58 protein-coding genes and 1 pseudogene (1 of these 59 running past the window's edge) are annotated in these 54845 nt (G+C 61.1%); 31 read left to right on the top strand and 28 right to left on the bottom strand.

Annotation, left to right across the window (positions count from 1 at the left end; translation table 11 throughout):
* The 3 genes in view from PMI01S_RS23190 to PMI01S_RS23180 are tightly spaced (at most 54 nt apart) and all read left to right on the top strand, a layout consistent with a single transcriptional unit that may run on beyond the window.
* Positions 1-115, top strand: partial view of an HDOD domain-containing protein gene (locus PMI01S_RS23190; protein WP_167362973.1) — the final stretch only. It extends 701 nt beyond the left edge of the window; only the last 115 of its 816 coding nucleotides appear in the window; its start codon lies beyond the left edge, outside the window; the stop codon is at positions 113-115.
* Between the two features lie 29 nt (positions 116-144).
* The gene (mutM, locus tag PMI01S_RS23185; protein ID WP_017341303.1) at positions 145-957 is read left to right on the top strand and encodes a bifunctional DNA-formamidopyrimidine glycosylase/DNA-(apurinic or apyrimidinic site) lyase; all 813 of its coding nucleotides are present in this window, start codon (positions 145-147) and stop codon (positions 955-957) included.
* A 54-nt stretch (positions 958-1011) separates the two neighbouring features.
* Complete coding sequence (locus tag PMI01S_RS23180) at positions 1012-1335, top strand: multidrug transporter (RefSeq protein WP_084322461.1); 324 nt, start codon at positions 1012-1014, stop codon at positions 1333-1335.
* A 161-nt stretch (positions 1336-1496) separates the two neighbouring features.
* On the opposite strand, the gene PMI01S_RS23175 is transcribed toward PMI01S_RS23180, so the two are convergent.
* The 5 genes from PMI01S_RS23175 to PMI01S_RS23155 all read right to left on the bottom strand — a co-directional run bounded on the left by PMI01S_RS23175 (position 1497) and on the right by PMI01S_RS23155 (position 6302).
* Positions 1497-1748: a YfhL family 4Fe-4S dicluster ferredoxin gene (locus tag PMI01S_RS23175; protein ID WP_003195146.1), complete on the bottom strand. Its 252-nt coding sequence runs from the start codon at positions 1746-1748 to the stop codon at positions 1497-1499.
* Positions 1749-1938: 190 nt separating this feature from the next.
* Positions 1939-2418, bottom strand: coding sequence for a pantetheine-phosphate adenylyltransferase (gene coaD / locus PMI01S_RS23170; RefSeq protein ID WP_003177462.1), 480 nt, complete (start codon positions 2416-2418; stop codon positions 1939-1941).
* Between the two features lie 115 nt (positions 2419-2533).
* Positions 2534-4129, bottom strand: coding sequence for a GMC family oxidoreductase (locus PMI01S_RS23165; RefSeq protein WP_084322459.1), 1596 nt, complete (start codon positions 4127-4129; stop codon positions 2534-2536).
* A 168-nt stretch (positions 4130-4297) separates the two neighbouring features.
* Positions 4298-4843: a twin-arginine translocation pathway signal protein gene (locus PMI01S_RS23160; protein ID WP_084322457.1), complete on the bottom strand. Its 546-nt coding sequence runs from the start codon at positions 4841-4843 to the stop codon at positions 4298-4300.
* Positions 4844-4871: 28 nt separating this feature from the next.
* Positions 4872-6302 carry a coniferyl aldehyde dehydrogenase gene (locus PMI01S_RS23155; protein WP_084322455.1) on the bottom strand — a complete coding sequence of 477 codons (1431 nt, stop codon included), beginning with the start codon at positions 6300-6302 and terminating at the stop codon, positions 4872-4874.
* 146 nt (positions 6303-6448) lie between these two features.
* Between PMI01S_RS23155 and PMI01S_RS23150 the strand changes: the two genes are divergently transcribed.
* Both PMI01S_RS23150 and PMI01S_RS23145 read left to right on the top strand, forming a co-directional pair.
* Positions 6449-7120, top strand: coding sequence for a TetR/AcrR family transcriptional regulator (locus tag PMI01S_RS23150; RefSeq protein ID WP_084322453.1), 672 nt, complete (start codon positions 6449-6451; stop codon positions 7118-7120).
* 32 nt (positions 7121-7152) lie between these two features.
* Positions 7153-8007, top strand: a complete 855-nt coding sequence (locus PMI01S_RS23145; protein WP_084322451.1) for a sulfurtransferase — start codon at positions 7153-7155, stop codon at positions 8005-8007.
* A gap of 92 nt (positions 8008-8099) precedes the next feature.
* Here the strand turns inward: PMI01S_RS23145 and PMI01S_RS23140 are convergent, their stop codons facing one another.
* Genes PMI01S_RS23140 through PMI01S_RS23120 form a run of 5 tightly spaced genes read right to left on the bottom strand, consistent with a single transcriptional unit; the run spans position 8100 to position 13435 of the window.
* On the bottom strand, positions 8100-8927 hold the full coding sequence (locus PMI01S_RS23140) for an AraC family transcriptional regulator (RefSeq protein WP_084322449.1): 828 nt from the start codon (positions 8925-8927) through the stop codon (positions 8100-8102).
* A gap of 4 nt (positions 8928-8931) precedes the next feature.
* Complete coding sequence (locus PMI01S_RS23135) at positions 8932-9930, bottom strand: hydrolase (protein ID WP_084322448.1); 999 nt, start codon at positions 9928-9930, stop codon at positions 8932-8934.
* Between the two features lie 55 nt (positions 9931-9985).
* Positions 9986-10597: a 16S rRNA (guanine(966)-N(2))-methyltransferase RsmD gene (gene rsmD, locus PMI01S_RS23130; protein WP_084322447.1), complete on the bottom strand. Its 612-nt coding sequence runs from the start codon at positions 10595-10597 to the stop codon at positions 9986-9988.
* Positions 10597-12087 (bottom strand): M16 family metallopeptidase, encoded by a 1491-nt coding sequence (locus PMI01S_RS23125; RefSeq protein ID WP_084322445.1) that lies wholly within the window; start codon positions 12085-12087, stop codon positions 10597-10599. The genes rsmD and PMI01S_RS23125 overlap by 1 nt, the downstream gene beginning before the upstream one ends.
* Positions 12080-13435, bottom strand: coding sequence for a M16 family metallopeptidase (locus tag PMI01S_RS23120; protein WP_084322443.1), 1356 nt, complete (start codon positions 13433-13435; stop codon positions 12080-12082). The genes PMI01S_RS23125 and PMI01S_RS23120 overlap by 8 nt, the downstream gene beginning before the upstream one ends.
* A gap of 344 nt (positions 13436-13779) precedes the next feature.
* On the opposite strand from PMI01S_RS23120, the gene ftsY reads away from it, so the two are divergent.
* From ftsY to rpoH, 4 genes are all read left to right on the top strand, one after another.
* Complete coding sequence (ftsY, locus tag PMI01S_RS23115) at positions 13780-15285, top strand: signal recognition particle-docking protein FtsY (RefSeq protein WP_084322441.1); 1506 nt, start codon at positions 13780-13782, stop codon at positions 15283-15285.
* On the top strand, positions 15282-15953 hold the full coding sequence (gene ftsE, locus PMI01S_RS23110) for a cell division ATP-binding protein FtsE (RefSeq protein WP_020295825.1): 672 nt from the start codon (positions 15282-15284) through the stop codon (positions 15951-15953). Before ftsY ends, ftsE begins: the two co-directional genes overlap by 4 nt.
* Positions 15950-16972, top strand: coding sequence for a permease-like cell division protein FtsX (ftsX, locus tag PMI01S_RS23105; protein ID WP_084322439.1), 1023 nt, complete (start codon positions 15950-15952; stop codon positions 16970-16972). The genes ftsE and ftsX overlap by 4 nt, the downstream gene beginning before the upstream one ends.
* A gap of 112 nt (positions 16973-17084) precedes the next feature.
* Complete coding sequence (rpoH, locus tag PMI01S_RS23100) at positions 17085-17939, top strand: RNA polymerase sigma factor RpoH (RefSeq protein WP_007897890.1); 855 nt, start codon at positions 17085-17087, stop codon at positions 17937-17939.
* 192 nt (positions 17940-18131) lie between these two features.
* Here the strand turns inward: rpoH and mtgA are convergent, their stop codons facing one another.
* Entirely contained in the window at positions 18132-18854 is a 723-nt protein-coding gene (gene mtgA, locus PMI01S_RS23095; RefSeq protein WP_084322437.1) for a monofunctional biosynthetic peptidoglycan transglycosylase, read from the bottom strand.
* 74 nt (positions 18855-18928) lie between these two features.
* Here mtgA and PMI01S_RS23090 point away from each other — a divergent pair, with 74 nt between their 5' ends.
* The 4 genes from PMI01S_RS23090 (at position 18929) to trmB (ending at position 21305) form a co-directional block, all read left to right on the top strand.
* Positions 18929-19300 carry a DUF423 domain-containing protein gene (locus tag PMI01S_RS23090; protein ID WP_084322435.1) on the top strand — a complete coding sequence of 124 codons (372 nt, stop codon included), beginning with the start codon at positions 18929-18931 and terminating at the stop codon, positions 19298-19300.
* Between the two features lie 214 nt (positions 19301-19514).
* Positions 19515-19715, top strand: a complete 201-nt coding sequence (gene thiS, locus PMI01S_RS23085) for a sulfur carrier protein ThiS (protein WP_007897898.1) — start codon at positions 19515-19517, stop codon at positions 19713-19715.
* Positions 19716-19775: 60 nt separating this feature from the next.
* Entirely contained in the window at positions 19776-20570 is a 795-nt protein-coding gene (locus PMI01S_RS23080; RefSeq protein ID WP_084322433.1) for a thiazole synthase, read from the top strand.
* 9 nt (positions 20571-20579) lie between these two features.
* Positions 20580-21305, top strand: coding sequence for a tRNA (guanosine(46)-N7)-methyltransferase TrmB (trmB, locus tag PMI01S_RS23075; RefSeq protein ID WP_084322431.1), 726 nt, complete (start codon positions 20580-20582; stop codon positions 21303-21305).
* Positions 21306-21427: 122 nt separating this feature from the next.
* Here the strand turns inward: trmB and PMI01S_RS23070 are convergent, their stop codons facing one another.
* The 9 genes from PMI01S_RS23070 to PMI01S_RS23030 all read right to left on the bottom strand — a co-directional run bounded on the left by PMI01S_RS23070 (position 21428) and on the right by PMI01S_RS23030 (position 28158).
* A complete protein-coding gene (locus PMI01S_RS23070; RefSeq protein WP_084322429.1) occupies positions 21428-21751 on the bottom strand; it encodes a DUF3392 domain-containing protein in 324 nt (107 codons plus the stop codon).
* 22 nt (positions 21752-21773) lie between these two features.
* A complete protein-coding gene (gene hemW / locus PMI01S_RS23065; protein ID WP_084322427.1) occupies positions 21774-22979 on the bottom strand; it encodes a radical SAM family heme chaperone HemW in 1206 nt (401 codons plus the stop codon).
* Positions 22976-23572 (bottom strand): RdgB/HAM1 family non-canonical purine NTP pyrophosphatase, encoded by a 597-nt coding sequence (rdgB, locus tag PMI01S_RS23060; protein WP_084322425.1) that lies wholly within the window; start codon positions 23570-23572, stop codon positions 22976-22978. The genes hemW and rdgB overlap by 4 nt, the downstream gene beginning before the upstream one ends.
* Positions 23569-24003 (bottom strand): DUF4426 domain-containing protein, encoded by a 435-nt coding sequence (locus PMI01S_RS23055; RefSeq protein WP_084322423.1) that lies wholly within the window; start codon positions 24001-24003, stop codon positions 23569-23571. Before PMI01S_RS23055 ends, rdgB begins: the two co-directional genes overlap by 4 nt.
* 26 nt (positions 24004-24029) lie before the next feature.
* Positions 24030-24650 carry a methionine biosynthesis protein MetW gene (gene metW, locus PMI01S_RS23050; protein ID WP_027926558.1) on the bottom strand — a complete coding sequence of 207 codons (621 nt, stop codon included), beginning with the start codon at positions 24648-24650 and terminating at the stop codon, positions 24030-24032.
* Between the two features lie 7 nt (positions 24651-24657).
* Positions 24658-25797, bottom strand: a complete 1140-nt coding sequence (metX, locus tag PMI01S_RS23045; protein WP_084322421.1) for a homoserine O-succinyltransferase MetX — start codon at positions 25795-25797, stop codon at positions 24658-24660.
* A 207-nt stretch (positions 25798-26004) separates the two neighbouring features.
* Entirely contained in the window at positions 26005-26595 is a 591-nt protein-coding gene (locus tag PMI01S_RS23040) for a YggT family protein (protein WP_017341276.1), read from the bottom strand.
* A gap of 10 nt (positions 26596-26605) precedes the next feature.
* Entirely contained in the window at positions 26606-27424 is an 819-nt protein-coding gene (gene proC, locus PMI01S_RS23035; protein WP_084322419.1) for a pyrroline-5-carboxylate reductase, read from the bottom strand.
* A 35-nt stretch (positions 27425-27459) separates the two neighbouring features.
* Positions 27460-28158, bottom strand: a complete 699-nt coding sequence (locus PMI01S_RS23030; RefSeq protein WP_084322417.1) for a YggS family pyridoxal phosphate-dependent enzyme — start codon at positions 28156-28158, stop codon at positions 27460-27462.
* Positions 28159-28215: 57 nt separating this feature from the next.
* Here PMI01S_RS23030 and PMI01S_RS23025 point away from each other — a divergent pair, with 57 nt between their 5' ends.
* The gene (locus PMI01S_RS23025; protein ID WP_084322415.1) at positions 28216-29250 is read left to right on the top strand and encodes a type IV pilus twitching motility protein PilT; all 1035 of its coding nucleotides are present in this window, start codon (positions 28216-28218) and stop codon (positions 29248-29250) included.
* A gap of 103 nt (positions 29251-29353) precedes the next feature.
* On the opposite strand, the gene PMI01S_RS23020 is transcribed toward PMI01S_RS23025, so the two are convergent.
* Positions 29354-29971: a C40 family peptidase gene (locus PMI01S_RS23020; protein ID WP_084322413.1), complete on the bottom strand. Its 618-nt coding sequence runs from the start codon at positions 29969-29971 to the stop codon at positions 29354-29356.
* A gap of 250 nt (positions 29972-30221) precedes the next feature.
* On the opposite strand from PMI01S_RS23020, the gene PMI01S_RS23015 reads away from it, so the two are divergent.
* Positions 30222-30653 carry an NINE protein gene (locus PMI01S_RS23015; protein ID WP_084322411.1) on the top strand — a complete coding sequence of 144 codons (432 nt, stop codon included), beginning with the start codon at positions 30222-30224 and terminating at the stop codon, positions 30651-30653.
* Positions 30654-30765: 112 nt separating this feature from the next.
* Here PMI01S_RS23015 and PMI01S_RS23010 read toward each other — a convergent pair whose 3' ends face one another.
* The 7 genes from PMI01S_RS23010 to gshB all read right to left on the bottom strand — a co-directional run bounded on the left by PMI01S_RS23010 (position 30766) and on the right by gshB (position 36773).
* A complete protein-coding gene (locus PMI01S_RS23010; protein ID WP_084322409.1) occupies positions 30766-32037 on the bottom strand; it encodes a dihydroorotase in 1272 nt (423 codons plus the stop codon).
* On the bottom strand, positions 32034-33038 hold the full coding sequence (locus PMI01S_RS23005; protein ID WP_077046050.1) for an aspartate carbamoyltransferase catalytic subunit: 1005 nt from the start codon (positions 33036-33038) through the stop codon (positions 32034-32036). The genes PMI01S_RS23010 and PMI01S_RS23005 overlap by 4 nt, the downstream gene beginning before the upstream one ends.
* A 27-nt stretch (positions 33039-33065) precedes the next feature.
* Positions 33066-33569 carry a bifunctional pyr operon transcriptional regulator/uracil phosphoribosyltransferase PyrR gene (pyrR, locus tag PMI01S_RS23000; RefSeq protein ID WP_084322407.1) on the bottom strand — a complete coding sequence of 168 codons (504 nt, stop codon included), beginning with the start codon at positions 33567-33569 and terminating at the stop codon, positions 33066-33068.
* A gap of 83 nt (positions 33570-33652) precedes the next feature.
* The gene (gene ruvX, locus PMI01S_RS22995) at positions 33653-34090 is read right to left on the bottom strand and encodes a Holliday junction resolvase RuvX (protein ID WP_084322405.1); all 438 of its coding nucleotides are present in this window, start codon (positions 34088-34090) and stop codon (positions 33653-33655) included.
* Positions 34090-34662, bottom strand: a complete 573-nt coding sequence (locus PMI01S_RS22990; protein WP_084322404.1) for a YqgE/AlgH family protein — start codon at positions 34660-34662, stop codon at positions 34090-34092. The genes ruvX and PMI01S_RS22990 overlap by 1 nt, the downstream gene beginning before the upstream one ends.
* A 183-nt stretch (positions 34663-34845) precedes the next feature.
* Positions 34846-35742: an energy transducer TonB gene (locus tag PMI01S_RS22985; protein WP_084322403.1), complete on the bottom strand. Its 897-nt coding sequence runs from the start codon at positions 35740-35742 to the stop codon at positions 34846-34848.
* A 77-nt stretch (positions 35743-35819) separates the two neighbouring features.
* Positions 35820-36773: a glutathione synthase gene (gene gshB, locus PMI01S_RS22980; RefSeq protein WP_084322402.1), complete on the bottom strand. Its 954-nt coding sequence runs from the start codon at positions 36771-36773 to the stop codon at positions 35820-35822.
* A 336-nt stretch (positions 36774-37109) separates the two neighbouring features.
* Here gshB and pilG point away from each other — a divergent pair, with 336 nt between their 5' ends.
* From pilG to PMI01S_RS31330, 16 genes and pseudogenes are all read left to right on the top strand, one after another.
* Positions 37110-37514 carry a twitching motility response regulator PilG gene (gene pilG, locus PMI01S_RS22975; RefSeq protein ID WP_027926573.1) on the top strand — a complete coding sequence of 135 codons (405 nt, stop codon included), beginning with the start codon at positions 37110-37112 and terminating at the stop codon, positions 37512-37514.
* A gap of 60 nt (positions 37515-37574) precedes the next feature.
* Entirely contained in the window at positions 37575-37940 is a 366-nt protein-coding gene (pilH, locus tag PMI01S_RS22970; protein WP_008068134.1) for a twitching motility response regulator PilH, read from the top strand.
* Between the two features lie 10 nt (positions 37941-37950).
* Positions 37951-38499: a chemotaxis protein CheW gene (locus PMI01S_RS22965; protein WP_084322401.1), complete on the top strand. Its 549-nt coding sequence runs from the start codon at positions 37951-37953 to the stop codon at positions 38497-38499.
* A gap of 155 nt (positions 38500-38654) precedes the next feature.
* Positions 38655-40712: a methyl-accepting chemotaxis protein gene (locus PMI01S_RS22960; protein WP_084322400.1), complete on the top strand. Its 2058-nt coding sequence runs from the start codon at positions 38655-38657 to the stop codon at positions 40710-40712.
* A 37-nt stretch (positions 40713-40749) separates the two neighbouring features.
* The gene (locus tag PMI01S_RS22955) at positions 40750-46755 is read left to right on the top strand and encodes an Hpt domain-containing protein (RefSeq protein WP_084322399.1); all 6006 of its coding nucleotides are present in this window, start codon (positions 40750-40752) and stop codon (positions 46753-46755) included.
* A complete protein-coding gene (locus tag PMI01S_RS22950; RefSeq protein WP_084322398.1) occupies positions 46748-47203 on the top strand; it encodes a chemotaxis protein CheW in 456 nt (151 codons plus the stop codon). Before PMI01S_RS22955 ends, PMI01S_RS22950 begins: the two co-directional genes overlap by 8 nt.
* A 147-nt stretch (positions 47204-47350) precedes the next feature.
* Positions 47351-49021, top strand: a complete 1671-nt coding sequence (gene mdcA / locus PMI01S_RS22945) for a malonate decarboxylase subunit alpha (RefSeq protein WP_017341260.1) — start codon at positions 47351-47353, stop codon at positions 49019-49021.
* Positions 49021-49878, top strand: a complete 858-nt coding sequence (locus PMI01S_RS22940; RefSeq protein WP_084322397.1) for a triphosphoribosyl-dephospho-CoA synthase — start codon at positions 49021-49023, stop codon at positions 49876-49878. The genes mdcA and PMI01S_RS22940 overlap by 1 nt, the downstream gene beginning before the upstream one ends.
* On the top strand, positions 49878-50177 hold the full coding sequence (locus PMI01S_RS22935) for a malonate decarboxylase subunit delta (protein ID WP_008026217.1): 300 nt from the start codon (positions 49878-49880) through the stop codon (positions 50175-50177). The genes PMI01S_RS22940 and PMI01S_RS22935 overlap by 1 nt, the downstream gene beginning before the upstream one ends.
* Entirely contained in the window at positions 50170-51021 is an 852-nt protein-coding gene (locus tag PMI01S_RS22930; protein ID WP_084322396.1) for a biotin-independent malonate decarboxylase subunit beta, read from the top strand. The genes PMI01S_RS22935 and PMI01S_RS22930 overlap by 8 nt, the downstream gene beginning before the upstream one ends.
* Complete coding sequence (gene mdcE, locus PMI01S_RS22925; RefSeq protein WP_084322395.1) at positions 51018-51821, top strand: biotin-independent malonate decarboxylase subunit gamma; 804 nt, start codon at positions 51018-51020, stop codon at positions 51819-51821. Before PMI01S_RS22930 ends, mdcE begins: the two co-directional genes overlap by 4 nt.
* Positions 51815-52426 carry a malonate decarboxylase holo-ACP synthase gene (locus tag PMI01S_RS22920; RefSeq protein WP_084322394.1) on the top strand — a complete coding sequence of 204 codons (612 nt, stop codon included), beginning with the start codon at positions 51815-51817 and terminating at the stop codon, positions 52424-52426. The genes mdcE and PMI01S_RS22920 overlap by 7 nt, the downstream gene beginning before the upstream one ends.
* Entirely contained in the window at positions 52423-53334 is a 912-nt protein-coding gene (mdcH, locus tag PMI01S_RS22915; RefSeq protein WP_084322393.1) for a malonate decarboxylase subunit epsilon, read from the top strand. The genes PMI01S_RS22920 and mdcH overlap by 4 nt, the downstream gene beginning before the upstream one ends.
* 65 nt (positions 53335-53399) lie before the next feature.
* Positions 53400-53792 (top strand): malonate transporter subunit MadL, encoded by a 393-nt coding sequence (madL, locus tag PMI01S_RS22910; protein WP_010466888.1) that lies wholly within the window; start codon positions 53400-53402, stop codon positions 53790-53792.
* A 5-nt stretch (positions 53793-53797) separates the two neighbouring features.
* Positions 53798-54562 carry a malonate transporter subunit MadM gene (gene madM / locus PMI01S_RS22905; protein WP_084322497.1) on the top strand — a complete coding sequence of 255 codons (765 nt, stop codon included), beginning with the start codon at positions 53798-53800 and terminating at the stop codon, positions 54560-54562.
* A gap of 71 nt (positions 54563-54633) precedes the next feature.
* Positions 54634-54813 (top strand): annotated as a pseudogene (locus PMI01S_RS31330) (malonate transporter subunit MadM); the annotation flags it as partial.
* Positions 54814-54845 lie beyond the last annotated feature (32 nt).

The raw sequence follows: 54845 nt of genomic DNA, 5'->3' as shown, positions 1-54845 counted from the left end.
CGAGGACCATGAATGGAACACCATCGCGCCGCTGGTGCTCGATTACGTGGGCCTCTCGGACTACGACTTCGAAACCCTCAAACAAACGATTCGCGACCTCGGCACTCACCGCTGAGTGTGGTGAGAACCTGATTCGAGAGCACCATGCCTGAACTGCCGGAAGTCGAAACCACCCGCCGCGGGATTGCGCCGCACCTGGAAGGCCAGCGCGTCAGCCGGGTGATCGTGCGTGATCGTCGCTTGCGCTGGCCGATCCCTGAAGACCTCGATGTGCGCCTCTCCGGTCAGCGTATCGTGCTGGTGGAACGGCGCGCCAAATACCTGCTGATCAATGCCGAAGTGGGCACGTTGATCAGTCATTTGGGAATGTCGGGCAATCTGCGTCTGGTGGAGGTCGGCATGCCGGCCGCCAAGCATGAGCATGTGGACATCGAACTGGAGTCGGGCCTGGCCCTGCGTTATACCGACCCGCGACGGTTCGGCGCGATGCTCTGGAGTCTCGATCCACTCAACCACGAACTGTTGATTCGCCTGGGGCCGGAGCCCTTGACCGACCTGTTCGACGGCGAGCGCTTGTTCCAGCAGTCCCGCGGGCGTTCGATGGCGGTCAAGCCGTTCATCATGGACAACGCGGTGGTGGTCGGCGTCGGCAATATCTACGCGACTGAAGCGTTGTTTGCGGCCGGTATCGATCCGCGTCGTGAGGCCAAGAGCATTTCCCGGGCGCGCTATCTGAAGCTGGCTATCGAGATCAAACGCATCCTGGCCGCCGCCATCGAGCGCGGCGGCACCACGTTGCGCGACTTTATCGGCGGCGACGGTCAGCCGGGTTATTTCCAGCAGGAACTGTTCGTGTACGGCCGTGGCAGTCAGCCGTGCAAGGTCTGCGGGACGGAGTTGCGGGAGGTCAAACTCGGGCAGCGCGCCAGCGTCTTTTGCCCTCGCTGCCAGAGCTGATATGTCCCACGGTCTATAGTCAGTATTCTCACTGCCTAGTCGAAGGACCGCGCCATGAACCTGTTTCGAACCTTTGTCGTCGTTATGCTGCTGAGCGTCGGTACGCCAGTGCTGGCGGCAAACACCGGCAGTGGCGATCCGCGCTACACCATTCAGAACCCTCCGGCCTACGCCATGCTCGGCGATTTGCTGATTGCCCGACCTTTGCTGGTCGTGGCAACGGTGATCGGCGCGGGGGCGTTTGTGGTGTCGCTGCCGTTTACCGCACTGGGCGGCAATGTCGGCGATGCGGGACAGGCGCTGGTGGTTGATCCGGCGAAAGCGGCGTTTGTGCGGTGTCTGGGGTGTATCGGGGAGGGGTTTGAGCAGCGGGAGTGAGGTTCAGTTACCTCTTTGGTGTGGCTGATGGCCCTTTCGCGAGCAAGCCCGCTCCCACATTGGATCTGAGTGTTAATCAGATGGTGTGAACACCGCAGATCCAATGTGGGCGCGGGCTTGCTCGCGAAGAGGCCCGAACAGACGCTAAAAAACTATCTGATTCAAGCCTTGCCGGTAATCTTCCGGTACTTCTCCATCAACTGCTCTTCAGTCTCCGGATGCGCCTCGTCCAGTGGAATGCAATCTACCGGACAGACCTGCTGGCACTGAGGTTCGTCGTAGTGGCCGACACACTGTGTGCACAGGTTCGGGTCGATCACATAGATCTCTTCGCCCTGGGAAATGGCGGCGTTCGGGCACTCGGGTTCGCAGACGTCGCAGTTGATGCAATCGTCGGTGATGATCAGGGACATGCTAACTCCAGCCGGGGCGCAAGGCCCGGGCGCAATAAACCAATGCGCAATTGTGCCGCATTGGAGACCGCAGTGCACGCGGGCGCGACGTTCTGTAGGCGCCGGCTTGCTGGCGATAGCGGTGGGTCAGTGAATGTGTGTATTGGCTGGCACGACGCCATCGCCAGCAAGCCGGCTCCTACAGCCGGCGTTATTTCTTGAATCGAAGTGTCAGGGCGTCCGCCACAGCAGGGTGAACGAACTTGGTGATATCGCCGCCCAGGGCCGCGATTTCACGGACCAGCGTCGAGGAGATGAACGAATAACGCTCGGACGGCGTCAGAAACAGGCTTTCCACGTCTGGCGCCAGCTGACGGTTCATGTTGGCCAGCTGAAATTCGTATTCGAAGTCCGAGACTGCGCGCAAACCACGCAGGAACACGTTGGCGTTCTTCTCTTTGGCGAAATGCGCCAACAGCGTCGAGAAGCCGACGACTTCAACGTTCGGCAGATGTTTAGTGACCTCGCGGGCCAGCTCCACACGCTGTTCCAGGGGAAACAACGGGTTTTTTTTCGGGCTGGCAGCGACGGCGATGATCACATGATCGAACAGGCGCGCGGCGCGTTCGACCAAGTCGCCATGGCCCTTGGTAATAGGGTCGAAGGTACCTGGGTACAACACTCGGTTCATCGCGTCGTCCTGGCGGGAGTCCGTTGGGGAGTCGGATGGTATCGCAGCCTTCCCGGTCGGCCAAGTCGCCTTTTGGGTAAGAAAGCACTATAGACGATGGGAATAGTCGCTCTTTTCACGGGTTTTTCAAACGTTCGGCGAGCGAAGTCGCCAGTTGCGCCGTCAGCCCGTAAACCGACAATTGCGGGTTTGCGCCAATGCTGGTGGGGAACAGCGAGCCATCGTGGATCGACAGGTTGCTGAGTTGATGATGCCGGCCAAGGCTGTCGGTCACGGCGTTTTTCGGGTCTTCACCCATGGCACAACCGCCCATCACATGGGCACTGCCCAGGCGGGTGCGATACAGCTCAAGGCTCAACCCATCGATCAGCGTGCGCGCTTCGGCCAGGGTTTTCACGTAGCGCGCGTCGGCGTGCATCGGCATGACGGCGTTGGCGCCACCGGCGAACTGGATCTCGGCCATGCTGTGGAACGCGCGGCGCAAACCGTCCCAGGCGTAGGCTGAAACCTGATAGTCGAGCACCGGCGTGTTGTCACCGCGCAACTCGACGCTGCCGCCGGGACTGTCCGGGTGAAAACCATCGCGCAGTAACGCCAGCATGGCGTGGGTGTGAGGCAGGTTTTTCATGTGCTGCGCGTTTTCCGTGCCGAAACCGCCGAGCAGGGTGGCCGCCAGCGCCGGGTGCAGCGGTGGCACTTCGAGCTTGTAAGCCATCTTGCCGGTCGTGCCGTCCTGCCATTGGAAGTGATCGGAGTAGATCGACTGCGGCGCGCCATAGAACGGGTTGATCACCTCATCGAACAGCCCGGCGGACATGTTGACCAGATGCAGAAAGGTCCGTTTGCCCAGCCGCTTGTGCGGGTCTGGCGCGTCCGAGCGCAACAGTAGTGCTGGGCTGTTGATCCCGCCGCCGGCCAGCACGTAATGCCGCGCCTTGACCGTGATCGTCTTGCCCGTGGGGGCGACGCAACGGTCGTCCATCGCCACACACTGCAGGCTCGTCACCTTGCCGTCCTTGATCACCAGTTGTTCAGCGCGGGTCAGGTAAATCAGCTCGCCGCCCTTTTCCAGGGTCGCCGGAATCGTCGTCACCATCATCGATTGCTTGGCGTTGGTCGGGCAGCCCATGCCGCAATAACCGAGGTTCCAGCAGCCACGCACGTTGCGCGGGATGACGTGCCAGGTGTAACCGAGCTTCTCGCAGCCCTTGCGGATCACGTCGTTGTTGGCATTGGGCGGAACCATCCACGGTGCGACGCCGAGACGCTGTTCCACTTTCTCGAACCATGGCGCCATCTCCGCCGGGCTGTGGCCTTTGACGTTGTGCTCCCGGGCCCAGTGTTCGAGCGTCGGGTCCGGGGTGCGAAAGCTCGATGTCCAGTTGATCAGTGTGGTGCCGCCCACGGCCCGACCTTGAAGGATAGTGATCGCGCCGTCCTTGCTCATGCGGCCGATGCCTTCCTGATAGAGGCTGGTGTAGGCCTGGTCTTCGAGCATTTTGAAATCGCTGCTGGTCTTGAGCGGGCCTTCTTCGATCAGCAACACCTTGTAGCCGGCGGTGCTGAGGATTTCGGCCGTCGTCCCGCCACCGGCGCCGCTGCCGATGATCGCTACATCCGCTTCGAGGGTCAGGTCCTCGGTCAGTTGCGCGCCGTTGTGGGTTTTCCAGCCGCGGGCCATGCCTTCGCGGAACGGATCGGGTACGGGCATGTTCGGGTTCTCTTATTGTTTTTGGGTTTTGTGGTGATGCGGCTGGCGCTTTCGTCGGAATGCCGCCCAGACCAAGCCCGCTCCCACAGGTTTTGAGTCGTTCACAAAAGGGTGGCCCACCTCGGATCCTGTTGGAGCGGGCTTGCCCGCGAAGGGGGCGACTCGGTCTCAAACCGTGGGAGGCCCGGGATACCCGCAATGCGCCCACGATTCCGTCCGGCTGTACCACGCCATCATCACCAGTTGCAGCAGCGAGCTGTGCCCCATGCGCAACAGGCTCAGCGAGCTGTTTTCCCAGCGATCAAGAAAATGCCGGATCTCGTCGGCACTGGCGTTTTCCCAACTGCCCCAGATCCCGGTCAGCGGCCCACGCGTCACGGCCATCCCCAGCACATCGAACAATTGCCGGGTCAGCTTGAGCATTTCCGGCGACAGGTGATTCAGGCTGTTATCCAGGCAGCGCAAGGTCTGGTCCACCGCCATCGGTATTTTTCCGGCGACCACGGCGCCATCGAGCATCACCGGAATCAGCGCCCGCAAAAACAGCAGATCGCCGCTGCGCAGCATCGTGAAACCGTCGGCCGGAATGCTCGACGAACAACCGCTGAGGCTCGCGCCCAACCCGGCCGTGGCCAGGAAAGCACTCGCGCCGAGGCTGAATTTAAGCAGGCCGCGCCGTGACAGCGCGGGTGTAGCGGACAGGCCTGGGCTCATTATTGTTATTACCCGATGGATTTGATCGTTAGCGGATAAACAGCTTCTGGATCAGTTTCTGGATGGATTTGCCGTACGGCGGGTAGATCAGCTTCGCCGCGTTGAAACGCTGTTTGATCAGTACACCTTTGGCCTTGCTGAAGGTCAGGAAGCCTTCGTGGCCGTGGTAATGACCCATGCCCGAGGCGCCGATGCCGCCGAACGGCATGTCGTCCTGGGCAACATGCAGCAACGTGTCGTTCAGGCACACGCCACCGGAATGGGTCTCGTGCAGGACGCGGTTTTGTTCGCGCTTGTCGTAGCCGAAGTAATACAGCGCCAACGGACGAGGTCGCTGGCTGATGTAGGCAAACGCTTCATCCAGGTCCTTGTACGGAACGATCGGCAGCAAAGGGCCGAAGATTTCATCCTGCATCACCATCATCTCGTCCGTGACGTTGAGCAGCAGGCTATGGCTCATTCGGCGGCCCTGACCCTGGTCGAACAGCGGGATCAGCAGCGCGCCTTTGCTGGTGGCATCGCTGATGTAGCCGTTGAGCCGGGCCAGTTGTCGGTCATTGATGATGGCGGTGTAGTCCGGGTTGTCAGCCAGTGTCGGATAAAATCCGCGAACCGCCTGGCGATAGGCTTCGATGAAAGAGCCTACGCGGTCTTCCGGCACCAGCACGTAGTCCGGGGCCACGCAGGTTTGTCCGGCGTTGAGCGTCTTGCCGAACGCGATGCGTTCGGCGGCATCTTTCAAGGGCACATCGCGGGAAACGATGGCCGGGGATTTTCCGCCGAGTTCCAGCGTCACCGGCGTCAGGTTTTCGGCCGCTGCGCGCATCACATGCTTGCCGATGCTGGTGGCACCGGTGAACAACAAGTGATCGAAACGCAGGCGAGAGAACGCCACGCCGATATCGGCCTCGCCGAGCACAACGCACACCAGGTCTTCGGGAAAGATCCGGCCCAGCAATGCCTTGAGCAGCAAGCCGGTGGCGGGAGTCGACTCGCTGAGTTTTAGCATCACCCGGTTGCCCGCCGACAATGCGCCCACCAAAGGGCCGATGGCCAGGTACAGCGGGTAGTTCCAGGGGACGATCACCCCGACCACGCCCAACGGCTGATAAACGACTTTGGCCGAGGCGGGCTGAAAGGCAACGCCGACTTTGCGCCGTGAAGGCTTCATCCAGCCATTGAGGTGCTGACTGGCGTAATGAATGCCGTGCAGGCTCGGCATCAGTTCGGCGAGCAGGGTTTCATCGGCGCTGCGATGGCTGAAGTCCTGACTGATGGCGTCAATCAGCGCCTGGCGTTCAGTGCTCAGCAAATCCCGCAAAGCCTTGAGCCATTGCTGGCGCTGCGCCGCGGGCGGCATCGGGTTGGCGGCATAGGCTGCGCGCTGGGCGTCGAACAGGGTTTGGAGCTCTTCCAGTGGCTGCTGCAGATTCTGGAGGTAGGCAATTTCAGCAGTCATGGTCATCTCCGGATTTATCGTTGTGACGAGCTTTTTAGAGTCTATACTCTATAAAGTCAAATACCATCCTGGCGCCGTGTTGTTTTATCCACGGGCGGATAGGTCGTAAGATGCCCGTCAACGCCCTCTGAATTAAAGCTCAAGCCATGGCCCCACGGATCAAAACCAGCGAGCGCATCGTGCAGAACAGCCTGGAGCTGTTCAATCAGCAGGGCGAACGCAGCGTCAGCACCAACCACATTGCTGCCCATATGGAAATTTCCCCGGGCAACCTGTACTACCACTTCCCCAACAAGCAGGCGATCATCGCCGTGTTGTTCAGTGAGTACGAAAGCCTGGTCGACAGCTTCCTGCGCCCGCCCCAGGGGCGCGCCGCGACAGTGGAGGACAAGCGTTACTACCTCCAGGAGTTGCTGGCAGCCATGTGGCGCTACCGGTTTTTGCACCGCGACCTCGAGCACCTGCTCGACAGCGATCCGGAACTGGCCGCCCGTTATCGGCGTTTTTCCCAGCGCTGCGTGATCCAGGGCACGGCGATCTACAAAGGGTTCGTCGAGGCGGGCATCCTGGAAATGGACCGGGTGCAGATCGAGTCCCTGACGCTCAATGCCTGGATCATCCTGACGTCCTGGGTGCGTTTCCTGTGCACCACGCGGGAGAACTCCAATCACCTGAGCGAACAGGCGATAAAGCGTGGGGTGTACCAGGTGCTGGTACTGGAAGCAGGGTTTGTCACGGATCAATCCCGCGATGCGGTAAACGCCTTGTTCGAGGAGTTTTACGTGCCGTTGGCGCAAGCCCTGGAAGAAGTACAGTAGGATCAGACATCGCCTAATCACTGGAGCCCGTTATGCCCATTGCGCAATTGATCAGCCCGCAAGCACTGGACCTGAAAAAGGAGCAGCCGGGGCTGGTGATTCTGGATTGTCGTTTTGCCCTCGACGACCCGGATTACGGCCAGCGCAGCTATGCCGAAGGGCATATCGCCGGGTCGAGTTTTGCCGATCTTGAGCGCGACTTGAGCGGGGCAGTGATCAAAGGGGTGACCGGGCGCCATCCGTTGCCCGAGCCTGAAGACTTGATCGAGCGTTTGCAGACCTGGGGCATCAATGCCGACAGCGATGTGGTCTTGTATGACGACGGTCCAGGCGCCTACGCGGCGCGGGCCTGGTGGTTGCTGGCCTGGCTGGGCAAGCGCGATGGCGTGTTCATCCTCGATGGCGGGCTCAAGGCCTGGCACGCGGCGGGTTTGCCCCTGAGCCTCGATGCTCCCGGTGTTGAACGTGGCACCTTTACCGGGACGCCGGACAATGCGCTGGTCCTGAGCGCCGAACAGCTTCAGCAGCGTCTCGGCCAACCCGAGCTGACCTTGCTCGATGCCCGGGCCTTGCCGCGTTTCAAGGGCGAAGTGGAACCCATCGACCCGATTGCCGGACACATTCCCGGGGCGCAATGCGCGGCGTTCACCGACAACCTGGGCAGCGACGGGCATTTCCTGCCGGCCGATCAGCTCAAGCAGCGGTTTGCCGCGAAACTCGGCAATCGCTCACCGACTGATCTGGTCGCGTACTGCGGCTCCGGCGTGACGGCGTGCCATAACCTGTTCGCCTTGTGCCTCGCGGGTTATCCGTTGGGTTCGTTGTATGCCGGGTCGTGGAGCGAGTGGATCAACGAGCCTGCGCGAGGCATCGCCACCGGCGAATAACACAATCCCCTGTAGGAGCCGGCTTGCTGGCGATAAGGACGCTGCGGTGTTTCAGACAGACCGGGTTGTCCCAATCGCCAGCAAGCCGGCTCCTACAATAGAGCTCTGCGATACGCCCCCGGCCCCACCCCGTAAACCTGCTTGAACTGGCGATTCAGATGACTCTGGTCGGCAAACCCCAATTGCGTGGCCACTTCCAGCGGTAAACATCCACTCTGCAATAACCCTCGTGCCCGGGCGATGCGTTGCTGTATCAGCCAGGTGTGCGGTGGCATGCCTGTGGCGCGGCGGAATACCCGGGCGAAGTGGAACGGCGACAGGTTCACCGCTGCCGCGAGTTCTTCCAGCGACGGCGGTGCCGCCAATTGCGCTTGCAGCAGTTCCTTGGCCAAGGTCACCGCCCGGTGTTCCTTGCCAGGTTTACCGGCGTCCGGGACGGCGGCGTGACGTTGCAGCAACGACAGCATCATTTCCCGCCAGGCGGTCTGCTGTTGCAGGGCGGTGGACGGCGTTTCGAGCAGGCGATGCAGTTGGCAGAAACCCTTCACCAGATCGGGATCGCGATACAGCGTTGCGCCAAATGCGGGCAAGGTGTGGGTCGGCAGTTCCAGCTCGGTCAGCAGCGAGAGAATCTGCTCGCTGTCGGGATAAAACGCCCGGTACAGCCAGCCGTCCTCCGTACCCTTGTGACCGGTGTGCAATTCATCCGGGTTGATCAACACCAGCGTGCCGCTGCCCGCCAGGTGTTCGGCGCCGCGATAGCGATAACGCTGGGCGCCGGCCATGATCATGCCGATCACGTAACCGTCATGCACATGGGGGGCGAAACGGTGTTCGATGTAGCGCGCGGACAACAACTCGACCCCGGCCAACGGTGCCGTTTGCCAGAAACGGATCGACTCGCCCTGATCGGTATCCATCGGTTTACCCGCGACCCACGGCGGCCAGCCACTGCGGGATGCGCCGTTCCAGGTAGTAACCCGGTTGCCGGAACGTGCCCTCGACGAAGCCGACATGCCCGCCCTTGGCTTGCAGCTCGAACTGGGTGCAGGCGGACAATTCCTCAGCGGACGGCAGGCTGTGAGGAAACACAAACGGGTCGTCGGCAGCATGGATGATCAGCGTCGGCGTACGAATTTCCCCAAGGAAATAGCGGCTCGAGGCGCGGCGATAGTAATCCTGTGCATCGGTGAAGCCATGCAGCGGCGCGGTGACCCGGCCATCGAAATCCCAGAAGGTGCGCATGTTTTCCAGCGAGCCCAGGGCGGCCAGCTTCGCCAGGCCATCCTCGCGTCCGTCATGCTGGAATTGCCGTTGCTTGTTCTTGATGTAGGTGACCATCTCGCGCATGAAGTGCGCCTGATACACCTTCGAGAACCCCTGGCCGATACGGTCGGCGCATTGATCGAGCCGAAACGGCACCGACACCGCCACAGCGCCGAGCACGCCGCTGTCGCTGCCGGTCTCACCCAGGTGTTTGAGCAAAACGTTGCCACCGAGGGAATAACCGACCGCGTACAGCGGCGCGAGCGGCCGTTTGGCCCGCAGGTGTCTGATGGTTTCGGCGAGGTCTTCACTGGCGCCGGAATGGTAGCTGCGCGGCAACAGATTGGGTTCGCCCGAACAGCCGCGCCAGTTCAGCGCAACACTGGCCCAGCCCAGGGTGCCCAGCGCCTTCTGCACACCGGCCACGTAAGGCGAATTGGAAGAACCGGTCAGGCCGTGCAACACCAGCACCAGCGGTGTATCGGCGCTGTGCGGGCCGTGCCAGTCCAGGTCAAGAAAGTCGCCATCCTCGAGCCACAAGCGTTCGCGCTCGCGTTCGATGTGCGTGGTTTTGCGCCATAGCGGTCCCCACAAGGTTTGCAAGTGCGGGTTGCCAAGGCCGAAGGCAGGGGTGAAGCGTTCTGGCGGAAAAGACACGATGGCTCTCGATACAGCGGTGCGCAACCTGTGCGCACCTTTTCAGGCCGGTCGGTTAACCGGCGATCTCTGTCATACGTTGCCACAACGAGTAGTAGACGCGCCCGGATTTTTGCTCGCGGTGCAGGCGCCAGTTGGCCGGCAAACCGAGTGTCGAGGGGGCTGTTTCGCTTTCGGTGTACACCCAGGCATCGTTCGCCAGCCATTGGCGCTCTTCGAGCAGGGTGCAGACGGTAGGCAACAGGTTCTGGTTGAACGGCGGATCGAGGAACACCAGGTCGTAAGCGACCGCTGGCTGGGTTTCCAGGTAGCGCAGGGCATCGGCCGTCTGAATCTGGCCGGTGGTGCAGCGCAGGGTGCCCAGATGTTCCTTGATGCTTGAGACCGCGATGTTGCTGGCGTCCAGCGCCTGGCCCATCGCCGCACCACGGGACAGTGCCTCGAGGAACAACGCGCCGCTACCGGCGAATGGGTCAAAGACCTTGGCCCCGGGCACATACGGTGCGAGCCAGTTGAACAAGGTTTCACGCACGCGATCTGGCGTGGGGCGCAGGCCCGGTGCATCGGGGAAGCTCAGCTTTCGGCTGCCCCATTCACCGCCGATGATGCGCAGTTGGTTCACGCCGTTGTGCACGTTGTGAACAGGTTTTTTAGGACGAGTGGCCATTAATGCTCCGGAACCCCGAGCGGCTGCTCGGCAGGTTTATCAGTAGGGGCCGGTAACGGCTTTTGCGGCACGGTCGGGCCAGCGCTGACGATGACCATTTTGTCCGTACTCAGGTGTTTGTTCAGTGCGGTTTTGACTTGCTCGACGGTCAGGCTCTGGGACTGCTGCATGAAGTCCTCCAGATGGCTCAACGGCAGGTTGTAGAAACCCATCGCGCCGAGCTGGCCGACGATATCGGCATTGCTGGCGGTGGACAGCGGGAAGCTGCCGGCCAGTTCACGCTTGGCGTCGTCGAGCTCTTTCTCGGTCGGTCCGGTTTTAAGGTAGTCGGCGAGTACGTCCTGCACCAGTTTCAGCGTGCCTTCGCTCATCTCGGCGCGGGTTTGCAGGTTGATCATGAACGGGCCGCGCGCCTGCATCGGCGTAAAGCCCGAATACACGCCGTACGTCAGGCCGCGCTTCTCGCGCACTTCGCTCATCAAACGGGTGCCGAAGCCCCCGCCGCCGAGGATCTGGTTGCCCATGGACAGCGCGGCGTAATCCGGGTCGTCACGGTCGATGCCCAGTTGCGCGAGCATCAGGTTGGTCTGCTTGGACGGAAACTCGATGTGGCCAATGCTGGCTTTCGGCTCGACCGGTTGCGGCAGTTTCGCCAATGCAGGGCCTTTTGGCAGCGCGCCGGAGACTTGCGCAGCAATCGCCTCGGCCTCGGCGCGAGAAAGGTCACCCACCAGCGCAATCACCACGTTGCCCGCGGCGTAGGCTTTCTCATGGAAAGCCTTCAGCTGAGCCAGGGTAATCGCTGGAACGGTTTTCGCCGTGCCATCGCTGGAATGCGCATACGGGTGGTCGCCGTACAAGCGGTTCATCAGCTCGATGCTGGCCAGTTTGCCGGGGTTCTGTTTCTGGTATTCGAAGCCGGCGAGCATCTGGTTCTTGATGCGCGCAAATGAATCGGCGGGGAAGGTCGGTTTGCCGACAACTTCAGAGAACAGTTTCAGCGCAGGCTCGCGTTTGTCGGCGGCACTGAGGCTGCGCAACGAGGCCAGTGCCATGTCCTTGAACGCGCCGTTGCCGAAGTCGGCACCCAGACCTTCGAAGCCCTGAGCGATAGCGCCGACATCTTTGCCGGCCACGCCTTCGTTGAGCATTGCGTTGGTCAGCACGGACAGTCCCGGCGCATCGCCGTCCTGGCTGCTGCCGGCAGCGAAGATCAGACGCATGTCGAACATCGGCAACTCGCGGGCTTCAACGAACAGCACCTTGGCGCCTTCGGCGGTGTTCCAGGTTTGCACGTTGAGCGAACGGCGGCTCGGTGCCTTGCCGTTGAGTTCGGCCAGCGATTGCAGTTTCTGGCTGGACTTGGCCTTGTCAAAGGCTTCGCTGGCGTTGGAGTGGTCGGTCTTCAGGAAATAGAAGGCCGCGGAGCCAATCAATGCGACAGCGACCAGGCCGATCAGGGCCAGACGTGGTTTTTTACGCTCACTCATGAGTCGTCTCCAGTGGCAGGACATGGGCGACGCTGAGACGTTCGCGGGTGAAATACAGCTTGGCGGCTTTCTGGATGTCTTCTGGCGTGACGCTTTCCAGTTCGGCCAGTTCGGTGTCCATCAGTTTCCAGGACAGGCCGACGGTTTCCAGTTGGCCGATGGCGGTGGCCTGGCTGGTGATCGAATCACGCTCGTAGACCAGACCGGCAATCACTTGAGCCCGCACGCGTTCCAGTTCTTCGGCGGACGGCGCGGTGGTTTTCAGCTGTTCGAGCAACTTCCACAGGCCTGCTTCGGCCTGGGCCATGGTTTTCTTTTTCTGAGTGTTGGGCGTCGCCGACAAGGTGAACAGGCTGTCGCCGCGGGTGTAGGCGTCGTAGCTCGACGAGCCGCCGGACACCAGTTCTTCGCCGCGTTCCAGTTGCGTCGGGATGCGGCCGCTGTAGCCGCCGTCGAGCAAGGCCGAGATCAGGCGCAAGGCGTGGACCCAACGCTTGTCTTCGGCGGTGGCGATGCTCGGTACGTTGAAGCCCAGCATCAGGCTCGGCAGTTGCGTCTGCACATGCAGAGTGATCTGGCGTTCGCCGGGCTCGGCCAGTTCGACCGGTTTTTTCGCCGGCGGTACATCACGCTTGGCGATCGGACCGAAGTAGCGCTGTGCCAGGGTTTTCACTTCGTCCGGGGTCACGTCACCGACGACCACCAGCGTGGCGTTGTTCGGCACGTACCAGGATTGGTACCAGTGGCGCAGCTCTTCGACCTTCATGCGGTCGAGGTCCGCCATCCAGCCGATGGTCGGCGTGTGATAGCCGCTGGCCGGGTAGGCCATGGCCTTGAAGCGTTCGTAGGCCTTGGACATCGGCTTGTCGTCAGTGCGCAAGCGGCGTTCTTCTTTAATAACCTCGATCTCGCGGGCGAACTCGTCGGCCGGCAGGCGCAGGCTGGCCATGCGGTCGGCTTCGAGCTCGAAGGCCACGCCCAGACGGTCGCGGGCCAGTACTTGATAGTAGGCAGTGAAGTCGTCGCTGGTGAAGGCGTTCTCTTCCGCGCCGAGGTCGCGCAGGATCAGCGAGGCTTCGCCGGGGCCGACTTTCTCGCTGCCCTTGAACATCATGTGTTCCAGCGCGTGGGACAAACCGGTTTGCCCCGGTGTCTCGTAGCTCGAACCGACCTTGTACCAGACTTGGGAAACCACCACCGGCGCACGATGGTCTTCGCGCACGACGACCTTCAGGCCATTGTCGAGGGTGAATTCGTGGGTGGGTTGCGGATCGGCAGCGAGGGCTGAGAGTGGCAGACAAACTGTGCTGAGCAGCAGGCCTGCAGCGCGGCGGGCTAGAGCATTCATTCGTTTTTTAAACCTGTTGAGCTGCCCGCTTGGTCTTAGCGTCGGCGGGCGAGAGGGTGCTAGGATACTGATCCGTTTTACTGGCGGCCACGCCTATCAGGCCATAGCGTTTGATCAGGTTGTATGGGTTTACGGCAGAAGGCTACGTTTTATCAACTAAACTCCACCTTTTCGCCGATTTTGCCGCATCAGTCCTTCGTGAAATCGTTTTTGTAAGGCGCCATTTGCACCTCTACAAAATGTTGCGCGTGAACAAGCTGGGTCAATCGCAGTCTGTTCTGCATCGAATATTTATTTGCCGAGGCGCCCTTTGGCGCGTCGCTACCGTGAGATAGCCGTCCTCCATGTTTGGTTCCAACGACGACAAGAAAGCACCAGCTGCGGCTGGCGAGAAGAAAAGCCTGTTCGGATGGCTGCGCAAAAAGCCGCAGGAAACCGTCGTCGAACAGCCACAGTCACATCCTGAGCCAACGCCGGCGCCTGTCATAGAACAAGAGCTGGCGCCGATCGTCCTGCCGAATGCCGAGCCGGTGCTGCAGCCGGTGGTTGAGGCACAGGCTGAGGCCCTGGTCGAACAGCCGCTGACGCCAGCCGCCGAGCCGTGGCTGACATTGCCGGTGGCGGAAGAGCCGGTGGCATTGGTCGAAGACGAATTGGCACCGCACATTACGCCGCCGATTCCAGCGCCGACTGCGTTCGCACCTGAGCCGATTCAGGCGCCGGTGGTTGAACCGATTGTCGAGCCGGTTAGTGTGGCCGCCGAGCCTTCGCCCGTTGTTCCAGAGCCTGTGACTCCTGCATTCGTTGTTCCGGCTGCGCCTGTTGTTCAAGCGCCTGTGCCGGTCGTCGCTCCCGTTGCCGCCGCGCCTGTCGTGCCGGTCGAAACCCCCGCACAGCCTGCGCGCACCGAGGAAACCAAGGCCGGGTTCTTCGCCCGCCTCAAGCAAGGCCTGTCCAAGACCAGCGCCACCATTGGCGAAGGCATGGCTGCCCTGTTCCTGGGCAAGAAGATCATCGATGACGAGCTGCTCGAAGACATCGAAACCCGTTTGCTGACCGCCGACGTGGGCGTCGAAGCCACTTCGGTGATTATCCAGCGCCTGACCCAAAAGGTTGCGCGTAAAGAGCTGGCGGACGCCGACGCTCTGTACAAATCCCTTCAGGCTGAACTGGCTGCAATGCTCAAACCGGTCGAGCAGCCGCTGAAAATCACCTCGCAGAACAAGCCGTTCGTGATTCTGGTCGTCGGCGTCAACGGCGCCGGCAAGACCACCACCATCGGCAAACTGGCGAAGAAACTGCAACTCGAAGGCAAGAAAGTCATGCTCGCGGCGGGCGATACTTTCCGTGCCGCGGCGGTCGAGCAATTGCAGGTCTGGGGCGAGCGCAACAAGATTCCGGTGATCGCCCAGCACACTGGCGCCGACTCGGCTTCGGTAATCTTCGATGCGGTGCAGGCCGCCAAGGCCCGTGGCATTGACGTGTTGATCGCCGACACTGCCGGTCGTCTGCACACCAAAGACAACTTGATGGAAGAGTTGAAGAAGGTTCGCCGGGTTATCAGCAAGCTCGACGCTGACGCACCGCATGAAGTGCTGCTGGTGCTCGATGCCGGCACCGGGCAGAACGCGATCAACCAGGCTAAACAATTCAACCAGACCGTCGAACTGACAGGCCTGGCGCTGACCAAGCTCGATGGCACCGCCAAGGGCGGAGTGATTTTCGCCCTGGCCAAGCAGTTTGGCCTGCCGATTCGCTACATCGGCGTCGGTGAAGGCATCGATGACTTGCGAACTTTTGAAGCAGAACCCTTTGTCCAGGCACTGTTTGCCGAGCGGGAGCGTTCATGATTCGTTTCGAACAGGTCGGTAAACGCTACCCGAACGGTCACGTCGGCTTGCATGAGCTGAGCTTTCGAGTCCGTCGGGGCGAGTTCTTGTTTGTGACCGGCCACTCCGGCGCCGGTAAAAGCACCCTGTTGCGGCTGCTGCTGGCGATGGAACGTCCGACCACCGGCAAATTGCTGCTGGCCGGCCAGGACCTCGGCACCATCAGCAATGCGCAGATCCCTTATCTGCGTCGGCAGATTGGCGTGGTGTTCCAGAATCATCAGTTGCTGTTCGATCGCACGGTGTTCAACAACGTCGCGCTGCCGTTGCAGATTCTTGGTTTGTCCAAGGCCGAAATCGCCAAGCGTGTGGATTCGGCATTGGAGCGTGTGGCGCTGTCGGATAAAACCGACCTGTACCCCGGCGACCTGTCCACCGGCCAGCAACAGCGCGTCGGCATCGCCCGCGCCATCGTCCACCGTCCGGCATTGCTGCTGGCGGATGAGCCGACCGGTAACCTCGATCCGCGTCTGGCCGCCGAGATCATGGGCGTGTTCGAAGACATCAACCGTCTGGGCACCAGCGTGCTGATCGCCAGCCATGACCTGGCCCTGATTGCTCGCATGCGTCATCGCATGCTGACCCTGCAACGCGGCCGACTGATCGGCGACGGGGAGGCCGGCGTATGAGTGCAACACGCAGCCCCAAGGTTTCCGAGCGCGTGGCGCCGAAAGCCGCCGACCCGCAACCGCAGAAGAAAAAACGCGACGATGACGACGGTCCGGATTTCGCCACGTTGTTTCGCGCCTGGGTCGAAAGCCATCGCGCCAGTCTGCTGGACAGTTTGCGTCGCCTGGGCAAGCAGCCCATCGGCAGTTTCTTCACCTGCATGGTGATGGCGGTGGCCCTGAGTTTGCCGATGGGCCTGTCACTTTTGCTAAGTAACGTGGAGCGTCTTGGCGGCTCCTGGCAGCGTGCGGCGCAGATTTCCCTTTACCTGCAACTTGAAGCCAGCACGGCTGAAGGCGAGTCGCTGCGTGACCAGATCAAAGGCATTCCGGGCGTAGCTGATGCTGAATATGTCGGCCGCGATCAGGCACTGGAAGAGTTTCAGCAGCAGTCCGGTCTGGGCGAGGCGCTGAAGGAATTGCCGGAAAACCCGTTGCCAGGCGTGGTATTGGTGACGCCGAACGAAGTCGACAAACCCGCGCTTGAAGCATTACGACAAAAACTTTCCGAGTTGCCGAAGGTACAACAGGCACAACTTGATCTAGTCTGGGTAGAGCGTCTGGCAGCCATTCTCAAGCTGGGTGACCGTTTCGTCTTCGGTCTGACCGTGCTTCTGGTTTCTGCATTACTTTTGGTGATAGGCAATACCATTCGTCTTCATATTGAAAACCGCCGCACAGAGATAGAAGTGATTAAACTCGTGGGCGGCACTGACAGCTATGTGCGCAGGCCCTTTCTGTATATGGGCGCGCTGTATGGCTTTGGTGCGGGGATACTTTCCTGGGGTGTATTGGCGTTCGGCCTGAACTGGCTGAACGACGCAGTAGTCGGGCTGGCCGGTTTGTATGGCAGTGATTTCGCGCTGGCCGGAGTGCCGGTTGCCGACGGTCTGTCTCTCTTGCTTGGCGCGGTGCTGTTGGGGTATATCGGTGCATGGATTGCAGTCGCACGCCACCTGAGGGAGCTTGCGCCTAAGTAGTATCATTTTGCTCGTATTGACCTTTCAGCGTTTTTGGGAACTTGTCTTTCGGTTTCCGGTCAATTTTCGCAGTGCTGAACTGCACGAGTTTGTAAGTCGGAGGTTTTTTCGTATGACCAATTCTTTGCAACCTGCATATGCTCTGGTCCCGGGTGCGAACCTGGAGGCCTATGTGCACACCGTCAACAGCATTCCTTTGCTGACGCCGGAGCAGGAGCGTGAACTGGCCGAGAGTCTCTATTATGAGCAGGATTTGGGGGCGGCTCGGCAGATGGTGCTCGCCCACCTGCGTTTTGTCGTACATATCGCCCGTAGCTATTCCGGCTACGGCCTGGCTCAGGCTGACCTGATCCAGGAAGGCAACGTCGGCCTGATGAAGGCCGTGAAGCGCTTCAACCCGGAAATGGGTGTGCGTCTGGTTTCGTTCGCCGTGCACTGGATCAAGGCGGAAATCCACGAGTTCATCCTGCGTAACTGGCGCATTGTGAAAGTCGCGACCACCAAGGCCCAGCGCAAGCTGTTCTTCAACCTGCGCAGCCAGAAGAAACGTCTGGCGTGGCTGAACAACGAGGAAGTCCACCGTGTGGCGGAAAGCCTCGGCGTAGAGCCGCGGGAAGTGCGCGAAATGGAAAGTCGCCTGACCGGTCATGACATGGCTTTCGACCCGGCCGCAGAAGCGGACGACGACAGTGCTTTCCAGTCGCCGGCCAACTATCTGGAAGACCACCGGTACGACCCGGCCCGTCAACTGGAAGATGCCGACTGGAGCGACAACTCCAATCACAACCTGCACGAAGCGCTGGAAGTGCTGGACGACCGCAGCCGTGACATCCTCTATCAGCGCTGGTTGGCTGAAGAGAAAGCTACGCTGCACGACCTGGCGCAGAAGTACAACGTGTCGGCCGAGCGTATTCGTCAGCTTGAAAAGAGCGCGATGAACAAGCTCAAGTTGTCGATCGCTGCGTAACCTGCGCGCCCGGCAATAAAAAACGCCCCGATCATTGATCGGGGCGTTTTTGTTGGTGGCCGACTATTCCGACTCACCAACAATCTAATGTGGGAGCGGGCTTGCTCGCGATTGCGGTGCAACAGTCGACATCTATGCTGAATGACACACTGCAATCGCGAGCAAGCCCGCTCCCACATTGGTTTTGTGGTGTTACTGAGCCCAAGGCGCCCGGCGTGAATCGTTGAGCCCCAGCAGATAGCTATCACCACCAAGCTGACTCATCTGCTGCCGAATCCACCCAGCCCGCCGCGCGACGTAGTTGGTTGGATGACTCGCGCTCCACACCCTTGGGTTGGGTAGAACGGCAGCCAGCAAACTCGCTTGCTGGCGCGACAAAGAACGAGCGCCAACACCAAAGTGATGCCGAGCCGCCGCTTCCGCGCCGAACACGCCGTCATCCCACTCGACGCTGTTCAAGTAAACCTCAAGAATCCGCTGCTTGGGCCAGAGCACTTCGATCAACCCGGTAAACCAGGCTTCCAGCCCTTTGCGCAACCAGCTGCGCCCAGACCACAAAAACAGGTTCTTCGACACTTGCTGGCTCAATGTACTGGCGCCGCGCACCGAACCGCCCAGCTCGTTGTGGGCCAGTGCGGCCCGGATTGCACCCAGGTCAAAACCCCAATGCTCCGGGAATTTCTGATCTTCGCCAGCAATCACTGCGACTTTAAGGTCGTCAGAGATTTCATCCCAGGGTTTCCAGGTGCGTTGCAGGTCAATCGGCTCGCCGTCGAACCAGGATTCGATCTTGCGCTCGACCATCAGCGCCGTGCCCGGCGGTGGTACCACGCGAAAAACAAGCACCAGCAATACGCTACCACCCGCGAACCAGAGCAGGGCCTTCGTGAATCGTCGTAAAAATAAACGCAGCATAGAGATGGCTTGGCCGAACCCGTTGAGCGGGCCATTATACAGACCCTGTTGATCGAGTCTGACTGGAGTTCTTCATGCTGCGTGGCTTTCTGATGCTGGCCGCTTTCTTCGGCTTCACTGGTGTTGCCCTTGGCGCGTTTGCCGCCCATGGCCTGAAAAACCGGCTGACGCCTGAATACCTGGCGATCTTCCACACCGGCGTCACCTACCAGCTGGTGCACACCCTGGCGTTATTGGGTGTCGCGCTGCTGGCCACGCAGATTCCCGGGCGCTTGATCACCTGGGCCGGGGCGTCCTTTGCCATCGGCATTTTGCTGTTTTCCGGCAGCCTGTATGTGTTGACCCTGACCGGCGTCAGCAAGCTCGGAATCATCACACCCTTTGGCGGCCTTGCGTTTCTGGTGGGTTGGCTCTGCCTGGGCCTTGCCGCCTGGCGACTGACCTGACCCCGAATCGATCTTGACGTGACCTTGTAGGTGCTGCCGAAGGCTGCGATCTTTTGATCTTAAAAGAGCAACATCAAAAGATCGCAGCCTTTGGCAGCTCCTGCAGGATCAGTAGAGCGCCGTGTGCGGGATCGTGTTTCAAGACGAATGGCTTGGGTCGCCAAGACTGATCGGGCTAGAATGCCTGCCCCTAAAAATGATGGCGGCATTCGGCATGCGCATTCAGTTGAACGGCGAATCCCTTGAACTGCCCGACGGTGAAACCGTTGCGGCCCTGCTGACCCGTCTGGAACTGACCGGACGCCGGGTGGCGGTCGAACTCAATCTGGATATCGTCCCGCGCAGCCAGCACGCAGAAACCACGCTGAACGACGGCGATTCCGTCGAAGTGGTGCACGCCATCGGCGGCGGCTAGTCGCCCGGCCCCTAAGGGCACAGAATTCTGCAAGAACCTCACCCCTACAGAGGATTTCCCATGAGCATCGTTCGTAGCGACAAGCCCTTCGTCCTGGCCGGTCGTACTTACCAGTCGCGTTTGCTGGTAGGCACCGGCAAGTACCGCGACATGGAAGAAACCCGCCTGGCCATCGAGGCCTCGGGTGCCGAGATCGTCACCTTCGCCGTGCGCCGGACCAACCTCGGCCAGAATGCGGGCGAACCGAACCTGCTCGAAGTCCTGTCGCCGGATCGCTACACCTTCCTGCCGAACACCGCTGGTTGCTTCGACGCTACCGAGGCCGTGCGCACCTGTCGTCTGGCCCGTGAGCTGCTTGGCGGTCACAACCTGGTGAAACTGGAAGTGCTGGCGGACCAGAAAACCCTGTTCCCCAACGTGATCGAAACCCTCAAGGCCGCCGAAGTGCTGGTCAAGGAAGGCTTCGACGTGATGGTCTACACCAGCGATGACCCGATCATTGCCCGTCAACTGGCGGAAATCGGCGTTATCGCGGTCATGCCGCTGGCCGGTCTGATCGGCACAGGACTGGGGATCTGCAACCCATACAACCTGCAGATCATCCTCGAAGAAGCCAAGATTCCGGTGTTGGTGGATGCCGGTGTCGGTACGGCTTCCGACGCCACCATCGCCATGGAACTGGGTTGCGAAGCGGTGCTGATGAACTCGGCGATCGCCCATGCCCAGCAGCCGGTCATGATGGCTGAAGCCATGAAACACGCCATCGTCGCGGGCCGCCTGGCCTACCTCGCCGGCCGCATGCCGAAAAAACTCTATGCCAGCGCCTCTTCGCCGCTGGATGGTCTGATCAAGTAAGAGCCATTGATGACTGAATCAAACGACACGCCTATCCAGACGGAAGAAGGCGACGAGCGCCAACACCGCCGCATCAAGAGTTTCGTGATGCGCGCCGGGCGCATGACCGAAGGCCAGCAGCGCGGCCTGGACCAGGGCACGCCTTTGTTTGTGCTGCCATTGGCTGACGCGCCGGTGGACTTCGACCAGGTGTTCGGTCGCTCGGCACCGCGCTCGCTGGAAATCGGTTTCGGCATGGGCCATTCGCTGCTGGAAATGGCTGCGGCCTCGCCGGAACAGGATTTCATTGGCGTGGAAGTGCATCGGCCGGGTGTCGGCGCGCTGCTCAATGGCGTGCTGACTCAAGGCCTGACCAACCTGCGCGTCTACGATTGCGACGCGATCGAAGTGCTCAACCGTTGCATCGCCGACAACAGCCTCGATCGCCTGATGCTGTTTTTCCCGGACCCATGGCACAAGAGCCGTCACCACAAGCGTCGTATCGTTCAGGCGTCGTTCGCTGAACTGGTGCGCAGCAAGTTGAAGGTCGGCGGTGTGCTGCACATGGCCACCGACTGGGAACCGTATGCCGAGTACATGCTGGAAGTGATGAACGTTGCGCCGGGTTATCGCAACCTGGCTGAAGACGGCAAGTGCGTTCCGCGCCCGGCTGAACGCCCGATCACCAAGTTCGAACGCCGTGGCGAACGTCTTGGGCATGGCGTGTGGGACCTGAAGTTCGAAAAACAGTCCTGAGCACTACGCTATAAACCTGTAGGAGCCGGCTTGCTGGCGATGGAGTGTCAGACACATCGATGTTGACTGACACTCCATCGCCAGCAAGTCGGCTCCTACAGGTGTTTTGTGGTGTCCGGAAATCAGCGGCGGTCGGCTACTACGCCGATGAGCACCAACACCACCAACAACACCGGCGCCAGGCTGTAGTTGTTGAACTGGCTCAGGCCTTTGATGATCCACGGCGTGGCGTAGATCAGCGCGACGCCGCTGCCGACCATGCACAGCAGGGCCATCAGCGGGACGCGCAAGGCGCCGGCGATGCTGCCCAGACGCTGATCGACCCAGCCTTTGATGTCCGCGCCGAACAGCACCAGCAAACAGCCCACCAGCGCCAGCGAGATTTCCGACAGGTTGCTGCGGCTCCAGCGGGAGACGGTGGCGAGCAGGTCGAGTATCAAATCCATTCGTTTTCCCTTAAGGCTGAAATCAGCTCAGAAATTTTTGCAGCAAGTCATTGAGGAACAGTTGCCCGCGCTCGGTGGCCGCCAGGCGTGACGGTTCGACCTGCAACAAGCCGCTTTGTTCGGCCTCGAGACGGCGTTCGGCAAGACTATCCAGGCTCAGCCCGGTACGCTCCGGGTACAGCTTCGATTCCACACCCTCGGTCAGGCGCAACGCATTCATCAGGAACTCGAACGGCAGTTCATCATTGGTCAGTGCCTTTTCGCCAGCCTTGAAACTTTTCGCCGGGTTCAGGTAGTCCTTCGGCAGGCGCGTCTTCCAGGTGCGCACGATGCGCCCGTCCGGGTGACTGAGCTTGCCGTGAGCGCCGGCGCCGATGCCGATGAAGTCGCCAAAACTCCAGTAATTGAGGTTGTGCCGCGCCGGACGACCGGGCTGGGCATAAGCGGAGACTTCGTATTGCGCGTAACCGTGTTCGGCGAGCAGCGCCTGACCCGCTTCCTGAATATCCCACAGCATGTCGTCTTCCGGCAGCGTCGGCGGCTGGTTCCAGAACACTGTGTTCGGCTCCAGCGTCAGTTGATACCAGGACAAGTGGGTCGGTTTCAGGGCGATGGCCTGGCGCAAATCGCTCAGGGCATCGTCCAGCGATTGGTCGGGCAAACCGTGCATCAGGTCCAGGTTGAAGTTATCGAACCCGGCCTGCCGGGCCATGCCGGCGGCCCTTACCGCTTCGTCACCGTTGTGAATCCGCCCCAGTGCCTTGAGTTTCTCTTCCTGGAAGCTTTGGATGCCGATCGACAAGCGATTGATGCCCAATGCGCGGTAAGCGACGAACTTCTCTTGCTCGAATGTCCCCGGATTGGCTTCCAGGGTGATTTCGATGTCACTGGCAAACGGAATGCGCTGCTCGACACCTTTGAGTAGGCGGCCCAAGGCTTCGGCGCTGAACAGGCTCGGCGTGCCGCCACCAAAGAAGATCGAGCTCAACTCACGACCGTAGACCGCGTGCAGGTCCTGATCGAGATCGGCCAGCAAGGCGTCGACGTATTCCTGCTCCGGCAGCACCGGGCTGGCGGTGTGGGAGTTGAAGTCGCAATAAGGGCATTTGCGCACACACCACGGGATGTGGATGTACAGCGCCAGGGGCGGCAGTGTTGGCAGCGCGGCCCGAGGCGATTGTGCGGCACCGCCGAAAATCAGCGGCGACGCGGATGATTCATGGGTCATATCAGGCCTAGACGCTGGCGCAGCAGATCCATTGCACGGGCACGGTGGCTGATGAGGTTCTTCTCGCTCGGGCTCAGCTCGGCGCTGGAGCAATCGCGTGACGGCACCCAGAACAGCGGGTCGTAACCAAAACCGTGTGCACCGCTGGCCTGGGTCAGGATGCGCCCGTGCCACAAGCCTTCGCAGAGGATCGGCAATGGATCGTCGGCGTGACGCACCAGTGCCAGCACACAGACGAACTGCGCGCCGCGCTCGGCTTCCGGCACGTCTTTCAAGGCATCAAGCAGTTTGGCGTTGTTCGCCGCATCGCCCTGGCCATCGGCATAACGAGCCGAGTAGATCCCCGGTGCACCACCCAGGAAGTCCACCGCCAGCCCGGAATCGTCGGCCAGTGCCGGCAGGCCGGAAATGCGCGCGGCATTGCGGGCCTTGAGGATGGCGTTCTCGACGAACGACAGGCCGGTTTCTTCAGGCTCGACGCTGCTGAACTCGCCGATCGAGCGCAGTTGCACCGAGCCGCCGAGCATCGCCTGGAGTTCCTTGAGTTTGCCGGCGTTGTGGCTGGCCAGTACGAGTTGCGTGAAGTTGATCATTGGCCAGGGAAGAGCTCTTGGTTGAAATTGATGGTGTTGATTTTGTCACCGGTCTGCACCTTGATGTCGAAGGTGCGGATTTCCTGCTGATCGACCGGGTATTGCGCGATGTAGTAGATCGCGCCTTGTTCGGTGATCTGTTTGAATTTGAGCGGCACACTCTGGCTGGTCAGGTCTTTCACCGTACCGCTCACTTGGGCCATCAGCGGCTTGCCATCCTTGAGCACCGAAATGTTGATCACGCCTTGGTTCTTGCTGCGGGTCAGTTCCGCGGCTTTGGCGATCTCGGGCGTCAGGAAGGTGGAGTTGAAGGTGTTGTAATGCACCGTCACATCGCCAAATTTTTCCTGACGGTCGCCTTTGATGACGTCGGCGGCCATGGCGGTGACGCTCAGGCAGGCAGTAAGTACGAACAGCGCTAAACGACCCATCATCGTTCTCCTCGAAATGTCGTGTTTCAGACCGCGACCTTGTGGTCTTGCAGCCCGGGGCTGCTGACGCGGTAAATACCAATCTCACCTAACAGATTAGGCCATAGCTTACTGGCCCACCCGTGCCTGTGCTGTTGATCCACGGCAAGCCGATCAATGACCTTGGCTTCACGTTCGCGACATAACGCTTCAAAGTCTTCGAAGGTGCAGAAGTGGATGTTCGGCGTGTTGTACCAGGTGTACGGCAGAAACTCAGACACCGGCATCCGGCCCTTGCTCGCCAGGTACCAGCGGCAGCGCCAGTGACCGAAGTTGGGGAAGGTGATGATGCACTGGCGACCGACCCGCAGCATTTCGTCGAGGATCTTGTCCGGGTAGTGCACGGCTTGCAGCGCCTGGGTCATGACCACGATGTCGAAACTGTTGCTGGCAAAGTTGCCCAGGCCCTTGTCCAGGTCCTGCTCGATGACGTTGATGCCCTTGGCCACGCACTCGGCGATGTTGTCCGGGTCGTTTTCCAGGCCGTAGCCGGTGACTTGCTTGTTGTCGCGCAGCCACGTCAGCAGCTCGCCGTCACCGCAACCGAGGTCGAGCACGCGGCTGCCGGCGGGGATCCATTCCTGGATGATTTCCAGATCAGCTCTCATGGCTTTCTCACAGCGTAATGCGGTTCATGTAATTGCCGAACGCCTGCAGGTAGCGCGGGATCGGAATCAGGAAGGCGTCGTGGCCTTGCGGAGCGTCGATCTCGAGGTAGCAAACGTCTTTCTTGGCCGCCATCAATGCATCCACCAGTTCCCGCGAGCGGGCAGGGGAGAAGCGCCAGTCGGTGGTGAAGGACATCACGCAGAACTTGGCCGAGGCGCCGGCGAAGGTTTTCGCCAGGTCATCGTCGAAGTTAGCCGCCGGGTCGAAGTAGTCCAGCGCCTTGGTCATCAGCAGGTAGGTGTTGGCGTCGAAACGCCCGGAGAACTCTTCACCCTGATAACGCAGGTAGCTTTCGACCTGGAACTCGACGCTGTGGAAGTCGTAGTTGAGCTTCTCGCTCTTGAGGCCACGGCCGAATTTTTCGCCCATCGAGTCATCCGACAGGTAGGTGATGTGCCCGACCATCCGCGCCAGCATCAAGCCGCGCTTGGGGATCACGCCCGCCTCCTGGAACGAACCGCCGTGGAAGTCGGGGTCAGTGAGGATCGCCTGGCGCGCCACTTCGTTGAACGCAATGTTCTGCGCCGACAGCTTCGGTGCCGAGGCGATGGCCAGGCAGTGACGAATGCGATCGGGGTAGGTAATGCTCCACTGCATCGCCTGCATGCCACCGAGACTGCCGCCTATCACGGCGGCCCATTGGCTGATGCCGAGCAGGTCGGCGAGGCGCGCCTGGCTGTGCACCCAGTCTTCCACGGTCAGCACCGGAAAATCGGCGCCGAACGGCTTGCCGGTTTCCGGGTTGATGCTGCTCGGGCCGGTGGAGCCGTTGCAACCGCCGAGGTTGTTCAGGCTGACCACGAAGAACTTGTTGGTGTCGATCGGCTTGCCGGGGCCGATGCAGCTGTCCCACCAACCGGGCTTGCGGTCGTCGGGGCTGTGGAAACCGGCAGCGTGGTGGTGACCGGACAAGGCGTGGCAGATCAGCACGGCGTTGCTCGCCGTGGCGTTCAGCGTGCCGTAGGTTTCGTAGATCAGGTCATACGCTGGAAGCGAACGGCCGCAGGCCAAGGCCAGGGGTTCGCTGAAGTGCGCCACTTGCGGCGTCACCAGACCAACAGAATCGGGGGGAAAGGCAGTTGGCATCGACCCTGCTCTCGTTGAAATGAGGCGTAAGTCTAAAGACCGGTGGGGTTAGCGGCAAGCAAAGGCCGGGCCTGATTTCATTCAGTCAGACCGCGTCATCGTTCTTCGCGAGCAAGCCCGCTCCTGCATTGGAATGCGTACCCCTGTGGGAGCGGGCTTGCTCGCGAAAGCAGCGCCTCGGTCAACCGCCGGGCGCTGAAGGCCGGGTCAGATCAGCAAGCGCAGGATTTCCGGCATCATCGTCATCGCGGCGAGGTTGTTGATCACCAGCATGTCGATCAGCTTCAACACCATGAATGCCAGGATTGGCGAGATATCCAGGCCACCAAGGTTGGGCAGGATCTTGCGGAACGGTGCCAGGGCTGGTTCACAGATCTGGTTCACCAGCTCGGCGCCAGGGTTGTGGCTGCCCGGTGCGACCCAAGACAGGATCACGCTGATGATCAGTGCGAAGAAGAAAATCTTCAGGAACAACGCGGTCACGCCGATCAGCGACCAGATCAGCAGTTGCAGCGGGTTGCCGGTGGTGCCGTAGGTCAGCAGCAGGGTGAGGGCCATGAGCGCCAGCTGCACGAGGATCGCCAGCACCAGCGAGGACATGTCCAGGCCGAACATGCTCGGGATGATCCGGCGCAGCGGCTTGAGCAGCGGCTGAGTTGCCTTGACGGCGAACTGGCACAGCGGGTTGTAGAAGTTCGCGCGCACCAGTTGCAGCACGAAACGCAGCAGCACGATCAGCAGGTACAGGCTGCCGAGGGTTTGCAGCACGTAGACCGCTGCAGTGTTCAATCCAATCATGTAAGGCTCCTTATTGACCCAATTGTTCGGCCATCTCGGCCGAGCGGTGCGCAGCGGCGCCGAGTGCTTTTTCTACCAGAGCTTCGAAGCCACCCGCCTGGAACGATTTGATTGCAGCTTCTGTGGTGCCCGCAGGCGAAGTCACGCGGCGACGCAATTCAGCGGCGTCGACATCGCTGGCAACCGCCATGTGTGCGGCGCCCAGCGCTGTTTGCAGGGTCAGTTGCGCGGCGATGTCCGCCGGCAGGCCCAGCTTCACGCCAGCGGCGGTCATGGCTTCGATCAGCAGGAAGAAATACGCAGGGCCCGAGCCGGACACGGCGGTGACGGCATCCAGTTGCTGTTCTTCGTTCAACCACAAGGCGATGCCGACGGCTGACAGCAGCTCCTGGGCCTGTTGCCGTTGTTCTGCGGTGACTTCGGCGGTGGCGAACAAACCGCTCACGCCCTGACGCAGCAGCGCCGGAGTGTTAGGCATGCAGCGCACGATCGGTTGGGCGCCGAGCCAGTTGTTCATGCTGGCGCAGGTGATGCCGGCAGCGATGGACACCACCAGTTGATTCGGTTTCAAGCTTGGGCGAATCGCTTCGCACACGGCTTTCATCGCCTGGGGTTTGACCGCCAGCACGACCACGTCCGCGCCTTGAATGGCCTCGGCGTTGTCGGCGAATACGTCGATGCCGTGTTCGGCGTTCACTTTGGCGCGGGTTTCAGCGCCCGGATCGCTGGCGCGGATCTGTGCGGCGTCCAGACCTTTGGCGCGCAGGCCGCCGATCAGGCTGGCGGCCATGTTGCCGGCACCGATAAAGGCAATACGAGTCTTGCTCATGTCAGGTCCTTATAAAGAGAGGAGTCAGCCATTGTTCAAGGCTGACCATGCACTTGTTGAGAGCCGCGAGCACCAAACAGGGCCGTACCAATGCGGACCCAGGTGGCGCCCATGGCGATGGCCGACTCGAGGTCGTGGCTCATGCCCATGGAAAGTGTGTCTAGCGGCAGGTTCAGGCTGGCTTGCAGGCTTTGCACGGCAGCAAAAGCGGCGTCCTGGGCGGCGCGATCTTCAGTTGGCTCGGGAATGGCCATCAACCCCCGCAACTTGAGGCGCGGCAGTTCGCTGATGGCGTGGGCCAGGGCGGGCAGGTCGGCCGGGGTGCAGCCGGACTTGCTGGCTTCACCGCTGACGTTGACCTGGATGCAGATGTTCAGTGGCGGCAGATCGGCAGGACGCTGTTCGGACAGGCGTTGTGCAATTTTCAAACGATCCACGGAGTGCACCCAGGCGAAGTGCTCGGCGATAGCGCGAGTCTTGTTCGACTGAATGGGGCCGATGAAGTGCCAGATCAAGGGCAGGTCGGTCAATTCGAGCTGTTTGCCCAAGGCCTCCTGCAGATAGTTCTCGCCAAAGTCGCGCAGGCCGGCGGCGTAGGCTTCGCGCACGGCGTCAGCGGGCTTGGTCTTGCTCACGGCCAAAAGCTGGACGCTGTCTCCGTCACGGTGGGCGGCAAGGGCGGCAGCCCGGATGCGTGAACTAACCAGGGCAATGTTGTCTGCTATCGTGGACATTCAAGAGGCGCCAGCGGGTCTGAGGTTGGCGGCATTCTACTGGAATTGAGGAGTGCTATGGATATCACTGAGCTGCTGGCGTTCAGCGCCAAACAAGGAGCCTCCGACTTGCACCTGTCGGCAGGCCTGCCACCGATGATTCGCGTCGACGGCGATGTGCGGCGCATCAACCTGCCCGCTCTGGACCACAAGGAGGTGCATGAGCTGATCTACGACATCATGAACGACCTCCAGCGGGTGGACTTCGAGAAGCACCTTGAAACCGACTTTTCCTTCGAAGTCCCCGGCGTGGCGCGCTTTCGGGTCAACGCCTTCAACCAGAACCGTGGTGCTGGCGCTGTATTCCGAACCATTCCGTCCAAGGTCCTGAGCATGGACGACCTGGGCATGGGGGACGTGTTTCGCAAGATTACCGAAGCGCCCCGCGGCCTGGTGCTGGTGACCGGTCCGACCGGTTCCGGCAAGTCCACCACTCTGGCGGCGATGATCGACCACCTGAACAACAATCGCCATCACCACATTCTGACCATCGAAGATCCGATCGAATTCGTCCACGAATCGCGCAAATGCCTGATCAATCAGCGCGAAGTCCATCGCGATACCCGCAGTTTCGCCACCGCCTTGCGGTCGGCCCTTCGGGAAGACCCGGATGTGATTCTGGTGGGGGAGATGCGGGATCTGGAGACCATTCGTCTGGCGCTGACCGCTGCCGAGACCGGTCACCTGGTGTTCGGCACGCTGCACACCACGTCGGCGGCGAAAACCATCGACCGGGTGGTGGATGTGTTTCCGGGGGATGAGAAGTCGATGGTGCGTTCTATGCTGTCCGAATCATTGCTGGCGGTGGTTTCGCAAACGTTGGTGAAGAAGATCGGCGGTGGGCGCATCGCGGCGCACGAGATCATGCTGGGGACATCGGCGATCCGTAACCTGATTCGCGAAGACAAGGTCGCGCAGATGTATTCATCGATTCAGACTGGCGGGAATCTGGGGATGCAGACGCTGGATATGTGCTTGAAGGATCTGGTGACCAAAGGCTTGATCAGTCGCGAGCATGCGCGGGAGAAGGCACGGTCGCCGGATAATTTCTGAGGCTCAAAAGCAAAAGATCGCAGCCTGCGGCAGCTCCTGCAGGGGAACGCGATTCCCGGTGTAGGAGCTGCCGCAGGCTGCGATCTTTTGATATTGCTTCAAATCAGCGCTGAACGACCTGCAGAGTGTTTTTCTCTTTCGGCAGAACCCGCTTGGCAACCACGTAGTGGCTTTCCCAGTATGGTTTCTTCAAGGTGTCGATGGTCACCGACTTGCCACGGCGTGGTGCGTGGATGAAGCGGTCGTTGCCCAGGTAGATGGCAACGTGATTGACCCGGCGGCTCTTGATGTTGAAGAAAATCAGGTCGCCCGGCTTCAGGTCGTTGCGATCGACTTTCTCGCCATGACCGCTGGCCATGGCATTCGAGGTGCGCGGCAGGTCGAACGTGGCGTCGTTGAACGCGTATTTCACCAGGCCGCTGCAATCGAACCCTTTGCTTGGGCTGCTGCCGCCCCAACGGTAAGGTGTACCGAGGACGTTCACGGCGCGGCTCAGCACGTTGCTGCTTTCCTTGCTCGCCATCGGCGGTACAAGGTTGCTTTTGCTGGCCAGCTGCGGGGCGCGTTTTACGGCTTGTTTGTTTTTGCTCGAAGGAGCAGAAACATGGGATTTGGGGGTGTAACCATTAACGTTAGGAAGACGTTGCTCACGATTGGTGGCGTGGGCGGCCAGTGGCATCAAAAGGCAAATGGTTAGCCATGTCTTGAAAAATGGACGCATTAGGCAGGGCTCATATAGGTTAGCGCGCAACTTTATAACAGCTTTTTTGAGCCTTCCGAGGCCGTTGGTCGATTCAAACGGAGGGCAACGGAACCAAATAAGCGTTTAAATGGACGCAATTGTCGGACAGAACTCAGTTGTTACAAGGGTTTGACGGCAGACAAGGTAGCACCTGCCATACGTCGGCTACTCGTAAAAAAGTCACAAAGATTTAAAGAATATTTATCTATCGTGTGAATTGAGGTCATCCATGAACACCTATCAACACCCCGTTCAGCATCAGGACACCCACAGCAAAGTGATCGGTTACCTGCTGTGGATTTTCGGTTTTACCGGAGCGCACCGCTTCTATTACGGCAAACCGGTGACCGGGACGATCTGGTTCTTCACCTTTGGTTTGCTGGGCATTGGCTGGCTGATCGACCTCTTCCTGATCCCGGCCATGGACCGTGAAGCGGACCTGCGTTTCACCGCCGGGCCGATCGAGTACAACGTTGCTTGGATTCTGCTGACGTTTCTGGGCGTGTTCGGCGTACACCGGATGTATCAGGGGAAGTGGATCAGCGGGTTGCTGTACCTGGTGACGGGCGGGTTGTTCTTTCTGGGGGTCTTGTACGACTTCTGGACGTTGAATGATCAGGTTTCGGTGCGCAACGCTCAGAATCGCGGCACCTTCCAGTAAGTCATCGCGAGCAAGCCCGCTCCCACATGCGATCTCCGGTGAACGCAAATGCTGTGTACACCCCAGAACTAATGTGGGAGCGGGCTTGCTCGCGAATGCAGGCGACGCGGTGTTACGCCTGGTGGCTGATCCGCCCATCCACCAGGGTGTAACGCACCACACCCGGCAGGGTATGCCCAATGAACGGGCAGTTCTCGCCCTTGGACAGCCACGTCTCACCGGCCACGGTCGAAGCCGCAGGGTCGAACAGCACGATATCCGCCGCTCCACCCACTGCCAGTTTCCCCGCCGGCAAGCGCAAGGCTTCGGCAGGTCCGGCACTCAAGCGCGCCAGCAACGTCGGCAGATCCAGCAAACCATCCTCCACCAGCGTCATCGCCAGCGGCAACAGCAGTTCGACACTGCTGATCCCCGGCTCGGTCGCACCGAACGGTGCCAGTTTGGCGTCCCGCTCATGTGGCTGGTGATGGCTGGAAATAGCCGAAACCACCCCCGACTTCACCGCTTCACGCAAGCCATCGCGGTCGGCGCGGGTGCGCAATGGCGGCTGCACGTGATAGAGGCTGCTGAAGTCGATCAGCGCTTCGTCGGTCAGTATCAGCTGATACAACGCGACATCAGCCGTCACCGGCAACCCACGGGCCTGAGCCTGAGCAATCAGAGCCACGCCGCGAGCGCTGGTCAGCTGGCTGAAGTGCGCGCGCACGCCACTTTGCTCGACCAGCAGCAGATCCCGGGCCAATGCCACGGTTTCGGCGGTCTCCGGAATGCCCGGCAGACCGAGGAAACTGGCGGTCGGGCCTTCATGCGCCAGGCCACCTTCGGCCAGATCATGGTCCTGGGAGTTGAAAATCACCGTCAGGTCAAAGGTCGCCGCGTACTCCAGCGCACGGCACAGCGTGCGGGTGTTGCGGAAGCTTTCCAGACCGTTGCCGAAGGCCACGCAACCGGCATCGCGCAAGGCAACGAGCTCGGCCAGTTGCTCACCGTCCAGACCTTTGCTCAGCGCGCCAATCGGGAACACCTTGGTGTTGCCGGCCTCCCGGGCACGGTCGAGGATCAGTTCGGCCACGGCCGAGGTGTCCAGCACCGGTTTGGTTTTTGGCGGGCAGCACAGGCTGGTCACGCCACCGGCCGCGGCCGCGCGGGTTTCGCTGACGATCGAACCTTTGCGGCTGTAACCCGGCTCGCGCAGGGCGACGTTCAGGTCAACCAGGCCAGGGGCGGCGACCAGGCCTTGGGCGTCAAGGGTGTCGACGGCGACGAAACCGGCCGGTGCGGCGCCAATGGCGACGATCTTGCAGGCTTCGATGTGGATATCAGTCACTTGATCCAGCCCGCTGACTGGATCGATTACGCGGGCGCCGAGAATGCTGAGCTTCACTGAACGTTCTCCTGCTCGAATTGGCGCTGGGCAGTCTGCCCGCTCATGGCCATGGACAGCACGGCCATACGAATCGCGATGCCGTAGGTTACCTGATTGAGAATCACCGAATGCGGACCATCGGCCACCGCCGATTCAATCTCAACGCCCCGGTTGATCGGCCCTGGGTGCATGACGATGCAATCCGGTTTGGCCCCGGCCAGGCGTGCGGTGGTCAGGCCGAACAGGCGGTAGAACTCGCCTTCGCTCGGCAGCAGGCCGCCGGTCATGCGTTCGCGTTGCAGGCGCAACATGATCACCACGTCGACGTCTTTCAGGCCTTCGGTCATGTCGGTGTAGACCTTCACGCCGTATTGTTCGATGCCGATCGGCAGCAGGGTTTTCGGCGCAATGACGCGGATGTCCGGGCAGCCGAGGGTTTTCAGCGCCAGCATGTTCGAGCGCGCGACCCGCGAGTGCAGGATGTCGCCGACGATGGCCACGGAAAGGTTTTCGAAACCGCCCTTGTGCCGACGGATCGTCAGCATGTCGAGCATGCCTTGGGTCGGGTGGGCGTGACGGCCATCGCCGCCGTTGATGATCGCCACTTGCGGGCACACGTGTTCGGCGATGAAGTGCGCGGCGCCGGAATCACCGTGACGCACGACGAACATGTCGGCGGCCATGGCTTCCAGGTTGCGCAGGGTGTCGAGCAGGGTTTCGCCCTTGCTCGCCGACGAGGTGGACACGTTCAACGTGATCACGTCCGCCGACAGCCGCTGGGCCGCCAGTTCAAAGGTGGTGCGGGTGCGGGTGGAGTTCTCGAAGAACACGTTGCACACGGTCTTGCCGCGCAGCAACGGGACTTTCTTCACGGCCCGGGCGCCGACTTCGAGGAACGAGTCGGCGGTGTCGAGGATTTCCGTCAGCAGCTCGCGGCGCAAACCGTCGAGCGAGAGGAAGTGGCGCAGCTGGCCCTGATCATTGAGCTGCAGCGGGCGCTTGGTTTCTAGAGGCGTCATCGCGAGGGGGACTCTCAATAGGGCGAATTAAAGGGCGAGGTCTTGCAGTTCGAGCTTGAGTTCCGGGCCGGACAGTTTCACGCGTTCGTGAGCGGCGAGAGCCAGCGTCGCACCGACGACGTTCGGGCGGATCGGCAGTTCGCCGGCGTCCAGGTCCAGCAGGCACACCAGCGTCACGCTGGCCGGGCGGCCGTAGTCGAAGAGTTCGTTCATCGCCGCGCGGATGGTGCGGCCGCTCATCAGTACGTCGTCGATCAGCACCAGGTCCTGGCCTTCGATCTCGAACGGCAGCGCCGAGGGGCGCACTTGCGGGTGCAGGCCGTTCTGGCTGAAATCGTCCCGGTAGAAGGACACGTCCAGCGTGCCGAGCGGCGCATCGCTGCCCAGTTCCTCGAGCAACGCCTGGGCGACCCAGACGCCACCGGTACGAATACCGATGTACCGCGGTTCGCTGATGCCACGGTGTTCCAGATGTGCCTTGAGACGGATCGCCATCTGGCTGATCAGTTCGGCGGGATTGGGCAGGCTCATGGTTGCTCCTTCTTGGGCCCGAGCCGGGTGGTGCTGGAGGTGGCTCGGGTTGTCGCTATAGAAGAGTCGCTTGTTACGGCTCTTCAGGATTCGAACAGTGCGGTGTTTTCGTCGAGCCAGCCTTGCAGCAGCAGGGCGGCGGCGATGGCGTCGACCGGGTTGTCGCGGTAACTGCCTTTTTGCCCGCCACGATCACGCCGCTCGCCCTTGGCTTCGAAAGTGGTCAGGCGTTCATCGTGGGTATAGAAGGGCAGGTTGTAGCGGCCGTTGAGGCGTCGGGCGAACTTTTCGGCGCGCAGGCACATGTCGCTCGGCGTGCCGTCCATGTTCAGCGGCAGGCCGACGACGACCGCGTCAGGTTTCCACTCTTTAATGAGGGCTTCGACCTGGGTCCAGTCGGGCACACCGTTTTGTGCCTTCAAGGTGCACAGCTCGCGGGCCTGACCGGTAATCACCTGGCCGACTGCCACGCCGATCTGTTTGGTGCCGTAGTCGAACCCCAGGATCAGGCGCAGGGCCATCAGGCGTGCCCCGCTTGGCTGGTGAGCAGGCTGAGGTTGACGCCGAGGTGTTTGGCCGCCGCTTCGAGGCGCAGTTCGCTGCTGGTGTTGAACAGGATATCGGCGTCGAACGGGCAGGTGAGCCAGGCGTTCTGCGCCAGTTCGGCCTCAAGCTGCCCGGCTTCCCAGCCGGCATAACCCAGGGTGATCACACTCTTGGCCGGGCCCACGCCATCGGCGATGGCGAACAGCACATCCTGGGACGTCGAGAGGGACAGGTCGCCTTCCAGATCAACGGTCGCCTGAAACTTCTTGCCCGACGGATGCAGGACAAAACCGCGATCAGTCTGCACCGGCCCCCCGATGAAAATCGGCACATGCTGGCAGAGCAGCGGTGGTTCGATATCGGGGCGCAATTGCTCGAGGATATCGGCCAGGTTGAGGTCTTGCGGACGGTTGACCACCAGCCCCATGGCACCATTGGCCGTGTGCTCGACGATGTAGGTCAAGGTGTGCGCAAAGTTCGGGTCGGCCATGTGAGGCATGGCGATCAGGAAATGATGCTTGAGGTAGCTGGGGCTGACGTTCTTCATGAGCGCTAGTGTGGCGTTGGAGGGGCGAACTGACAAGCTGGGGAATCAATGTTTGCTTGAGATTGATCGATGGCTTGCAGGATCAAACAGAGGCAATACAGTCCTGTAGGAGCCGGCTTGCTGGCGATGGCGCCCTTGAGATTGCTATCGCCAGCAAGCCGGCTCCTACAGGTCATATGTCAGTCAGTTGCTTGAGAGGCGGTCGCCGCGGGCGAATTTCCAGGTGCGGATGATCTCCAGTCGGTCGATGTCCGACAAATCCCCGGTAAACGGCGAAAAAGGCGCCGCCAGCCTTACGATCCGCTGCGCTGCCTGATCCAGCAGCGGTTGCCCGGACGACTCCAGCACCAGCACTTCATACAGCGAACCGTCGCGGTTGATCGAAACCATCAAGCGCAAATTGCCGTAGATCTGCTTGCGCCGCGCTTCGTCGGGGTAATTGAGGTTGCCGATGCGCTCGACCTTCTTGCGCCATTCGTCCTTGTACCAGGCGCCCTTGTCTCTCATGGTCGAGGCGGCGCTCAGGCGGTGGATACGCGGGCGCTTGGCGTACAACTGTTGTTCGTTGGCCAGTTCCGCTTCCAGGCTGGCGATGTCGCTGGACAGCTGTTCACTGTCGAACGTTGGCGCCGCGACAGCGGGTTTGGTCACGGGCTTGGGTTCTTCGGTCTTGGCCGCGGCTTTTTTCGGTTTCGGTGCGACAGTGGTCACGGCAGCCTTGGGCGGCGCCTGCACTTCAGGCTTGGCCGCCGGCGGAGGCGTGACTTTCTGCACCTTGTTGTCCTGGAACGGCGCGACCTCGGTGGTCTTGGGAATCGCCTTTTTATCCAGGGTGCCGCTGCCTTCCTGATTTTCCTGGGCGAGGAAATCGGCCTTCGTTGGCTTCTTTTCGCTTTTGAAGGTGGCGAGGGTGATTTCCAGGGTTTTGCTGATTTGCTTGGGTTCGACCATCGTGAAGCCGACGCCCAACAGCAAGGCCAAGTGGATCAGTGTCGCGAGAAACAGGGTAAATCCGAGGCGATCGGCCGGGCGCACGCCACGGTGGGCGAGTTCTGCGGGCAGATCGGACGGAAGTGTCATGACAAGAAAACCAACATCGCGTTTTTCACAGGCCGCGCATGATAACGCAATGTTGGTCGTACCTTGGCTGTTCTATATCAACGAGCCTTGAGCTTCTGATCGATGGCATCCATCAGCATCCCGCCGATGTCCGTGCCGAACGCATTATCAATCTCGCGAATGCAGGTCGGGCTGGTGACGTTGATTTCCGTCAGGTGCTCGCCAATCACGTCCAGGCCTACGAACAGCAAGCCTTTCTCGCGCAGGGTCGGGCCGACTTGCGCGGCGATCCAGCGGTCTTTCTCGGTCAGCGGACGGGCTTCGCCACGACCACCGGCCGCGAGGTTGCCACGGGTTTCGCCGGCCGCCGGAATCCGCGCCAGGCAATAATCCACTGGCTCGCCGTCGATCATCAGGATGCGCTTGTCGCCATCGATGATCGCTGGCAGGTAACCCTGGATCATGATCTGCTGCTTGCCGTGCAAGGTCAGGGTTTCGAGAATCACCGACAGGTTCGGGTGGCCGGCGGTGTGACGGAAGATCGAAGAGCCGCCCATTCCGTCCAGCGGCTTGAGGATCACGTCGCCGTGATGATCGGCGAACTCGCGCAACACGTCCGGGCGACGGCTGACGATGGTCGGCGGCGTGCACTGCGGGAACAGCGTGGCGAACAGTTTCTCGTTGCAGTCACGCAGGCTCTGCGGCTTGTTGACCACCAGCACGCCGGCGCGCTCGGCCTGCTCCAGCAGGTAAGTGGAGTAGACGAATTCCATGTCGAAAGGCGGATCCTTGCGCATCAGGATCACGTCCAGATCGCTCAGCAGCGCGTCGGTCTCGGCTTCGAGTTCGAACCATTTTTCCGGGTTGGCGAAGACTTTCAGCGGCCGCATCCGCGCGCGCGCTTCACCTTCGGCCTGATACAAATCGCCCTGTTCCATATAGAACAGTTCCCAGCCGCGCTTCTGTGCGGCCAGCAGCATGGCCAGCGAGCTATCCTTTTTATAGGAGATGCTGGCGATAGGATCCATGACAATCCCGACGCGAACGCTCATGGGTTTTTCCTCGAAATTTGGAGAGATTATGCAGGAGCGAGCTTGCTCGCGATGGACTTCAAGGCATCGCGGTTATCCAGCGAATACGCGTCACCGTTGACGACCATCGCGAGCGGGCCTGGCTCCTGCAAGGGACCGTATAAAAGTGGCGTCAGAGTGGCGCCGAGTGTGTTCCCGGTCAAGGAAAAACCACCGCGCCAGTCCCCCGATAGATTGCATTTGGAGACTGTGCTAAAAAGGCTGCCATATCGTTCTGGCCCTTAAACATCAAGGGTTTCGAGCCTCCGGTTATCGCAAACGGACAATTTGATTCGCAAAGGCGACGGTAGAGCATTTATGGACCAGCATTCCAGCGCCTTGAAGGTCATGGTGATCGACGATTCGAAGACGATTCGCCGCACCGCCGAAACGCTGCTGAAGAACGTGGGGTGTGAGGTCATCACGGCCATCGACGGTTTCGATGCCTTGGCCAAGATTGCCGACAATCATCCCGGCATCATTTTCGTCGACATCATGATGCCGCGTCTGGATGGCTATCAGACCTGCGCCTTGATCAAGAACAACAGTGCGTTCAAGTCCACGCCGGTGATCATGCTGTCGTCCAAGGACGGGCTGTTCGACAAGGCCAAGGGGCGCATCGTCGGTTCCGACCAGTTTTTGACCAAACCTTTCAGCAAGGAAGAACTGCTGAACGCGATCCAGGCCCATGTACCGGGCTTCGCCGCCGTTCTGCCGCAGTAGGACACGCACAGTGACGCTCGGCCAGCGGGCCCGGCGTCGACAAGAAGAATGGGGAAAACCATGGCACGAATTCTGATCGTCGATGATTCGCCGACTGAAATGTACAAACTGACCGGCATGCTGGAAAAGCACGGTCATGAAGTATTGAAAGCCGAAAACGGTGCCGACGGCGTGGCGCTCGCCCGCCAGGAAAAACCCGACGCCGTGCTGATGGACATCGTCATGCCTGGCCTCAACGGTTTCCAGGCGACCCGCCAGCTGACCAAAGACCCGGAAACCGGGCACATCCCGGTGATCATCATCACCACCAAGGATCAGGAAACCGACAAGGTCTGGGGCACGCGCCAGGGCGCGAAGGATTACCTGACCAAACCGGTCGACGAAGAGACCCTGATCAAAACCTTGAACAACGTGCTGGCCGGTTGATCGTCCTGCCATGACCGAGTCGCTGACGGCTTTCGAACTGCTGCTGCAGATCGACCAGCGCTGTCGCCTGCTGGCGGCGGATCTGCCCTCCCAGCCGACCCGGCAGCATGGCTGGAGCGGCATCGGTTTTCGCCTGGGCGAGCACTGGTACGTCGCCCCCATGGGCGAGGTCAGCGAAGTCCTGCACGAACCGCGGTTCACGCAGCTGCCGGGGGTCAAACCCTGGGTCAAGGGTGTGGCCAACCTGCGCGGGCGCTTGCTGCCGATGATGGATTTGTGCGCCTTCTTTTCAGATAAAGAGCTTGCCCACGAGTTGTCGGCGGTGCGCAAACAGCGGCGGGTGCTGGTGGTGGAGCATAACGACGTGTTTGCCGGGTTGATGGTCGATGAAGTTTTCGGCCTTCAGCACTTTGCCCAGGACAGCCTGGAACCGGCAGAGGCGTTGAGTGGCCCGATTGCACCGTTCATCAAAGGCCGGTTTCGGCGTGAGCAGAGTTGGCAGGTGTTCAGCCCGTTTGCGTTGGCGCAGTCACAAAGCTTTATGCACGTAGCGCTGTAGCTGGTTCGACACCAACCGAATGTGGGAGCGGGCTTGCTCGCGATAGCGGTGGGTCAGTCAGCATCAATGTTGAATGAATGACCGCATTCGCGAGCAAGCCCGCTCCCGCAGGGGATTATGGTGGGTTCTAAAGGTGCGATAACAGGCGAGGACCGATGATAAAAGCAAAAACAGGCAAGCCAGAAGGGTCGCGCAGCCGGTCGCAGATCATCGCGCTGTTCATCGCGTTGATTGTTTTCATCATGCTGCTGTTCGCCAACTTCGCTTACCTCAACACTCAAGCCACGTACGATAAACAGTACATCGGCCACGCCGGCGAGCTGCGCGTGCTGTCCCAGCGTATTGCCAAGAACGCCACCGAAGCCGCCGCCGGCAAGGCTGCCGCGTTCAAGTTGCTCAGCGATGCGCGCAACGATTTCGCCCAGCGCTGGGGCTATCTGAAGAAAGGCGACCCTTCCACCGGCCTGCCACCAGCCCCGGCCACCGTGCGCCCGGAAATGCGCGCCGTGCAGATGGACTGGGAACGCCTGCTGAAAAACACCGACGCCATCCTCTCCAGTGAACAGACGGTGTTGTCGCTGCATCAAGTCGCCGCCACCCTCGCTGAAACCGTGCCGCAATTGCAGGTCGAGTACGAAAAAGTCGTCGAAATCCTTCTGCAGCGAGGGGCGCCGGCCGCTCAGGTCGCGATGGCCCAGCGTCAGTCGCTGTTGGCCGAGCGGATTCTCGGCGCAGTCAACACCGTGCTGTCCGGTGACGAAAGCTCGCAACAGGCCGCCGACGCTTTCGGTCGCGACGCTGCGCGTTTCGGCCAGGTGCTCACAGGCATGCTGCAGGGCAATCCGGCGCTGAAAGTCAGCCAGGTCGAAGACCACGATGCCCGCGCCCGGTTGGTCGAGATTTCCGAGCTGTTCGAATTCGTCTCCGGTTCGGTGGATGAAATCCTCGAAACCTCACCGGAGCTGTTCAAGGTCCGCGAATCGGCGACCAACATTTTTAGCTTGTCGCAAACCCTGCTCGATGAAGCCTCGCACCTGGCCACCGGGTTCGAAAATCTCGCGGGCGGGCGCGATACGGACACCATTGGCGGCTACGTGCTGGGGCTGGCGGCGCTGATGTCGATCATCCTGATTGGCCTGGTGATGGTTCGCGAAACCAATCGCCAGTTGCGCGAGACCGCTGAAAAGAACGAACGCAACCAGAACGCGATCATGCGCCTGCTCGATGAAATCGAAGACCTGGCGGACGGCGACCTGACCGTAACGGCGTCGGTAACCGAAGACTTCACCGGGACCATCGCCGATTCGATCAACTATTCCGTGGATCAGCTGCGCGATCTGGTAGCCACGATCAACCTCACCGCGGGCCAGGTCGCCGCCGCCGTGCAGGAAACACAAGCCACCGCCATGCACCTGGCGCAGGCCTCGGAACATCAGGCGCAACAGATCAGCGAAGCCTCCACCGCGATCAACGACATGGCGCAGTCCATCGATCAGGTCTCGGCCAACGCCGCCGAATCTTCGGCAGTCGCCGAGCGCTCCGTGGAAATCGCCAACAAGGGCAATGAAGTGGTGCACAACACCATCCACGGCATGGACAATATCCGCGAGCAGATTCAGGACACCGCCAAACGCATCAAGCGCCTGGGTGAGTCTTCGCAGGAAATCGGCGACATTGTCAGCCTTATTGATGACATTGCCGACCAGACCAACATCCTCGCGCTCAACGCGGCAATCCAGGCTTCCATGGCCGGTGACGCCGGGCGCGGTTTTGCGGTGGTGGCCGACGAGGTGCAACGGCTGGCAGAACGCTCGTCCGCCGCGACCCGGCAGATCGAAACCCTGGTGCGGGCGATTCAGGCCGACACCAACGAAGCGGTCATTTCCATGGAGCAGACCACCACCGAGGTCGTGCGTGGCGCGCGTTTGGCGCAGGATGCCGGTGTGGCCCTGGAAGAAATCGAAGGCGTATCGAAAACCCTCGCGGCGCTGATCCAGAGCATCTCCAACGCCGCCCAGCAACAGACGTCTTCGGCCGGGCAGATTTCTCTGACGATGAACGTGATCCAGCAGATCACCACGCAAACGTCGTCCGGCTCCACGGCCACTGCCGAGAGCATCGGCAACCTGGCGAAGATGGCCAGCCAGTTGCGGCGCTCGGTGTCCGGTTTCACCTTGCCGGCCGCCAAGGCGCAAACTGTAGATAAAGTGTGAAGTGCCCACGGGCGTTCGAACGATGAACGGAGCAGTTATGGGTGATCGGCACGACTATGTGGCCCTGGAGTGGGTCAAAGGCGAGATTGCCGAAACGCTGAAAGTGGCTCACCAGGCGATTGAAACGTTGCTTGATGACCCTCAGGCAACGCACGCCCTCAGTGAATGCCTGGCGTGCATCCATCAGGTTCACGGCAGTTTGCAGATGGTCGAGTTTTACGGCGCGGCACTGCTCGCCGAAGAAATGGAGCAACTGACCGCCGCCTTGCAGCAAAACCGCGTCATTCATCGCGACGAGGCCATTCACCTGTTGCTGCAAGCGATCGGTCAGTTGCCGATCTATCTCGACCGCGTGCAAGGCGCGCGCCGCGACCTGCCGCTGGTGGTGCTGCCGTTGATCAACGATCTGCGCAGCGCCCGTGGCGAAAGCCTGTTGTCGGAAACCAGCCTCTTCACCCCGCAATTGCCGGACCTGCCACCGCTCAATGAAGAATCACTGGCGCTGCTGGAACCGGCAGACCTGCCGAATGTGCTGCGCAAATTGCGCCAGATGTTGCAGATGGCCCTGCTCGGATTGCTGCGCGAACAGGATGACGACACCCACCTCGGTTACCTGGCCAAGGTGTTTTCACGCCTCGAAGGGCTGTGTGGCAACGCGCCCCTGAGCCCGTTGTGGCAAGTCGCTTCGGCGCTGGTCGAAGGCATGCGCGGCGGCTCGATCGCCAACAGCCCGGCCCTGCGCAGCTTGTTCAAGGACGCCGACAAAGAGCTCAAGCGCCTGCTCGAACAGGGCATGTCCGCGATCAATCAGCCGGCGCCGCCGGAGTTGCTCAAGAGTTTGCTGTTCTACATTGCCAAGACCGAACACCCCACCGGGCAGATGCTGACCATGAAAGATCGCTATGGATTGGACGACGCGCTGCCTGACAGCGCGATGGTCGACGAAGAACCGGTGCGGCTGGCGGGTCCTGACCGCGACGCCATGCGCTCGGTACTGGCGGCGCTGTGCGAAGAGCTGGTGCGGGTCAAGGAACGCCTGGACCTGTTCGTGCGCAGCGACCGTCAGCACACCTCGGACCTCGAAAGCCTGCTCGCGCCGCTGCGACAGATCGCCGATACCCTGGCGGTGCTCGGATTCGGCCAGCCGCGCAAAGTCATCATCGATCAATTGGCGGTGGTGCTGAGCCTTGCCCAAGGCCAGCGCGAACCCAACGATGCGATCCTCATGGACGTCGCCGGGGCGTTGCTTTACGTCGAGGCGACGCTGGCCGGCATGGTCGGCACCGTGGAGCCGGAAAGCCAGGAAGACAGCCGACTGCCGACCACCGACCTGACGCAGATCCACCAGATCGTGATCAAGGAAGCGCGCATCTGCCTGCAGCAGGCCAAGGACATGATTGTCGATTACATCGACGCCGATTGGGACCGTCAGCACTTGCAACCGTTGCCGGACTTGCTGACCCAGGTGCGCGGTGCGCTGGCGATGATTCCGCTGAGCCGGGCAGCGAGCCTGATCGACGCCTGCAACCATTTCATCCGCGAGCATTTGCTGCTGGACCCGGACCAGCCTGGCTGGCAGGAACTGGACAGCCTGGCCGACGTCATCACCAGCATCGAGTATTACCTTGAGCGCCTCAGCGACGATCCCGAAGCGGCCGGCGAACAGCTGCTCGATGTCGCGGAAAAAAGCCTGGCGTCACTGGGTTTTTTCCCCAGCGAACACAATGTGCCGGTGCTTGAAGACGTGCTCACCCCGAGTGAAGCGCAGGTCATGCAGGGTCTGCAGGAACTGGACGATCCGGAGGTCGTCCAGACCTTGGCCGATGTGCTGGCCAACCCGGTATCTGCCGTGAACCCGCCCGCGCTGAACACCCCGGGCAGCCTGTTGCCGCCGCCGGTGGGCGAAGCGCCGGTGGACGACGAGCTGCGCGAAGTCTTCCTTGAAGAAACCGATGAAGTCCTGGACATCCTTCGCGAATACCTGCCGCGCTGGTTGGCCTATCCCGACAACACGGCGGCCTTGAGCGAATTGCGCCGGGCGTTCCACACGCTCAAGGGCAGTGGTCGCATGGTTCGCGCCTTGGTGCTGGGCGAGTTGGCGTGGGCCATGGAAAACCTGCTCAACCGCGTGCTGGAGCACAGCGTCGAGCCCGGCCAGGCCGTGCAACAATTGCTCGGCGACGTGCTGAACCTGCTGCCGGAACTGGTGGCCGAATTTGCCGACAATGCCCAGCGCCAGCGCAACGATGTCGACCAATTGGCCGCACGCGCCCATGCCCTCGCCAAGGGTGACGAGCCTTTGTCCGATGAAGACGTGCAAGACGTCGCGGCCCTCGATCCGCTGTTGCTGGAGATCTTCCGCAACGAAGCCGAAACCCATCTGGCCAGCCTCAACCGCTTCCTCGAACAGGCCGCCGAACATGTGCCGTTGCAGGCCAGCGACGAGTTGCAACGGGCGCTGCACACCCTCAAGGGCAGCGCCTCGATGGCCGGCGTCTTGCCGATTGCCGAGCTGGCGACGCCGCTGGATCACCTGGCCCGTGAGTACAAGGCACACCTGATTGCCCTGGACCTCGACGAGGTCGAACTGCTGCTGGAAGCCGAAGGCGTGTTCCGCGTCGGGCTGCGTCAGCTCAAGGCCGATCCGCTGGCCGAGATTCCCGGCGCCCGTTCATTGATCGAGAGAACCCAGGCGCTGCTGGCCGAGCGTCTGGACGCGCTGTCGAGCACGCCGAGCGCGGCACTTCGAACCAAGCGCGATCCGCAGTTGATCAACAACTTCCTGGCCCAGGGCATGGACATCCTGCTGGACGCCGAAAGCCTGTTGCAGCGCTGGCAGCAGCACCCCGGCGAACGTCAGGAACTCAGTGCGCTGCTGGACGAATTGACCACCCTTGGCGAAGGGGCGCATCTGGCGGATCTGCATCCGGTGGATGAGTTGTGCGAAGCCTTGCTGGATCTTTATGGTGCCGTGGAAGAAAGTAGCCTCGCCGTCAGCGACCGGTTTTTCCACGAGGCGCAAAGTGCTCACGAAGCGCTGATCAACATGCTCGACGAACTGGCAGCCGGTCAGGAAGTGAGCCCGCAACCGGAGCGCATCCGGGCCTTGCGCGGCTTGCTCGACGAGAGCCTCGACCCGGCCGCCATGGGCCTGATTCGCAGTGACGGCAGCCGCACCCTGAGCATCCGCGAACTGGGTGATGCCACCGCCGAATTGGCACAGACCGTTGTAGGAGCCGGCTTACTGGCGATGGACTCACAGGCGCCGCGTTTATCCGATGAAAACGCGTCATCGTTAACGACCATCGCAAGCAAGCCCGCTCCTGCAGAGGACCGTGTTGTTGAGCTGGACGACGAGATCGTATCGATCTTCCTCGAAGAGGCGGTGGACATCCTCGAGAGCGCCGGCCAGGCCTTGCAACGCTGGCTGAATGACCCGGAAAACGCCGCGCCGCTGTTGTCGTTGCAGCGAGATTTGCACACGCTCAAGGGCGGTGCGCGGATGGCCGAGGTCGAGCCGGTCGGTGACCTCGCCCATGAGTTGGAAAACCTTTACGAAGGCCTTGTCGATCGGCGTTACAGCCACAGCGAAGCGCTGGCGCACCTGCTGCAACAAAGCCATGAGCGACTGGCTCAACTGCTTGAACAGTTGCAGAACCAGAAGCCGCTGGGTGATCCGGGCGAACTGATCGAGGCCATTCGCGAGTTCCGCCAGGGCAACGCCAACGCGCCTGAAGCCGCTGAAGCTGCACGGGCCGAGGATTCGCCGGGGCATGATCCGGAACTACTGGAAATCTTCCTCGAGGAAGGTTTCGACATCATCGAAAACTCCGGCGCGGCGCTGGTGCGCTGGCAGGCCGAACCGTCCAATCGGCAGGAAATGGAAACCCTGCTGCGCGACCTGCACACCCTCAAGGGCGGTGCGCGGATGGTGGAAATCGGCCCGATTGGCGACCTCGCCCATGAACTGGAATTTCTCTACGAAGGTTTGTCCGCCGGCTCGCTGAAACCGACGGCGGCGCTGTTCGGGCTGTTGCAAAGCAGCCATGACCGACTGGCGCAAATGCTCGACGCCACCCGCGCCGGTCAACCGTTGCCGCCGGCCGATCGGTTGATCGACGCGATCCGCAACTTCAGCCATCCGCAGGTGCCGGAAGCGCCGGTTGCCGCACCGGTTGCACCCAAGGCCGAGCCGCTTGCGCCACAAGTCGATGCCGGTGTCGACATGGTCAAGGTCTCGGCAGAACTGCTCGACGACCTGGTCAACCTGGCTGGGGAAACCTCGATCTTCCGTGGCCGCATCGAACAGCAGGTCAACGATGCGCGTGTAGCGTTGAACGAGATGGAAACCACCATCGAGCGTATGCGCGATCAATTGCGCCGGCTTGATACCGAAACCCAGGGCCGGATTCTCAGCCGTCAGCAAGTCGACGCCGAGCGTTCGGGCTACGAAGAATTCGACCCGTTGGAGATGGATCGCCACTCGCAGTTGCAGCAACTGTCGCGGGCGCTGTTCGAATCCGCCTCTGACTTGCTCGACCTCAAGGAAACCCTCGACCGGCGCAACCAGGACGCGGAGAACCTGCTGCAACAGCAGGGGCGCATCAACACCGAATTGCAGGAAGGCCTGATGCGTACGCGCATGGTGCCGTTCGAGCGGATGTTGCCGCGCTTGAAGCGCATTGTCCGTCAGGTCTCCAGCGAGTTGGGCAAGGACGTGGAATTCGTCGTCGGCAACGCCGAAGGCGAGATGGATCGCAACGTCCTTGAGCGCATGGCCGCGCCGCTGGAGCACATGCTGCGCAACGCCGTCGACCATGGCCTGGAATCGGCAGAAGTGCGCATCGCAGCGGGTAAACCGGCGCAAGGGCGGATCACCCTCGACCTGTTGCGCGAGGGTGGCGACATCATTTTCGACATCCGCGACGACGGCGCCGGCGTGCCGCTGGACGCGGTGCGGCGCAAGGCGATCAAGCGCGGTTTGCTGGCCCCGGACAGCGACATCAGCGACCGCGACGTGCTGCAATTCATCCTGCAACCGGGGTTCTCCACGGCCGAAAAAATCACTCAGATTTCCGGGCGCGGTGTGGGCATGGACGTGGTTCATGAAGAAGTCCGGCAACTCGGTGGCACGATGAGCATCGACTCTGTGCCGGGGCAGGGCGTGCATTTTCGCATTCGCCTGCCGTTCACCGTGTCGGTCAACCGGGCGCTGATGGTGCAGTGCTTTGATGACCAGTATGCGATCCCGCTGAACACCATCGACGGTATCGTGCGGGTGCTGCCCAACGAACTCGAAGGGCATTACCGACTCGATCCGCCGACCTACAAATACGCCGGGCAGGTCTATGAGTTGTGCTACCTCGGCGAACTGCTGAAAACCAGCACCCGCCCGAAACTGCTGGGCCAAAGCCTGCCGCTGCCGGTGTTGCTGGTGCAATGCAACGAACGGCACATCGCGGTGCAGGTCGATTCGATGGCCGGCACCCGGGAGATCGTGGTGAAAAGCCTCGGCCCGCAATTTGCGGCAGTGCAGGGCTTGTCCGGCGCGACGATCCTCGGCGATGGCCGGGTGGTGCTGATTCTCGATTTGCTGGCGCCGATCCGCGCGATGCAGGCGCGGGTGCCGCAACAACCGCTGAGGCAGGACGCAGAATCCGAGCCGCACAAGCCGTTGCTGGTGATGGTGGTCGACGACTCGGTCACCGTGCGCAAGGTCACCAGCCGTTTGCTCGAACGCCACGGCATGAACGTGCTGACGGCCAAGGACGGTGTCGATGCCATGTTGCTGCTGGAAGAACACATGCCGGACCTGATGCTGCTGGACATTGAAATGCCGCGCATGGACGGTTTCGAAGTGGCGACTCAAGTGCGTGCGGACGAACGTTTGCAGCACTTGCCGATCATCATGATCACCTCGCGTACCGGCCAGAAACACCGCGACCGCGCCATGGCCATCGGCGTCAACGACTACCTCGGCAAGCCGTACCAGGAGTCGGTGCTGCTTGAAAGCATCGCTTTGTGGAGCAAAACCCATGCTTGAGCATCGCACCAGCAACCTCACCGGGCTGCTGCTGCCCCTGGCTGACCGCAATCTGATTTTGCCCAATGTGGCGGTTGCGGAGCTGATCGACTATCAGCCGGGAGCCTTCGACCTCGACACGCCGCCCTGGTATCTCGGGCGGGTGACGTGGCGGGAGCGGCAGATTCCGTTGCTGAGTTTTGAGTCGGCGTGCGGCAACAAAATCGTGATTGGCGAGCGGGCGAGGATTGTCATTCTCAATGCGTTGGGCGGCCGGCCGGAGCTGAAGTTTATTGCGTTGCTGGTGCAGGGGATTCCGCGGTCGTACAAGCTCGACAGTCAATTGAGCTATGTCGATGTGCCGTTGTGTGCGCTGGAAAAGGCAGCGGTGCAAGTGGGGGACCAAGTGGCCAAGGTGCCGGATTTGCTGGCGCTGGAGGAGTTGCTTGTGAGTGCCGCGCTAGTCTGACGGGCCCCTGTGGTGAGGGGGCAGCCCCCTCGCCACAGGGGTAATCAACCATTACCCTGACCGTAACGATCCGTCTCTCTGCTTGATTGATGCTCCCACCCAACACTCCTAAGGTGACCCCCACGACAGCGAACCCGTGGAGTGGTCATGACAACAACAATATCCCCCGACTCGCGATGGACGCGGCGGCGCAGCGAAAAGCAGCGGCGTCTCGAGTTGGTCAAGGGCCTGGCCGACGGTGTGGTCCTGCCCACCGACAACATCGTGGCGGCGCTCGAAGCGTTGATCCTGCCCGGCGACCGTGTGGTGCTGGAGGGCAACAACCAGAAGCAGGCGGATTTCCTTTCCCGCTCACTGGCAAAAGCCGATCCGACAAAGCTCCACGACCTGCACATGATCATGCCCAGCGTCGGGCGTTCCGAACACCTGGACCTGTTTGAGCGCGGCATCGCCCGCAAGCTCGACTTTTCCTTCGCCGGCACCCAGAGCCTGCGCATCAGCCAGTTGCTGGAAGATGGCCTGCTGGAAATCGGCGCGATCCACACCTACATCGAGCTCTACGCACGGCTGGTGGTGGACCTGATTCCCAACGTCGTGCTCTCGGCCGGTTTCATGGCCGACCGCGCCGGCAACATCTACACCGGCCCCAGCACCGAAGACACGCCGGCGCTGATCGAACCGGCGGCGTTCAGCGACGGTATCGTCATTGTTCAGGTCAATCAGTTGGTGGACGACGTCACTGACCTGCCACGCGTCGACATCCCCGCCTCCTGGGTCGATTTCGTCGTAGTGGCGGACAAGCCGTTCTACATCGAACCGCTGTTCACCCGCGACCCACGCCACATCAAGCCTGTGCACGTGCTGATGGCGATGATGGCGATCCGCGGGATCTACGAAAAACACAACGTCCAGTCGCTGAACCACGGCATCGGCTTCAATACCGCCGCTATCGAACTGATCCTGCCGACCTACGGCGAATCCCTCGGCCTCAAAGGCAAGATCTGCCGCAACTGGACGCTCAATCCGCACCCGACCCTGATTCCTGCCATCGAAAGCGGCTGGGTTGAAAGCGTGCATTGCTTCGGCACCGAACTGGGCATGGAAAACTACATCGCCGCGCGGCCGGACGTGTTCTTCACCGGGCGCGACGGCTCGCTGCGCTCCAACCGAATGTTCAGCCAACTGGCCGGGCAATACGCGGTGGACCTGTTCATCGGTGCGACCCTGCAAGTCGATGGCGACGGCCATTCCTCCACCGTGACCCGCGGACGCCTGGCCGGTTTCGGTGGCGCGCCGAACATGGGCCACGACCCGCGTGGTCGCCGCCACGGCACCCCGGCCTGGCTCGACATGCGCCACGGCGACGCGCCGGAGCCCTTGCTTGAACGCGGCAAAAAACTCGTGGTGCAAATGGTCGAGACCTTCCAGGAGGGCGGCAAACCGACCTTCGTCGAAACCCTCGACGCGATTGAAGTGGCGAAGAAAAGTGGCATGCCGCTGGCGCCGATCATGATCTACGGCGACGACGTTACCCACCTGCTGACCGAAGAAGGCATCGCCTATCTGTACAAGGCGCGTTCGCTGGAAGAACGCCAGGCAATGATCGCCGCGGTCGCCGGCGTGACCGTCATCGGCTTGCGTCACAACCCGAAAGACACCGCACGCATGCGCCGCGAAGGGTTGATTGCCTTGCCCGAAGACCTCGGTATCCGTCGCACCGACGCCACCCGCGAATTGCTCGCCGCCAAAAGCGTGGCTGATCTGGTCGAGTGGTCCGGTGGCCTCTACAACCCGCCCGCCAAATTCAGGAGCTGGTAATGCACGCCTTCAACCTGCAACCGAAAACCTTAACCCTGGCCGAACGGCTGGCGGACCTGGCGGTGGACGCGCTGATCGACGAAGCGGATTTGTCGCCGAAACCGGCGCTGGTCGATCGTCGCGGTAATGGCGCGCATACCGATTTGCACCTTGGGCTGATGCACGCTTCGGCGTTGTCGTTGTGGCCGGCGTTCAAGGAAATGGCGCAAGCGGCCATTGAGTTTGGCGAGGTCGGCGTGCCGCTGCGTGAAGCCATCGGGCGGATGGGGCGAGAAGGGGAGCAAGCGATGCTCGTCACCACTGGCGGTGTGAACACTCATCGCGGGGCGATCTGGGCCTTGGGGCTTTTGGTCACGGCCTGCGCGCTTGAGCCAGAATCCAGTGAGGCAGGCTCGATTGCTTTGCGCGCTGCACGCCTCGCGTTACTCGAAGACCGTTACGCGCCACGTCCACTCAGCCACGGCGCCCAAGTCGCCCAACGCTACGGCGCCCGCGGTGCCCGTGAAGAAGCGCAGTTGGGCTTTCCTTCAGTGGTGCAACGGGCGTTGCCACAACTCAAGCGCAGCCGTGCCGTTGGCCATGGCGAGCAGAACGCCCGGCTCGATGCCTTGCTGGCGATCATGACGACCCTGGCTGACACCTGCGTGCTCTACCGCGCCGGCGAACACGGCTTGCACACCATGCAACTCGGCGCCCAAGCGGTCCTCGACGCTGGCGGCAGTGCCAGCCTCGCCGGTCGCCGCCGTTTGCACGAGCTGGACGATCAATTAATCGCATTGAATGCGTCGCCCGGCGGTGCAGCGGATTTGCTCGCCGCCTGCCTGTTTATCGACCGCATCGAGTCCGGAGCCTTCTGATGGAAACCTTATCCTTTGAATTCCCCGCCGGGCAGCCGCCACGTGGCCGTACCCTGGTGGGCTGTGTCGGTTCTGGCGATCTGGAAGTGCTGATCGAACCGGGTCAGGCCGGCAAATTGACGATCAAGGTACAGACCTCGGTCAATGGTGCCGAGCAACGCTGGCAGCATCTGTTTGCGCGGATGTTCGACGGCCAGACTCCGCCAGCGATGGCCATTGATATCCACGATTTCGGCGCGACACCGGGTGTGGTGCGCTTGCGTCTGGAACAAGGCTTCGAGGAAATCGGCCATGACTGACAGTGCACAGCTCCTCCACAAACATAGCTTCGTCGAACTCGGCGCCCGGCAACGGGCAAAAGCCTTGCTTGACGCCGGCACCTTCCGCGAATTGCTCGACCCGTTTCAACGCGTCATGTCGCCATGGCTGTCGCGCCAGGGCGTGGTGCCGCAAGCCGATGACGGCGTGGTGATTGCCAAGGGCAGCATCGGCGGTTTGCCGGTGGTCATTGCCGCCATCGAAGGCGCGTTTCAGGGTGGCAGCCTCGGTGAAGTCGGTGGGGCGAAGATCGCTGGCGCACTGGAACTGGCCGCCGAAGACAACCGCAACGGCACTCCAACCCGCGCCGTATTGCTGCTGGAAACCGGTGGCGTGCGGTTGCAGGAAGCCAACCTCGGGCTGGCGGCGATTGCCGATATTCATGCAGCGATTGTCGATCTGCGCCAGTACCAACCGGTTGTTGGTGTAGTAGCCGGCAGCGTTGGCTGTTTTGGCGGGATGTCGATCGCCGCCGGGTTATGCAGCTATTTGCTGGTGACCCAGGAAGCGCGCCTTGGCCTGAACGGGCCACAAGTGATCGAACAGGAAGCCGGGCTTGAGGAGTACGACTCCCGCGACCGTCCTTTCATCTGGAGCCTGACCGGTGGCGAGCAACGTTTTGCCAGCGGTTTGGTGGATCGCTTTGTCGCTGACGACGTGGCGCAGATTCAGCAGCAGGTCAGTGAATTGCTGCAACAGGGCTTGCCGGCGCAACAACGCAGTCGTCAGGCCGACCTGTTCCTGCAACGGCTGGCCCGACTGGATGCCGAACCGCAAATCGATCCGGCGACGGTTCGCGAACTGTATCAAGGAGAGCGCTCATGAGTTCGTATTCCCTGAGAGGTTTGAGCTGGTTCAACGCCTTGAGCGATGGCGCGAAACCGGTCGAGGGTTTGCCCGCTTCGTTGAAGGTGGCCGACGGTGTGTTGGGTGATCAGCCTGTCCGGTTCATCGCGGTGGTGGCTGATCCCGACAACCGTTTTGTCCGCGCCCGCAATGGCGAGGTCGGTCTGCTTGAGGGCTGGGGCTTGGCCAAGGCGGTGGATGACGTGATCACGGCTGACGTTGATAAACCGCACAAGCGCGCCTTGATCGCGATCATCGATGTGCCGAGTCAGGCCTACGGTCGGCGCGAAGAAGCACTCGGTATTCATCAGGCTTTGGCGGGTGCGGCGGACAGCTATGCCCGTGCCCGATTGGCTGGCCACGCGGTGATCGGTTTGCTGGTGGGCAAGGCGATGTCCGGGGCGTTTCTGGCGCACGGGTATCAGGCCAATCGCCTGATTGCCCTGCGTGATCCCGGCGTGATGGTGCATGCGATGGGCAAGGCTTCAGCGGCGCGGGTGACGTTGCGCAGCGTCGAAGAGCTGGAAGCACTGGCCGCCAGCGTGCCACCGATGGCGTATGACATCGACAGCTATGCCAGCCTGGGTTTGCTTTGGGAAACCTTGCCGGTGGAGCAGATCGAGCAGCCAACATCAGCGGATCTGGCGCGGGTGACTGAATGCCTGGGCCTGGCGATTGGCGATGTTGGCGCAAGCGGCCGCGATTTGAGCAGTCGCTTGGGCGCGAGCAATCGCGCAGCATCGAGCAAGGTGCGCGAACTGCTGAGAGCGCAGTGGTGAATACGTTTCTGGCCCACGACCTGCTGTGGGGGATGACCCCGGAGCAGTTGCCTGTGGATGCGCCTGCATGGGTCTCTGAGTCGATCAGCGCGGGGCAGCCAGTGGTGGTTCGGCGCGCGCTGAGTGCGCCGGATCACATCGCGGTCGGGGTGCGTGGGCGGCTGCGTGAGCAGCGCTTTGCAACGGTGATGTCGATCGATGTGATCTCGCGTCGGGTTAAACCGGAAGACCTTTGCCATGTTTCGATTGATCGGGATGTGCCGGCCGTTCACGCCCTCAATCAACTGCGGCCAATGCTGGATGATTGTGGTTGGGTGTGGGGTGTCAGCGGCAGTGCCGGGTTTGAATTGGCCAGTGGTTTTCAGGCTTTGCATGCGCGCAGCGACCTCGACTTGATCCTGCGCGCGCCACAACCGCTCGACCGGTTAAAGGCGCAGGCGCTGGTGAGGATTCTGGACACGGCTGCGTGCCAGGTAGACATGCAGCTGCAGACACCTTTCGGCGCCATCGCCCTTCGCGAATGGGCCGGTCCTGCCCGCCGGGTTTTGCTGAAAAACGCCCGTGAAGCTTGCCTGGTCATTGATCCGTGGGAGCAGGCAGCATGAGCAGCTTGCTGGTGTTCCCGGGCCAAGGCGCGCAGCAGCCGGGCATGCTCCATCGTTTGCCTTGCGAAGCAGTGGTCGAGGCGAGTGACGTGCTTGGCGAAGACGCGTTGCTGCTGGATTCGGTCGAGGCATTGAAGTCGACACGGGCCGTTCAGCTTTGTCTGTTGATTGCCGGCGTCGCAGCTTCACGCCAGTTATCCATGGCGCCGGATTACGTGGCGGGATTGTCCATCGGCGCCTACCCGGCAGCGGTGGTAGCGGGTGCCTTGAGTTTCAGCGATGCGCTGCATCTGGTCAGCCTGCGCGGTGAGCTGATGCAGCAGGCTTATCCACAGGGCTACGGCATGACCGCGATCATCGGTCTCGATTTGTCCACAGTGGAAAGTTTGCTGGCGCAGGTTCATAGCGCCGATACGCCGGTTTACCTGGCCAATATCAATGCTGATAACCAGGTGGTCATTGCCGGAAGCGATGCTGCAATGAAGTCGGTTGCCGAATTGGCGAAAGGTCGCGGTGCCGGTCTGACCAAACGCCTGGCCGTAAGCGTGCCGTCGCACTGTCCTTTATTGGACGCGCCCGCTAAAACCCTGGCAGGAGCCTTCGCCAACGTGCAATTGAAAATCCCGACAGTGGGCTACCTGAGCGGCAGCCGCGCTCGGCCCGTCACTAACATTGAAGCCTTGCGCGATGACCTGGCCTTCAACATGTGCCGTGTGGTGGATTGGCGCGGCACGGTACAAAGCGCCTACGAGCGCGGCGTACGTCTACAGATCGAACTGCCACCCGGAGCGGTGCTGACCGGGCTGGCGCGCCGGGTGTTCGAGCAGGGCACCGTCATTGCCTTCGACGGTGCGCGACTCGATACCTTGCAGGCGCTGTTGCGTGAGGAGGGAAGCCGCCAACTTTAGACCTCCGACTCAGGCCTTCGAACAACAAAAACAACATTCGACGATGCACTTTGAGGACAACAACAATGATTATTTATGGTGTGGCGTTTCTCGCCTTTTGTACCCTGGTGGGTATTTTTGTCGGCGAACTGCTCGGCAAGCTGATTGGCGTACCGGCCAACGTTGGCGGTGTAGGTATTGCGATGCTGCTGTTGATCGGCCTCGGCAGTTACCTGAATAAAAGTGGTTGGTTCAAAGGCAAGACAGAGCAGGGCGTGGAGTTCTGGAGCGCAATTTACATCCCGATCGTCGTCGCGATGGCGGCGCAACAAAACGTCTATGGCGCACTCAAGGGTGGGCCGATGGCAATTCTGGCGGGGACGGCAGCGGTGGTTATCGCCTTTGCCTTGGTGCCGGTGCTGGTACGCATCGGCAACAAGGAGCCCGCCTCGGTCATTCCTCCGAAGACGGTAGGGTGATCGCCATGTACGAATCGATGATGAAGGTAATTACCGGTTACGGCCTGATCAGCGGCTTTCTGATTGTCGGCGTGACCATGTGGGTGTCCTACTGGATTTCCAATACATTCACAAAAGGTCGCCTGCACGGCTCGGCCATCGCCATTCTGCTTGGGTTGTTGTTGTCTTATATCGGGGGCGCGCTGACCGGTGGCCAGAAAGGCGTGGTGGACATTCCGTTGTTGTCGGGCATCGGCCTGCTGGGCGGCGCCATGTTGCGTGATTTCGCGATTGTCGCCACGGCGTTCGGTGTCAGTGTCGATGAGCTCAAGCGTGCCGGTTTTGTCGGGGTGCTGGCGTTGTTCGTCGGCGTCGGGACATCGTTCATAGCCGGTGTCGCGGTGGCGATGGCGTTCGGTTACACCGATGCGGTGAGCTTGACTACCATCGGCGCGGGCGCGGTGACGTACATCGTCGGTCCGGTAACCGGGGCAGCGATTGGTGCGAGTTCCGAGGTCATGGCGCTGTCGATTGCGGCGGGGTTGATCAAAGCCATTCTGGTGATGGTGATGACGCCGTTCGTGGCACCGATGATCGGGCTGAACAACCCGCGCAGTGCGGTGATTTTCGGCGGTTTGATGGGCACCTCGAGCGGTGTGGCCGGCGGTTTGGCCGCCACAGATCCGAAACTGGTGCCGTATGGTTGCCTGACGGCGGCGTTCTACACCGCGTTAGGGTGTTTGCTTGGGCCATCGCTGTTGTATCTGATCATGCGCGGGTTGATGGGCTGACATTTTCTGACACCTTCGCGGACAAGCCCCACACATTGGAATGCATTCTCCTGTGTGCGGGCTTGCTCGCGAAATCCGCGATGCGACCTCAAGGGTTGGCCGGGACGGTGAGTGGTGTGACGGCCGGGTTGGCAGCGACGGATCGGCGGTTGGTGCCTTATGGCGCGTTGACCGCGACGTTTCATACCGGGCTTGGGTGCTTGCTTGGGCCTTCGTTGTTGTACTTCGTTGTTCGCGGGATTGTTGGTTAGTTCGGGATTTTTAGCGTTTATATAGACGCCAT

Origin of the sequence: Pseudomonas migulae NBRC 103157 (assembly GCF_002091715.1) — a bacterium.
Classification (GTDB): domain Bacteria; phylum Pseudomonadota; class Gammaproteobacteria; order Pseudomonadales; family Pseudomonadaceae; genus Aquipseudomonas; species Aquipseudomonas migulae_A.
Note: the sequence above shows the minus strand (reverse complement) of the source record. Positions and strands in the feature narration are given on the sequence as shown.

Excerpts from the sequence above, each read along its gene's own strand:
- mutM (WP_017341303.1), top strand. The coding sequence starts at position 145 with ATGCCTGAACTGCCGGAAGTCGAAACCACCCGCCGCGGGATTGCGCCG.
- PMI01S_RS23180 (WP_084322461.1), top strand. The coding sequence starts at position 1,012 with ATGAACCTGTTTCGAACCTTTGTCGTCGTTATGCTGCTGAGCGTCGGT.
- PMI01S_RS23175 (WP_003195146.1), bottom strand. The coding sequence starts at position 1,748 with ATGTCCCTGATCATCACCGACGATTGCATCAACTGCGACGTCTGCGAA.
- coaD (WP_003177462.1), bottom strand. The coding sequence starts at position 2,418 with ATGAACCGAGTGTTGTACCCAGGTACCTTCGACCCTATTACCAAGGGC.
- PMI01S_RS23165 (WP_084322459.1), bottom strand. The coding sequence starts at position 4,129 with ATGCCCGTACCCGATCCGTTCCGCGAAGGCATGGCCCGCGGCTGGAAA.
- PMI01S_RS23160 (WP_084322457.1), bottom strand. The coding sequence starts at position 4,843 with ATGAGCCCAGGCCTGTCCGCTACACCCGCGCTGTCACGGCGCGGCCTG.
- PMI01S_RS23155 (WP_084322455.1), bottom strand. The coding sequence starts at position 6,302 with ATGACTGCTGAAATTGCCTACCTCCAGAATCTGCAGCAGCCACTGGAA.
- PMI01S_RS23150 (WP_084322453.1), top strand. The coding sequence starts at position 6,449 with ATGGCCCCACGGATCAAAACCAGCGAGCGCATCGTGCAGAACAGCCTG.
- PMI01S_RS23145 (WP_084322451.1), top strand. The coding sequence starts at position 7,153 with ATGCCCATTGCGCAATTGATCAGCCCGCAAGCACTGGACCTGAAAAAG.
- PMI01S_RS23140 (WP_084322449.1), bottom strand. The coding sequence starts at position 8,927 with ATGGATACCGATCAGGGCGAGTCGATCCGTTTCTGGCAAACGGCACCG.
- rsmD (WP_084322447.1), bottom strand. The coding sequence starts at position 10,597 with ATGGCCACTCGTCCTAAAAAACCTGTTCACAACGTGCACAACGGCGTG.
- PMI01S_RS23125 (WP_084322445.1), bottom strand. The coding sequence starts at position 12,087 with ATGAGTGAGCGTAAAAAACCACGTCTGGCCCTGATCGGCCTGGTCGCT.
- PMI01S_RS23120 (WP_084322443.1), bottom strand. The coding sequence starts at position 13,435 with ATGAATGCTCTAGCCCGCCGCGCTGCAGGCCTGCTGCTCAGCACAGTT.
- ftsY (WP_084322441.1), top strand. The coding sequence starts at position 13,780 with ATGTTTGGTTCCAACGACGACAAGAAAGCACCAGCTGCGGCTGGCGAG.
- ftsE (WP_020295825.1), top strand. The coding sequence starts at position 15,282 with ATGATTCGTTTCGAACAGGTCGGTAAACGCTACCCGAACGGTCACGTC.
- ftsX (WP_084322439.1), top strand. The coding sequence starts at position 15,950 with ATGAGTGCAACACGCAGCCCCAAGGTTTCCGAGCGCGTGGCGCCGAAA.
- rpoH (WP_007897890.1), top strand. The coding sequence starts at position 17,085 with ATGACCAATTCTTTGCAACCTGCATATGCTCTGGTCCCGGGTGCGAAC.
- mtgA (WP_084322437.1), bottom strand. The coding sequence starts at position 18,854 with ATGCTGCGTTTATTTTTACGACGATTCACGAAGGCCCTGCTCTGGTTC.
- PMI01S_RS23090 (WP_084322435.1), top strand. The coding sequence starts at position 18,929 with ATGCTGCGTGGCTTTCTGATGCTGGCCGCTTTCTTCGGCTTCACTGGT.
- thiS (WP_007897898.1), top strand. The coding sequence starts at position 19,515 with ATGCGCATTCAGTTGAACGGCGAATCCCTTGAACTGCCCGACGGTGAA.
- PMI01S_RS23080 (WP_084322433.1), top strand. The coding sequence starts at position 19,776 with ATGAGCATCGTTCGTAGCGACAAGCCCTTCGTCCTGGCCGGTCGTACT.
- trmB (WP_084322431.1), top strand. The coding sequence starts at position 20,580 with ATGACTGAATCAAACGACACGCCTATCCAGACGGAAGAAGGCGACGAG.
- PMI01S_RS23070 (WP_084322429.1), bottom strand. The coding sequence starts at position 21,751 with ATGGATTTGATACTCGACCTGCTCGCCACCGTCTCCCGCTGGAGCCGC.
- hemW (WP_084322427.1), bottom strand. The coding sequence starts at position 22,979 with ATGACCCATGAATCATCCGCGTCGCCGCTGATTTTCGGCGGTGCCGCA.
- rdgB (WP_084322425.1), bottom strand. The coding sequence starts at position 23,572 with ATGATCAACTTCACGCAACTCGTACTGGCCAGCCACAACGCCGGCAAA.
- PMI01S_RS23055 (WP_084322423.1), bottom strand. The coding sequence starts at position 24,003 with ATGGGTCGTTTAGCGCTGTTCGTACTTACTGCCTGCCTGAGCGTCACC.
- metW (WP_027926558.1), bottom strand. The coding sequence starts at position 24,650 with ATGAGAGCTGATCTGGAAATCATCCAGGAATGGATCCCCGCCGGCAGC.
- metX (WP_084322421.1), bottom strand. The coding sequence starts at position 25,797 with ATGCCAACTGCCTTTCCCCCCGATTCTGTTGGTCTGGTGACGCCGCAA.
- PMI01S_RS23040 (WP_017341276.1), bottom strand. The coding sequence starts at position 26,595 with ATGATTGGATTGAACACTGCAGCGGTCTACGTGCTGCAAACCCTCGGC.
- proC (WP_084322419.1), bottom strand. The coding sequence starts at position 27,424 with ATGAGCAAGACTCGTATTGCCTTTATCGGTGCCGGCAACATGGCCGCC.
- PMI01S_RS23030 (WP_084322417.1), bottom strand. The coding sequence starts at position 28,158 with ATGTCCACGATAGCAGACAACATTGCCCTGGTTAGTTCACGCATCCGG.
- PMI01S_RS23025 (WP_084322415.1), top strand. The coding sequence starts at position 28,216 with ATGGATATCACTGAGCTGCTGGCGTTCAGCGCCAAACAAGGAGCCTCC.
- PMI01S_RS23020 (WP_084322413.1), bottom strand. The coding sequence starts at position 29,971 with ATGCGTCCATTTTTCAAGACATGGCTAACCATTTGCCTTTTGATGCCA.
- PMI01S_RS23015 (WP_084322411.1), top strand. The coding sequence starts at position 30,222 with ATGAACACCTATCAACACCCCGTTCAGCATCAGGACACCCACAGCAAA.
- PMI01S_RS23005 (WP_077046050.1), bottom strand. The coding sequence starts at position 33,038 with ATGACGCCTCTAGAAACCAAGCGCCCGCTGCAGCTCAATGATCAGGGC.
- pyrR (WP_084322407.1), bottom strand. The coding sequence starts at position 33,569 with ATGAGCCTGCCCAATCCCGCCGAACTGATCAGCCAGATGGCGATCCGT.
- ruvX (WP_084322405.1), bottom strand. The coding sequence starts at position 34,090 with ATGGCCCTGCGCCTGATCCTGGGGTTCGACTACGGCACCAAACAGATC.
- PMI01S_RS22990 (WP_084322404.1), bottom strand. The coding sequence starts at position 34,662 with ATGAAGAACGTCAGCCCCAGCTACCTCAAGCATCATTTCCTGATCGCC.
- PMI01S_RS22985 (WP_084322403.1), bottom strand. The coding sequence starts at position 35,742 with ATGACACTTCCGTCCGATCTGCCCGCAGAACTCGCCCACCGTGGCGTG.
- gshB (WP_084322402.1), bottom strand. The coding sequence starts at position 36,773 with ATGAGCGTTCGCGTCGGGATTGTCATGGATCCTATCGCCAGCATCTCC.
- pilG (WP_027926573.1), top strand. The coding sequence starts at position 37,110 with ATGGACCAGCATTCCAGCGCCTTGAAGGTCATGGTGATCGACGATTCG.
- pilH (WP_008068134.1), top strand. The coding sequence starts at position 37,575 with ATGGCACGAATTCTGATCGTCGATGATTCGCCGACTGAAATGTACAAA.
- PMI01S_RS22965 (WP_084322401.1), top strand. The coding sequence starts at position 37,951 with ATGACCGAGTCGCTGACGGCTTTCGAACTGCTGCTGCAGATCGACCAG.
- PMI01S_RS22960 (WP_084322400.1), top strand. The coding sequence starts at position 38,655 with ATGATAAAAGCAAAAACAGGCAAGCCAGAAGGGTCGCGCAGCCGGTCG.
- PMI01S_RS22955 (WP_084322399.1), top strand. The coding sequence starts at position 40,750 with ATGGGTGATCGGCACGACTATGTGGCCCTGGAGTGGGTCAAAGGCGAG.
- PMI01S_RS22950 (WP_084322398.1), top strand. The coding sequence starts at position 46,748 with ATGCTTGAGCATCGCACCAGCAACCTCACCGGGCTGCTGCTGCCCCTG.
- mdcA (WP_017341260.1), top strand. The coding sequence starts at position 47,351 with ATGACAACAACAATATCCCCCGACTCGCGATGGACGCGGCGGCGCAGC.
- PMI01S_RS22940 (WP_084322397.1), top strand. The coding sequence starts at position 49,021 with ATGCACGCCTTCAACCTGCAACCGAAAACCTTAACCCTGGCCGAACGG.
- PMI01S_RS22935 (WP_008026217.1), top strand. The coding sequence starts at position 49,878 with ATGGAAACCTTATCCTTTGAATTCCCCGCCGGGCAGCCGCCACGTGGC.
- PMI01S_RS22930 (WP_084322396.1), top strand. The coding sequence starts at position 50,170 with ATGACTGACAGTGCACAGCTCCTCCACAAACATAGCTTCGTCGAACTC.
- mdcE (WP_084322395.1), top strand. The coding sequence starts at position 51,018 with ATGAGTTCGTATTCCCTGAGAGGTTTGAGCTGGTTCAACGCCTTGAGC.
- mdcH (WP_084322393.1), top strand. The coding sequence starts at position 52,423 with ATGAGCAGCTTGCTGGTGTTCCCGGGCCAAGGCGCGCAGCAGCCGGGC.
- madL (WP_010466888.1), top strand. The coding sequence starts at position 53,400 with ATGATTATTTATGGTGTGGCGTTTCTCGCCTTTTGTACCCTGGTGGGT.
- madM (WP_084322497.1), top strand. The coding sequence starts at position 53,798 with ATGTACGAATCGATGATGAAGGTAATTACCGGTTACGGCCTGATCAGC.